Genomic DNA, 57,671 nt, shown 5'->3' with positions numbered 1-57,671 from the left:
TACGATGACATTCAGGCTGACATAGATGATCGAGTTGACAATCGAGCCTGAAAGCAGCGGTGACGCGATGATGCTCTGAAAATTGATGGTGCTGAACTGCCATTGGGCAATGCCGTCTCTCGGCAGGGTAGAGGTGAAGCTGAGCACAAGCATCTGCACGAATGGCAAAAGCACGAAACCCACAAGCGCGGTCAGCAAGACATACACCATCAAGGTCTTCAGTCTGCTGGCTGTTGATCTGGCGCGCACCATCAGGCACCCACCCGGCGGCTCTCGCCCTGGCGGATGTTCATGATCGTCTTGAAGGCCCAGGCCACCGTCAGAATGATAACGAAATAGATGATCGATCGCGCTGCTGCAGGTCCATAGTCAAATGCCGCGATTTCCTCCCCCAGGTCCAGGGACAGGAAGCTTGTGGCATGGTTCGGCCCACCGGCATTGACCCGGAACGCCTCCGTGTAGATCATGAAGCTGTCCATGAACCTCAGCAGCACCGCCATCATAAGCACACCGCTCATTTTCGGCAGTTCCACATACCGGAAGACCTGCAACCGCGACGCTCCGTCGATTGCTGCGGCCTGATAGTAGGCAGGGGAGATCGTCGACAGACCGGAATAGCAGAGGATGACGACCAGTCCGATCCAGTGCCAGGTGTCCATCGCCACAAGCAGGATCCAAGTGTGAACGGCATTGAACTTGTAGTCGAAATCGAACCCCAGAAGCGAAACCGCCTGACCTCCAAAACCGGATTGCTCATCCATGAAACTGACCCACATCGACGGCACTGTGTTCCACGGCACCATCAACGGAAGCGCAAGCACCATCAGGATCGCCGTTTTGACACGGCCTTCCCTCGGTAGAAGCAGCGCGATGTAGACCCCCAGCGGAATCTGGATCGACAGGACAATGGCGGAAAACAGCAGGCTTCGCCCCAGACTATGCAGGAAGCGTTCTGAGGCGAGGATCTCGCGGTACCATTCCGTTCCGACCCAGTACCGGTCTTCCAGCGTGAAAATATCGAAGAACGAGTAGTTGAAGATGGTCAAAAGCGGCAGAACGCCGACAAATGCCAGGACGAGCAATGCGGGCAGTAGCAGCCACCAGGCCGAATTGGAGTCTATCTTCGAATGTCCGCTACCAGCCAAGAACGAATTCCAATTTCACCACTTCCGGATCAGGCGCGCCTGGGCCGTTCCCGCCAATCGATTTTGAACACACTCATATCGTCTTCTGCCACCGGGTCAAATGAGCACCAGGCGGCCAGTCAGATCGGCTCTGGCTTGCCAGTGCGCGGATCGGACGGAAATCAGGGATATCGTGTCAAAGCAGAAATGAAGAGCCGTTCCGGGATATGGCGTCGATAGACAGACCATCAAACTGATGCGCCATGGCGGTCAATTGGCCTGCCTCCATCAAGACCGCGGCTGTGGAAATCCCGTCGGCCAACGCGGCGGAGCGGTGCATGACGCTCATTCTGCGCCATAAAACGGGAGCAGGGTTTCCGTTGCGCGGATCAACAATATGGCTGACAGACTGAGACGCATCCAGCGTGGTTCCCAGCGCGCCCGACGTTGCCACCGAACGGTCCCTCAGTCCAACCGTCTTGCGCGACGTGCCCGCTGCATCCAGCTGCACCGGCCATGCCTCAAATCCTGCCGGTCTGCCAACTGCGCTGATCTCGCCAACATTGACCAGCGCATGCTCCAGTCCAAACGATTTGAGCAGCGCGACGACCTTGTCGGTAATGAACCCTTGCGCAATGCCATTCAGCGTCATCGCACCGCCACGCGGCAGCCGGACAAGCGCCGGCGACACTTCGACCATGTTCCAGCCGACCCGCTCAAGGGCCCTGCGGATCGAAGCACGACCAGGCCACCCGCCGCTCTCCGCATAGGCCTTCCACAATGGCTGAATGGTCGGGTCAAACATGCCGTCACTTGCCTCGTGCACGGATCCCGCCAGGCTGAGCAACTCGAGCATATCTGGTGAAGGATCGCGCAGAAAACCGTCTCCGTTCAGCGAAACAAGCGCGCTGTCTTGCCGGTAGAGACTGAACTGCTTTTCCAGGCGTTCGATTTCAGCGCGCGCTACGCCGATAAGGTACTCGGCTTGCGCGCGCGGCATGCCGACAATGCGCAAATCCGTCTCGGCGCCAAGGGCGACCCCGCGCCAGCGTGCACCGTCCACGGGTGCGGCGCTGCCGGGCTTGGCGGCCAGCACACAGCCTGCCGCAATTGCGATGAAACGGCGGCGGGAAAAACTCATTGGTTTGCTCCGGTCATCGAGACTTCCTGCTTCTGATCAATACCGACGGGACCGAGAACATAGGCATCGGGGATCTCAGCCAGCCGAACCACAACACCGCCATTTTCGGTCACAAAGGCGGATGCACTTTGTTCCTCGCCAAACGGAATGGCTTCCGGTGTCCCCATGCCGCCGGTCTTGGCTGAGCCAATGACAAACCAGGCCTTCTGTGCGTCAATCCAGGTGTCGTCTCCTGGAAAATCCCAGTCCTCAGCCTTGCCCATGTCGTTGACATAGACCGCGACCGTTTCATAATTTTCTTCGGGCGAGCGGAGGAAGGCGATGCCGTCCCGCACCTGGCTGAACCAGATCGGGTGGGGATTGTTGACCAGGTGAATCTGCGCCTTGGGTCCGGTGTGCTCGAGAATGGTCATGTTGCAGTAGTGCCCGACCGAGTCTTCGCCCAGGGCCACCGGTAGCGGCATCTCGATGTAAGCGCCTTGTTCGCTGCATGCCGAAATGGTGATCGCCATTGCAGCAATGGCTGACAGCCGCGCGAAGATGTTCATGGCCTGACCCTTTTGAGAATGAAGGTTGAAAGTCCCAAGGTGATGGCGGTCCAGGCAACCGGGCTGAGCATGGTTGCAAGACCGGAGAGCGGGAGAGCCGAACCAGCGCCGCCCAGATTGCTGCCGACGACGACCGCATCAATCGCGCTCATGTTATAGAGCCGGAACGCATCTGCCGGATTGAACACCAGCAACCATGGAAACACGACACGGGCGAAGACGCCATCCTGGCTGGCCAGCAATCCGCCCAGAAGCGCCAGATCAAAGAGCACCACGGCAAACAGCCAGATCGCGATCGCAAGTGCTGCCGCCGTCCCGGTCTGGCGCACGCTTGCGCTGGCGATATAGCCGATGGCGATGAAGGTGGCGCCGAGTATGATCGAGCTTGCGATCAGGCGACCGACGCCAATCAGTGCAACGGCGTCACCTCCACCACTGGCGAAGAAAGCCACGAGACCGGCAATGCCGTAGCCAAAACTGACTGCGATGGCGAGAACGGCAACATGGCCCAAAAACTTGCCGACAAGCACAGCGCCGCGAGAGACCGGGCTGGCGAGCACCAGTTGCAACGTGCCCCGGTCGATCTCGCCGGCAATGGCGTCAAAGGCCAGCAGCAAGGCAATCAGCGGGACCAGATAGACCGACAGCGTCGACAGGCTGGCAACGACAACGGTGACCGCATCGGTCTTGACTTCGCCGCCCGGTGCGCTGCCGAGGAGCACGAGGATGAGTGCGAAAGCCAGAAGAATGAGCGACGACAGGATGATCCAGCGGTTGCGAAGACCGATCCGGATTTCCGTTGCAGCGATGGTGATTACGCCGTGCATTGGATGTCACCTCTCCGGGTTTGTTCAATCCCGTTGTTGGAGAAATACCGGTAGACCTCGTCCAGCGTCGGGGAAGCGACATCGACGTCCTCCACCTGTGCGCCTAGTCCACTGATTTTTGACAGGATGCGCATCTTGTCTCGCCTGGCGCAGTAGAGCTCCACCGAGGCGCAATTGATGCGACCACCACCGATCTCCGCATGGACCGTATCGACGGCACCGGAAGCGGCGCGCACCCGAATCCGGATCGGAAGATCGGCCTGATGCTGCAGTTCGGCCAATGGCCCGTCGGCAACCAGCCGCCCCTTGCGCAGGATGGCCACGCGGTCGGTCCTGGCTTCGAGTTCGCTGAGCCCGTGCGAGGACAACAGTACCGAGCAGCCCCGCCGGCTGACATCGGCGATCAACTCGTAGAAATGCTGCCTTGAAAGCGGGTCGAGGCCGGAGGTCGGCTCGTCGAGCAACAGCAGCCGGGGGTTTCCGACCAGCGCCTGCGCCAGCCCCAGCCGTTGCCGCATCCCCTTTGAATAGGTGTCCACCCGGCGGTCGGCTGCTTCAACGAGTTCGACCTTGTCGAGCACCGCCTGCACATCCCCGGGCGCTGCGCCCTTGAGCCTGGCGTAGAAACGGACAACTTCGCGGCCGGTCAGCATTTTCGGAAACGCCACCTGCTCGGGCAGGTAGGAGACAACCCGCCGCGCCGCATCGCTGCCCGGCGTGAAACCGGCAATGGAAATGGAACCGGCGGTTGGCTTGATGAAGCCGAGGATCAGGCGGAACAATGTGGTCTTGCCGGCACCATTGTGGCCGAGCAAGGCAACCTGTTCACCCGGCGCCACGCCTAGCGAGACATCGGTCAGCGCCTCGACGGCCTTGAATTTCATGCGCACATTCAGGGCTTTGACGATCTCGGTCATTGCAGCGATTCTTTCCATTTGCGCGCGGTCTCGGGCAGCGCATGCGGTTTCATCAAGGGTTGGTCATCGACGATGCCGCCTGGCAGCAGCGCCGGAAATTCGCTTTGCGCCCAGCGCACCAGTTGCACCGCCGGGCTTCCCAGCAGAAGTTTCGCCGATGGTTGAGTCCAAAGCACCTGATCCATCGCGTCATTGGGGCGGAAGGCCTGGTCGGCAATGCCGTCGCCATTGACGTCATAAGCGGCATGATCGCTCCAGTAATTTCCGGACCAGACGTGATCCCTGGTGCTGACGAACTTGATCTGGGTGCGGTTGCCGACAAAGGCGTTGCCGGTGATTTCGTTGCGCGCCGAGCCGCCGGTGAAATGAATACCGATCTCGCAACCTTCGATGCGGTTGCCCCTGATCATGTTCTTGTTGGCATTGTAGACGAACAGGCATTTTTCGCCGCCGCCGACCACCGCGTTGCCTTCGATGACGGCGTTGTTGGCGTAATTGAGCATGATGCCGTGATCGCGGTCATCCAGCGAGATATTGTCACGAATGGTTACGCGCTTCGAAAACATGATGGCATAGCCAAGATGGTTGCCGATCGAGATGTTGCCGGAGACTTCGCTGTCATCGGCATTCATGTAGTGAATGGCAAAACGCAAACCCTCGAAGCGGTTGTCGGTGAATGTGTTCTTGCGGCTGGTGTTGACGAAAATGCCGTCCCGGCCTTGCCGGATCGTGTTGCCCGATACCGTCGCTCCGGGCGCGTTCCAGACATAAACGCCATTGCCGCGACGGCTCATCAGCCTGTCGTCGCCGCCAATGATGGTGTTGCCTTCGACACGGGCATCGCGGGCGCCATGGATGTCGACCCCGTAGAGATTGCCTTCGATATGGCTGTTGCGGACGATGGCGCGGGTTGCATTCCTGGTCATCTGCACACCGCTGTCGATCGTCTCGTGCGAGGAGCCCGACCCGGTCAGCCTTAAACCGTCTATCACCACATCCGGCGCATCGATGGTGATGACGGAGCCGCTGCCCGTGCCGACAACATGGGCCTTTCCGTCGCCCATCAGCTCAACCGGCTTGGTCAGGACAATCCCGCCGTTGTAGGCCCCCGGCGACAACACAAGTCTGTCACCTGGCCGGGCCAATACGACCGCCCGCACCAGTGCCTCAGGACCCGGTTCGACGCGGATATCGGCGGCGTTCGCCGATCCGGTGAGAAGGGCGGTTCCGAGAAGCACTGCGAATGTGCGGGCGGTCAGTTTCATGGTCTCATGGCCTCAGCTGTTGCGCGGTTCGACAAACATGCGGCCGCGCATTTCCATGTGCAGGGCATGGCAGAACCACTGGCAGTAGAACCAGTGAACGCCGGGGCGATCAGCCGTGAACGTGATCGACGCGGTCGCCTGCGGAGCGACTTCCATCGCAATGCCGTAGTTGGAGATGCAGAAGCCGTGGGTGACATCGTCCACGTCATCAAGGTTGGTCACATAGACCGTGACTTCCTGTCCCTGCTTGACGGTGAACTTCTCAAGGCCGAACTGCGGGGCGACCGAAGTCATGTAGACGCGCACCTTGTTGCCGTCCTCGATGACGACGTCGTCGTAATCGAGATCCACGCCATCGGCTTTCGCCTGGGCGTAGGCATCGGCAAACACCGGGTCTTCGCGCGACCACACATTGACCGGATTGACGATGTCCGCCCGCACGATGATGCTGTCGTGCGGCTCGGCAAAAGTCGGTCCGTCGTGAACCACCTTCATGTCATCGGTCGAGATGTCGATGAGCTGTTCGTTCTCCGGCTTCAGCGGACCGACATTGAGGAACCGGTCCTTGGAGAACTTGTTCATCGAGATCAGCCATGCGCCGTCGGCTTCCGCGGTTTCGCCCATTGAGGTCGAGTTGTGACCCGGCTGGTAGTGGACATCGACCTTTGAGACGATCGGGTCGACATCCTCGCCGGCAAAGGCGCGAATGGCCTTGTCGATGTCCCACTTGACGATCTGGCTGTCGAGGAACAGCGTCGTGTAGGCAAATCCCTTGCCGTCAAAGGCCGTGTGAAGCGGACCGAGTCCCAGTTCGGGCTCGGCAACAATGCACGAGCGCGGATCGGCATCCTCGTCGAACAGGGCGTCGAGCTTTGTCACGTCGATGATCGAGACGGTCGGCGACAGCTTGCCATTGATCATGATGTGCTTCTTGTCCGGCGCGGCATTGACGCCGTGCGGGCTGTTCGGGATGGGGATGTAGCGGGTGTATTTCTTGTTCTGGCCCTTGCGCCCGTCGATGACCGGCACGCCGTTGAGCATCTGCACATCGCCGGCGGCAACGCCGTCCTCAATGGCTTTCAGGTTGAACACCACCACATGGTCGAGTTCGCTCTCGGTCATCTCGGCCAGATTCATGCCCATTTCCGAGTTGTAGCTCGATGAGAAGGCATACTTGCCCTGATAGTCGCAATCGGTGTTGTCGAGATTTCCCGACACCATGACCTGCCAGGCGACCTTCATCTCGTCGCCATCGATGGCGGTGAAGATGTTCACATACTGCGACGGATCATCAAGGATCTTGCCGTCATTGACCAACGGCGCTTCATGTTCGCCATTGGCGAAGACATAGCCGGTGCGCGGATACTTCTGCGGCCGCATGCCGTGGATGTCATGCGCGTTCGGGATCTCGATGATCTTGTCGCATTTCATCACGTCGCAGCGAATGCGTGCGACCCTGGTGTTGGCCTTGTCGTTGGCGAAGATGTAACGGCCGTCATAGGTGCCTTCGGTGAACGACATGTGCGGATGGTGAAGGTCGCCATTGTCGTAGGTCTTCATGCCCTTGGCTGCGAGAAACGCCTTGGTCTCCTCGGTCAGGCCTTCGGTGAGGATCTTCAGGCTCTCATTGGTCTGGCCCCAGCCGGTGGCAGAGCAGCGATTGAACACCGGAACCCGCATCAGCTCGCGCATCGACGGAAAACCGAGAATGCGCAACTCGCCGCTCTGGCCCGACGACCAGAAGCCGTAATAGGGGTCAAGCTCACCCGGCTCGAAGTTCAGTTTCGGCGTCGAAGCATGCGCCTTGCTGATAAGCGCGCCGCTGAGCAGTTCGGATCCCATTCCGGATCCGGCGAGGAAGGCTCCTCCTGCCGTGGCGGACATGAGGGATCGCCGTGACAGGCCTTTCTGTTTGGTTTCTTCGGCTGACATTTGCAGTCTCCTTCAGGTTGATGGTTGTGGTGTTGAATTGTTTCCCACGCGCGGCTGCCCGATGCCGGTCGATGCCGGAGCGATGGGATCGAGACCGTTCTGCTTGCGGAATTTTGCGCGCTTGGCTTCAGTCTTGATGCAAACCGGGCACTTGGTGGCGCTCTGGTAGAGCACCTGGCAGTGCAGGCACTGCAGGCATTCGTTGGGATTGATATTGCCTTCCGGGTGGATGGCCTGGACCATGCACTCCTTGGCGCAGCGCTGGCACGGATCGCCGCATTCCTTGTAGCGCTTGAGCCAGTCGAACATCCGCAGCCGCGACGGGATCGCCAGCGCCGCGCCGAGCGGACACAGATAGCGGCAGTAGAACCGCTCGATGAACAGCCCTGCACCTATGAGCACGACCACGAACAGGATGTAGGGCCAGCCACGCTGGAACTTGAGTATGATCGCCGTCTTGAACGGTTCGATCTCCGCATAGCGCTCAGCCATTTCCAGGGAGTACAGCGACAGGCCGAACAGGCCGAGAAAGACCATGTACTTGATCGGCCACAGCCGTTCATGCAGGCCCCAGGGTACTGTGTATTGCGGTATCCTGAAAAAGCGCGCGATCTTGTTGGTCAGCTCCTGCAGCGCGCCGAACGGGCAAAGCCAGCCGCAATACACGCCGCGGCCCCAGAAAAGCAGCGACGCCGCCACCGAAAACCACAGGACGAAGACCAGCGGGTCCATCAGGAAAGCCGACCAGGAGAAGTCAGCCATAACCGCCGAGAAGAATGCCAGCACATTGACCACCGACAATTGTGCATTGGCGTACCAGCCGAGTCCCACCAGCGTGAACACCAGGAAGCCTATACGGAACCAATAGGTAAAACGCTCATGCCGGGTCACCTGCATCTGGAAGAAGAACACAGCGGTCAGGATGACCAGGGCCGCAATCAGGACCACGACCTCGACGCGCTTCTGCAGCCAGATGCGCTTCCACAAATGGCTCAGTTCACTGGTGTCGGACACCGCCACCTTGCTCCGGATCTGCGGGTTTGCGACCTCAGCCGTTTCGACCGCGAGTTTCTCGGTGTGGCGGTCTGGAATGCGGTAGCCGAGATCAAAGGTGATGAAGGCCTTGTCGATGGCGCCGACGGCGCGCTGCACCAAGAGCTGCAGCCTGAACGGTTCCGCCGGATCAAAGCCGCTGCCGGCCTTGATCTTGAAGATATCAAGTTCGGTAAACGACGGCGCATCCTCTGCCGCGAGCTTGCCGAGACGCTTGTGCTGCTTGTCGTGGAAGCGAACGGCGGTATCGCCCTGGATCAGCTGGATGCGGTCGAAGATGCCGCCGCGCACATAGCCCGATCCCTTGAAGGAATATTTGCCGCGGCCAGCCACCAGAATGGCCTGCTCGCCTTCATCGAGCCATTCGAGTAGGTTGGCGTATTCATCGCCGCCAAGCAGCGTGCGGCCGATTTCAGGCGCGCTGACCAGCGCCATCTGCATGTCGATGAACGTATCATCGGGCGCGCCTTTTTCCGGGCGCTTGATGGCGCGGGCGTCACCGGTCTCCTCGAATGCCGTGTTCACCTGACCGATATCAAGCCGCAGGCTGCGGATCGACCCGTCTCCGGCAAGCGTCTGCCAGTCGGATATCTTGACGTCGGCACCGCTCGGCATCGCAAGCGATCTCGTTGGCCCGGCGCTAGCCAGTTCGGGCTCCAGTCCGCCAAGGCCAAGAGACCGCGCCACTTTCAGCCCGGCGCGAACGATGGAATCGTCGATGACGATGATGGTCACGGTGGCGCCCGAGACGATGTCGAGATCATGCGCCGAGCCGCCGGCGGAGGCCTCGGCGATGAGATCCAGTCCGGCGTATTTTTCCGTCACCGCGGTGATCTTGGATTCGGGAATGCCGATCAGCACGATCGGTTCGGAATGCTTGACCAGACGGACGCCGGTCACCCTTGCATTGTCATCGACACCCATGAGGGTGTGGATCGGCTTGCCGGAATAGCCGGTTGTCGTCACGAAGTCCGATGTCAGGAAGACGTAGCCGACGACCTTGCCGTCTTTGAGCGCCTCGACCACGGGAATGTCCGGCCGCAATTGGCCATACTCCGTGGCGCCGGGGACGATGTCGCCGACATTTGCCTTGTCCAGGAATTTCATGACCAGCGGCTCAGCCTGGGCAGTGCCTGCCAAAAATCCGATGACAATCGCAAGCGCTGCAATTACCCAGGATCGGCCTTTATCGGGCTTCATCATTTCGCGTCACTTCATCCGGTTTTTTCAACGCGAAACTACTGTGGCGACGGATTCCGCTCTTTGCGAAAATGCAATCTCCGGAACGAAATGCAGCCTGATTTCAATATGTTGTATGTTGGATATGCTATCTATTACCGTACGAACCGATCCCCTCGGGTTCCATCCCGGATTGATCGTTGCCGCGACAATGTCTTGCCATCATCATCGATGACACCACTGGCTCTCTCGGTTGGCATGGCTCTACTGAGCAGCCCTGGTTTTGCGCCTGCGGCAAAGCGCAGGTCCGAAGGCAACCGCGAAACCGATGAAGGCTACCATCCAGGCGAATGCGGCTACCTGCAGGCCAAGGTCAGCATTGGCGTCACTTACCACCGCCACGATTCGGGCGAGAGTTGCGACCAGCAAGGCGGAAAAAATCAGGGTTCCCGATAGGCCGGCTCTTAGGGGCTGACCCGTGTGGCCGAGCGAAGCCCGGATCATCACGGCGAGCGTCATGCCGCCGACCGCACCGGCACCCAATGCATGAATTCCCGCAAGCGGAGACAACCACACCGGCCAGAACCCGGAAGCGGCGATAAGGCCGAAACCGACAGGCACGAACAGGTAGGAGGCATGCAGCATCCAGACCAATGGGTCGCGCAGCGTCCGGTGCCCTGCCCAGCGGGCCAGCCTGAGAAGCTGTACCATGGCCGCAAGTGCCATGAGAGCCGACGTTGTCACCGAGTCCGGCCATGCAGCCCACGCAGCCAGAGCAACAACTGCAATTGCGATCGAGACAACATCAAAGCTGGAGAAAGCAGCCGGCAGCCGCCCGGGATTTTCGCGCACAAGCCAGTTCCGGGTGAAGCTCGGGACGATGCGGCCACCAATCAGCATGATCAGTGTGATCGCTGCAAGCGCCGCGAGCCTCCTGCTGATATCGGACACACCGCTGTTATGGGCTTCCAGATGGAAGGTGATGTTGGCAGCGGTCAAAATCAGAAGAGGCAACAACACTTTGAGGTTGCGCCAGTTGGAACCGGCAATGATTTCGCGGGCGATGGTCATGGCCACCGCGATCAGAAAAGCGGCGTCGATACCCAGTGCCGCCTGCCAGCCGATATGGCTCGAGAACGTGACAGCCACCCGCCCGGCAATCCAGATCAGCAGCAGCATCAGAAGACCCATCCCCTGCAGCGGCATGCGGCCAGTCCAGTTGGGAACCGCGGTAAACAGAAAACCCGTCACGATGGCCGGAAGGAAGCCGAAATAGAGCTCGTGAACATGCCAGTCGGTTGGCGCAAACAGAGTTGAGAGGCTGAGCTGACCGTAAAGCTGCGGCAGCCACAGCAGGATTGAGAGCCCTGAATACAGAGCCCCGAACAGGAAAAACGGGCGAAACCCGTAACTCAGGAGTGCTGGCCCCTTGTAGGGGCGGGTTCTCGGAATTGCCATGATGGGACTCTGCTTCGGTCTTTGCGCATATCTGCCGTCTGCAGGTCGCACCGCTGTGCCACCGGCGCGTCCGCCTCCCCCGGCGCGATTGCATTGGCTTGACTATGACCCTATCAAGTTGGAAGCCGGGTTCTTTGCAATTGCACAAACTGGAGAAACTTGATGAGCCGTCTCGATCCTTCCCTGCTCGCGGGCCTGCCGCCGTTCATGGGTATGGATCAGCCTGCGCTCGAACACATTCTCGAAGGTGCAAAACCACTTCGACAGCCGAAAAATGCCCACGTTTTTCGTCAGGGAGAGGAAGCTCATTCGTTTTATCTGCTGCTGGACGGTTATGTGCGGGTGGTCAAGCTGGCTCCGGACGGCGAGCAGGTGATTGTCCGATTTATAGCCAGCGGCGAATTGCTGGGCATTGCCAAGGCAATCGGCAGGGACAGCTATCCGGCAAACGCCGTTGCGGCAGCTGACTGTGTGCTGCTCGCCTGGCCATCGCACTTGTGGGAGAGCATTGTCTCGGCCCACCCGGGCTTCGCCACCAATACCTATGCAATGCTCGGTGAGCGCCTGCTCGAAACACAGGACAAGGTGGTTGAGCTTGCGACCGAGCGGGTCGAGCAGCGCGTGGCCAACGCGGTCCTCAAACTGGCCAACCAGTCAGGACGCAAGACCGAAGAGGGCACACTCATCGATTTTCCGATTTCCCGTCAGGACATCTCGGAAATGACCGGCACTACTCTTCACACGGTGTCCCGCCTTCTTAGTGGCTGGGAACATGCCGGATGGGTGAAATCGAGCCGTCAGAAGGTGACACTTATGGAAGGGCACAAGCTGGTCATGGTCGCCAGCGGCCAGGCGGGACGCAAGTCGTAAAGATCCAGACGCTTCGGCGAAAGAAGGCCTGAGCCAGGCCACCAGATCACCGGCACTCTTGGCAGGATTGCCGGCAACCGGCGCACCGGATTACAAGCCCGTGAAACAAGACCTTGGCTCCGTTCGCCTTTCCCCGGACATCAAATGCTACCTGAGAATGCCTCCGGATCCTCAATCAGGGGCCATCAGAGCCGGATAAGAAACAGTCCCGCGCCCGGAATGCTAGCCCTTGTTGCGACGCTTCCAAGCACAAGGCGAGAGGGGAGTAACGCGCCTCAATCGAGGGTCGGATCAAACTTGTCGCGCATCCAGTCCCCGAGGATCGAGATCGACAGGGTTGTCAGCACGATTGCGGCACTCGGCGCCAGCATGATCCATGGCGCGGACTGGATGTAGTCGCGACCATACCCGACCATGTTGCCAAGCGAGGTCATCGGCGGCTGTACGCCGAGGCCCAGGAACGACAAACCTGACTCCAGCAGGATCACTTCCGGGAAGTTCAGCGTCAGCGAGACGATCAGCGTCGAGGCGATGTTGGGCAGGATATGCCGTGAGTAGATCCGGAAGGGCGTCGCGCCGAGGTCGCGCACGGCTGTGGCATAGCCGCGCTCATTGGCGGAAATCGCCAATCCTCTGGAGATACGCGCGATCCGCTCCCAGCCGTAAAAGCCCATGAGGATCGTGAACAAGAACAGAGAACTGCCGAGAAAGGCAAGCACGGCCAGAGCGATGATCATGAACGGCATGGCGGCCTGGGCGTCGATCAGCATCAGGATGACCTGTTCGATACGCCCCCTGAAATAGGCAGCAATGAACCCGAGCGACACCCCGACAATGGCGGCGATCAGCGTCGACAGGAACGCGATGACCATCGAAATCTGGATCGAGACAATCAGCCGGGACAGCACGTCCCGGCCCAGCTCATCCGTTCCCAGCGGATGAGTCCAGTCGCCCCCCATGAAGACTGGGGGGATCAACCGGGCTCTCAGATCAAGCGCCATGAAGTCGTAGGGCGCGATCCACTTTGCGCCAACAACCACGACTGCAATCACCCCGACCCAGAACAGCGCAATCAGGACCAGCGGCGGCCAGGCTTCGAAGAAGGCCCTAAGCCGGCTTTTCGACGTGAATACGCTGCCGCTTGCATGGGTTGGAGAGGCCGGTTCAAGGTCCGGCGTGGTGTCGATTGTCATTGTCAGCTCCCGGCCTGAAGCCGCTTGATGCGAAGACGCGGATCGACGATCCCATAGAGGATGTCGACGGCAAGATTGGCGCCGACCATGGTCAGGCCGACGAGAAGCAGGATCACCTGGACAACCGCCAGGTCCCGGTTGGCCACCGCATTGACCAGAAGCCGCCCGACGCCCGGCCAGGAAAAGACGCTTTCCACCACCACCGCACCGGCCACCAGCGAACCGACCAGAAAACCGATGATCGTCAGTGTCGGGATCGCTGCATTCGGCAGCGCATGGTTGCGCACAACATCGCGCCACAGCAATCCCTTGGCCGAGGCCGTCCGGATGTAGGGCTGCCCCAGTACTTCGAGCATGGCCGAGCGTGTGAAGCGGGCGATGACGGCTGCCCCTACCAGGCCCATGGTCACCGTCGGCAGCACCGCATGCGCCCAGGTGTCCGAACCGCCGGATGGAAGCCATCCGAGCCAGACCGCGAAGATCATCGCCAACACCAGTCCGAGGACGAAACTCGGCACAGTAAATCCGGCCACCGACAGCATCATGATCAGCCTGTCCACCCAGGTATTGCGATAGAGCGCCGCCATCACGCCGGCCGGCAGACCGATGGCAAGCTTGATGAAGAGCGCCGGCAAGGTGATAGCGAGAGTGAGCGGGATCCGCTCACCGACGACGACCAGCGCCGAGCGCCCGTCCCGCATCGAGTTGCCCAGATCGCCCTGGAACACGGCCGCGAAATACTTGAAGTACTGAACCCAGATCGGCTGGTCGAGGCCCCAGTTCCGCCGGAACGCTTCAAAGGCTTCCGGCGGCGCTTCCGGTCCCAGAATGATGATCGCCGGATCGCCCGACAGCCTGAGCACAACGAAGGCCGCTGAGACAATCAGTGTTACTGTCACCAGAGCGCGGAAAATCTTCATCAACAAATACTGAACCATGATCCCTACTCCGCCGCCTGAACAGCCGGGGTGGCACCAGCATTGACGAGGTGGCACGCCACCGCATGGCCGCCACTTGCCACCAGCTGCGGAACCGCGTTTCGGCAGGAAGCCTGAGCAATCGGGCAGCGGGTGTGAAAGCTGCAGCCGGAGGGCACATCAACAGGGCTGGGTGGATCACCTTCGAGCACGATCCGCTCACGCTTTCCCCGCCGTGCAGGTGTCGGAATGGCCGAGACAAGGGCCTTGGTGTAGGGGTGCTGTGGGCGCCGGAACACTTCTTCCGGCAGCCCGGATTCGACGATGCGTCCGAGATACATCACCGCGACCTGGTCCGACATCTGGCGAACAACCTTCAGGTCATGGCTGATGAACAGGGCGGCAAATCCGGTGCGCTCGCGCAGATCGTCGAGCAGGTTGAGAACCTGGGCCTGGATCGAAACATCAAGCGCCGAAACCGGCTCGTCGCAGACCAAGAGGTCCGGTTCCAGCGCCAGCGCCCGCGCGATAACCACGCGCTGGCGTTGCCCGCCGGAAAGTTCGTGTGGATAACGCATGGCCATATCCGGCCTGAGCCCGACGGAGTCCATCAAAACTGCAGCGCGGTCAGTTCGCTCGGCGGCAGGCATTTGCGCATAGTGGATCTCGAACGGTTCGGCGATCTGGGTGATCACCGGCAGTCGCCGGTCGAGCGCGCCAAGCGGATCCTGATAGATCATCTGCATGCGTCGCCGCATCGCCCGCCACTGTGCATCGTGCCTGGCCGTCACCGGTGTCCCGGCGAACTCAACCGTTCCTGATGTCGCCGGTATCAGACCGAGCACCAGCTTGGCCGTGGTCGACTTGCCGCAACCAGACTCCCCGACCAGACCCAGGGTACGGCCCTTCTCGATGGAAAAGGAAACGCCATCGACAGCCTTGAGCGAGGCCTTCCGGCCAAACAGGCCCTCCGGAACATGGACCTCGTAGTGCCGCTTGAGATCGTTTACCCGCAGCAGGTCGGTCATGCCGGCACCAGCGCGCTCTTGTTGCCGGGCATCGACGCCGTTTCGGTCGGTGCGCCTCCCCTGCATTTGATGCAGGCGGCAAAATGGCTTTGCTTCTCGCCATAGGGCAGGAATGCCGGCACCCTGGCATCGCAGATCTTGCTGGCGATTGCGCAGCGGGGTGCAAAGCTGCAGCCCGGAGGCAGCTGGTCGGGAGCCGGCACGGTTCCGGGAATGGATTCGAGACGCCGGCGCGGACCGTCAATGTCCGGAAGCGCCGCGATGAGCCCCCTGGTGTAGGGATGCGCCGGGCTGTCAAACAGCGAACCGGTGTCGGCTTCCTCAATCACACGGCCGCCATACATCACCGCCACCCGGTCGCTCATGTCGGCAACGACGCCCAAATCATGGGAAATCAGGACTAGCGCCATCCCGCTATCGCGACGCAATTCAGTCAGCAGATCAAGGATCTGCGCCTGGATGGTGGCGTCAAGCGCCGTGGTCGGCTCATCGGCGATCAGCAGGTCGGGCTCACCCGCAAGCGCCATGGCAATCATGATGCGCTGGTTCATGCCGCCCGACATTTCGTGCGGATATTCGCGCAGACGCCGGGTGGCGTTGGCGATGCCGACCCGGTCGAGAAGACGCGCCGCCTCCGCATTGGCCGAGGCTCCGGTCATGCCCCGGTGCAGCTTCAGCGCTTCAGCGATCTGCCGTCCGATGCGGTGCACCGGATTGAGGGAACTCGATGGATCCTGGAAGATCATGGCGATGCGACCGCCACGTAAGCCCGCAAGATCGTTTTCCGGAGCTCCGGCTATCTCCTGCCCGTTGAGCCGGACGGAGCCGGAGATGCGTGCCTTGCTGCCGAGCAGCCCCAGCGCCGCCAGCCAGGTGATCGACTTGCCGCAACCGGATTCGCCGACAACACCCAGAACCTCGCCCCTGGCAACATTCAGGCTGACACCGTGCAGCGCCCTGACGAAGCGCTTTCCCTGGTCGAAATCGATCGTCAGGTCCTTGATTGAAAGAAGCGTTTCCATGGGCCGGTTCTCCGTTGCAACAAAAAGGGCCGGGGCGCGCAGTTCGCGCCCCGGCCCTTGGCTTTAGTTGCCCGGCGCAACAACCTGGAAGTTGGCCGCCCGGAAGTCCATCGACTGCAGCCCGGACCAGTTCCACTCGATGTCCTTGCGTTTGCCGAAGAAGATCGCGCTCTGGTGCAGAACAGTGTAGGCAGGATCTTCGCGCTCGGCGATTTCGAGCATCCGGCGGAAGGAAGCACGGCGCTCTTCAAGATCGGTCGAGGTTTCGAGCTTGATGCAAAGCGCGTTGAACTCTTCATTGGTCCATTCGCCGACCTGCTGCTGCTGGCCGTTCTGGCAATGCTGGTTGACGATCGAGGAAACCGGATCCGGGAAAGGAGCCGAGTTCGACCAGTCGCGAACCATGCGCGGGCCGCTCTCCTTGTCGAAGATCTGCTGCCAGTTTTCCTTCATCTCGATCTTCACGTTGAGACCGATCTGGCGGAAGGATTCGGCATTGATCTGCGCGGTGGAGACCTGGTTGGTGTAGTAGTTGTTGAGAACGCGGAAGGTGATTTCCTCGCCATTATATCCCGATTCCTGGACCAGCTTCTTTGCCAGTTCCACGTTGTATTCAGGCACGGTCCAGTCGGAGAGGAACATGTCACCGTAGTAAGACCACTGCAGGCCGGCTGGGACCGATGTGCGGCCGTCCCAGAGGGTCTCGACGATGGTCTCCCGGTCGATCGCATGGGTCATTGCCTGGCGGATCTTGGCGTTCTGCATCGGGCCGTTGTTCTTGTCGAACACCATCAGGCGGTGGTTGGTGATCGGACCGCCGACGACTTCGAACGCAGCATTGGATTCAACCGTGTTGATCTGGTCCGGCGGAAGATCGGTGATGAAATCATATTCGCCGGAGAGAAGGCCGTTGACGCGGCTTGCGACTTCGGGAACCACGGCAAAGCGCAGGGTCTTGACCGGCGGCGTGCCACCCCAGTAATCGTCATGGGCTTCGAGAACGAGAATGTTGTCGGGCTTGAATTCAACAACCTTGTAGGGCCCGGTGCCGACCGGCTTCTGGGCGAAGGCGAGCCAGGACTCGGCCTCCTCATAGGCGCGCTTGGAGAGGATTTCCGCGCCGTAGCGGGAAATGCGGCCTTCGAGCGTCGGATCGGCAACCGTCGAGACAAAGCGGACGGTCATGTCGTCGACCTTTTCAACGCGGTCGAGATTGGGCCAGGCACGCTTTGCCACGGCTGCGACTTCGGCTGGCGGGACCTTGCCGCCAACCGCGGCACTGGCGCTCGCGGTGAACAGTGTCTTGCCATCCTTGCGCGCACTGTCCTGCTCGTCGAGAAGACCGAAGCGCTCCTTGGAGAAGGTGAAGACGACATCGTCTGCCGTCATGACATCGCCGTTGTGGAACTTGACGCCGGGGCGCAGCTTCAACTCGACGGTCTTGTCGTCGATGCGCTTCCATTCGGTGGCAAGACCCGGCTTCTGCGGCAGGTCAGCGTTCTGGCGGTCGTAGTCGATCAGGGTTTCGAAGATCGAGTAGAACACCCGGGCTCCGACGTTGGACTGCTCGCGCAGCACATCGAGTGCACCGGCATTGACGATCTGCTGGACTGCAACAGTAATCTCTGGGCGATCCTCGGCCAAAGCCTGCCCGGGCATCGTGAGCATTGTCGTTGCAAGGAGATATGCACCAATCATCATGGCGCCTTTAAGCGTGCGGCTGTGGGTCATGTTCCGTTCCTCAACTTCGCATCTGTGCGTGATTGTAAATCTCATGATCTCGCCCGGGGTCCCTCGTGCAGGCCCAAAGACAAGGGCACAGGTAACGGCGGGATGTGACGGTCAGGATTCGTCTTGGTAAATTTTTGATGACAATGCACAGACACCGCCACAGGCGGTGATCCCTGCTTTCAGATGCGACCGCCACTCAACGCCATGCGTTGCCGTCCCTCGGCGGAGCCAAGGACGAGATATTGCCTGAAATCGCCAGTCCCAGCCTCGAGACGGACCTGCCGTGTTTCGGGAGCCTGCTTTCCAAGCACTTGATCGAGAGGCACGCCTGTCATCGTGGCGGGCCGGTCAACGCCCAGAACAGCCAGCACGGTCGGAACGATATCCGTCAGATTGGCGTGATCGCTGACGCAGGTTGCGGGCATGTTGGCGCCGCCAAAGGCAAGCAGCGTATTCATCTCGAAGGGATTGAGGCCGCCATGCATGCCGCCGCCGACCGGCACATTGACGCCGGTTGTGTAGATGCCGGCGCCGGCCAACCCGTGCTGATCGGCCTCGTTCGACGACCGTCCGACCCAGTAAAGGTCCGGCGAACGGGGATGATCGGCGCCAACCAGGGCGCGATCGAACGCACCGTTGATGACCGGCTCTCCGTTCTCGTCGGCCCCACAGAACAACATCCCTGTTTCCGGCATGCCCATCAGCGCGGCCCCAAGAGCCTGGAGCCGCGACATGTCCTCAGCAATCAGGCTCAGCCCGGCAGCGGATCCCGGCGTCACCAGCACCTCGACGCCCGGTTCGGCCCGGCATCCGGCGGCAAAGCCGTTTTCCCTGAGCGCGCCGACAAGATCGAAAGCCGACGTCGTCGAGATCTGGCCATGATCGCTCATGACGATCACCAACGTCTCGTCCGCCTGGTCCGAATCGCGGACGGCATCGACGATCTTGCCGAAACAGGCATCGACATGAGCAGTCGCCAAGTTGGATTCGGGAGAGCCGATCTCGTGGAAGTGATAGGAGGTGTCGGGCTCTGAAAACCATATGATGGCGACATCCGGCTTCACGTCGGGCAAGACCAGCTCCGTCAGCACCCGCGTGGCGTAGGAGGCCTCGTCGAGCTTTGGCGCCTTGCCGCCGGGAAGCGGGCCAAAGCGCTCGACCGACTGGTCAACGGCTTCAGGCGTATCGGTGTGATCCCGACCGTGGATCGAGAACGTCCAGTGACCATGCTCCATGGCGCGATGGTTGAGCAGCCAGGCCGAGCCGGCCGATCCTGAATGCACGACAGCCAACCTCTTGCCGGCGGCGGCCAGTGCGCAGCCGAGGCCCTTGGCCTCGACAAATTCACCGTCATGCCAGGCATTGGCGGCCCTGATGTGGGCGGCGCGCGAGGTGTCGAGCGGCTCTCCGCCGCTGATTGCCGGATGAAAGAAGGCGTTGTTGACCACGCCATGCTGGCTCGGGTGCGATCCGGTCGCAAAACTGGTGGTGGCAACACGGGTCATCGAAGGAAACACCGAGCGGGCTTCCCGGTACCAAAGCCCGCCGGTCACGAAGCGGTGCAGGTTGGGTGTTAGCTGCTCTGAAATGCGGTCTGGCCGAAGTCCGTCGAATACGGCAATCACCACGCGCGCGACCTGGGTTGACACTGCCTTCGTCTCCTGTTTGCCACCTCCGGCAAGCATGCACCCGCAATGCGACAGACATGCTACAGACGCATGATAACTCCCGATCTCCGCCAACCTTCATCGATCCGTCACCGTTCTGATATCCGCCTGTCGTATGCGCGGCGCTATAGCCGATCACGCAGGCGGGGCCCGATCGCCCTCGCCCAATCAGGAGAAGGTCCGGCCATGAGTGATTTGCCTGTAATCGGCGCGGCGATGACGATCGCCACTTACGAAACCCATTATGATTTCATGCGTGAATTGCCGCGCGACATCGAGATTCAGGACTTCTTTGACGCCAGCCTGCTCAATGGCGATTGGGCTTCCGTGGCGGCGCACGCCCGCAAGCTGCTTGACGGTCACGAGGGCCGCATTGGCATTCACGGCCCGTTCTGGGGCTTCAACATCGCGTCGCAGGATCCCGATGTCCGCGCCATCGTGCGCAAGCGGTTTCACCAGGGCCTCGATGTCTGCGAGGCGGTCGGCGCCAACCAGATGGTCATCCACTCGCCCTACTCCACATGGGACTACAACAATCTCGACAACCTGCCGAATGCCCGCGCCTCGGTCGTGGAGCGAACCCATGACGCCATTGGCGAGATCGTCAAACGCGCGGAAGACATGGGCTGCGTTCTGGTGGTGGAAAACATCGAGGATGTCGATCCGCATGCCCGGGTGGAACTGGTGAAAAGCTTCCAGTCCGAGGCCATCGCCGTATCGATCGATACCGGCCATGCCTGCTACGCCCATGGCTCCACCGGCGCACCGCCGGTCGACTACTATGTCGGAGCCGCGGGCAACCTGCTGCAGCATGTCCACTTGCAGGACGCCGACGGTTACGCCGACCGCCACTGGAGCCTCGGCGAGGGCATCATCCGCTGGCATCCGTTCTTTGCCGCTCTCGGCACACTGACTTCCAATCCGCGCCTGATCGTCGAGATCCGCGACAAGACCAAGATTCCGGCCTCCGTTGCCTATCTGCAATCCCTCGGACTTGGACAGTAGGCTCAACAAAGAACCAGCAGGGGCCGGGAAAGCTAAAATCCCGGCTCTTGCAAAAACAGATTCCGGTCAAGGTTGGCCCCGCCGCCGCTATCTCCCGCGGACACGTGAAGCTAACCGCCAGCGGCCCCTCGCGACCGGGAGACTGCAGGCCGGTTCTGCTATGCCGGGTCAGCCTCGGACGCCATCCTGCTTCAGCATTTCCTGCATCTGCTCGCGCATGATGAACTTCTGCGGCTTGCCGGTAATCGTCATCGGCAGGGCATCGACAACCCGGATATATCTGGGGATCTTGTAATGCGCGATCTGGCCGTTGCAGAAGGCCCTGAGTTCTTCCCCGTCAAGGCTGGCGCCCGGCTTGGCTACCACCCAGGCGCAGACCTCCTCGCCATATTTGTCGTCCGGCACTCCGAACACCTGAACCTCCGAGATCTTCGGATGGCGGAAGAGAAACTCCTCGATTTCGCGCGGATAGACATTCTCGCCGCCGCGAATGATCATGTCCTTGACCCTCCCGACGATGGCGCAGAAGCCCTGCTCGTCGATCACGGCCAGATCGCCGGTGTGCATCCATCCGTCCCGGATTGCCTCGACGGTCTTCTCCTGGTCGTCCCAGTAACCCTTCATCACCGAATAGCCACGGGTGCAGAGTTCGCCGCGAACGCCGACCGGCACGATCCGGCCGTCATCATTGACGATCTTGACCTCGAGATGCGGATGGATGCGGCCGACGGTTTCGCAGCGCTTGTCGACCGGGTCGTCGGTAAAACTCTGGAACGATACCGGCGATGTCTCGGTCATGCCGTAGCAGATCGTCACCTCGCGCATGTGCATCCGCTCCATCACCCGGTGCATCACTTCCACCGGACACGGCGCCCCGGCCATGATCCCCGTCCGCAGCTGCGCCAGGTTGCGCGGTGAACGGTCGAGCTCCTCGAGCATGGCGACAAACATGGTAGGCACGCCATAGACGGCGGTGCAGCGTTCGGCTTCGAGCGCGGACAACGTCGTCACCGGATCGAAGGCCTCGCCCGGAAACACCATGGCGGCACCCTTGCTAACGGCGCCCAGCACACCCATGACCATGCCGAAGCAATGGTAGAGCGGCACCGGAATGCACAGCCGGTCGCTTTCCGTCAGCGCAATGCGGTCGGTGACGTAGCGGGCATTGTTGACGATGTTGTAGTGCGACAGCGTCGCGCCCTTGGGGTGGCCCGTCGTGCCAGAGGTAAACTGGATGTTGATGGCGTCATCCGGACCGAGCTCCGCCTCGATCGTCGGCAGCCGCAACTGCTGCGCCGGACCGCCAAGCGTCCTCACCCGGTCAAACGAAAACAGGCCCGGTTCGCTGACCTCACCAAGCACGATCACCGCGCGCAGCTGCGGCAGCCTTTCAGCCCGCAACCGGCCGGGTTCGCAATCGGCGATCTCGGGCGCCAGCGTCGTGATCATCTCGAGATAGTTGGAGGTCTTGAACGCACGCGCTGTCACCAGCGCCTTGCAGCCGACCTTGTTGAGCGCGTATTCCAGCTCCGACAGCCGGTAGGCCGGGTTGATGTTGACCAGCACCAGGCCGATCCGTGCCGTGGCGAACTGGGTCAGCACCCACTCGTAGCGATTGGGCGACCAGATACCGATGCGGTCACCTTTCTCAAGCCCCATAGCGAGAAAGCCGGACGCCAGTTCGTCAACTGCGCGGTCAAACTCGTAGTAGCTGAGGCGAATATCCTGCTGCGGGCATATGATCGCCTCACGCGGGCCGAACAGCGAGACGGCCTCGCGCAGCAATTGCGGAATGGTCATGTAGCGCAAAGGCAGATGGGTGCTGCCGCGAACATAGGAGAGATCGTTCTCCGGCGCCGTCGATTCCGCCGACTGTGGGCTGGTGGTCCGGCCCAGTTCGGAAAGTTTTCCTGCAAGGCTCTCGTTCAGAATCGACATCGTTTCCCCCTCACATGCTGCGCCAGTCTTCGCTCTGTTCGAAGGCGTGCGCCGCCTGGTAAATCTTCATCTCGCCGAAACTCGGTCCCACCAGCATCATGCCGATTGGCAAGCCTTCACTCAAGCCACAAGGGACACTCATTGCCGGCAGACCGCCATTGAAAGGAGCGGTATTGCCGATCATCTCGAAGGCCCGTTGAACGTAAAGGCTGATTGAACAGTCCGCAGGCGGAATTTCCTGCGGCTTCATCGGCATGGTCGGCATCAGCAGCACGTCGAAGCGTTTGAGTGCCTCCGCATATTTCTCGTTGACGCGGCGCATCAGGTTCTGGGCCTTGCCATAGAACCGGCCCCGGTACTGGGTCTGGAAATGCTCGCCGAGGAACATGCAGGTTTTCAGGGAATGGCTGAGCTCGTCGGCACGGTTGCGCCATTGCGACATCTGGTCGATCATCGATGGCAGGAACAGGCCGCGGTAATTGGTGCCGCCGGTGTTGCCGTGCATCATCTGGTCCTGCATGCCTTCCACGGTGATCGCCGTCCAGCAATCAACCGCAAGAGTGTGCTCAGGCACGGAAATCTCCTCGACCATGGCGCCCAGTTGCCGGAAACGGTTGGCGGCGGCCAGCACTTTTTCGTCGACATCCGCCTCGCTCTCGGGCCGGCGAAACCCTTCCTTCAGGATACCGATCCGCAGTCCCTGCGCGCCACGGCCAAGGGCTTCTGTGTAACGGTAAACCTTTGGATTGTACTGGCGCGGATCAAGCCCGTCCTCGCCAGCCAGCACCTCGAGCAGAAGCGCATTGTCGGCAACCGTCGACGTGACCGGACCGACATGATCGATGGTCATCTCCACCGGCATGACACCTGTATAGGGCACCAATCCATGGGTCGGCTTCATGCCATAGACGCCGCAGGCCGAGGACGGCAGTCGGATCGAGCCGCCCTGGTCGCCCGCGATCGCCATATCCACCTCACCCGTCGCGACAAGTGCTGCCGATCCGCTGGAAGAGCCGTTGGCCATGTAGCCACGCTTCCAGGGATTGTGCACCGGCCCCTTGGCATTGGTGTGGGAGGCACCGGACAAGCAGAAGTTCTCGCAATGCGCCTTTCCGGCAATGATGGCGCCGGCATCGAGCATCCTCGTGACGATGGTGGCGTCGATCTCGGGCGTATAGCCCTCCATGATCGACGATCCGTTCATCATCGGCACGCCGGCCAGGCAGATCGTGTCCTTGAGTGCGATGCGCTTGCCGCGCAACGGTCCGTCGGGTGCGCCGCGCACTTCCGTCTTGACATACCAGGCATTGAGCGGGTTTTCCGTTGGATCCGGAAACCGCCCGGGCGAGCGCGGATAGCGCACTTCGGGCAGATTATCGGGAATGGCGTCGAGCCGGTCATAGGCCTGGATGTAGGGCTCCATGATCTGGCTGTACTCGCTGAGTTCCGTATCCGTCAGGTTCATGCCGAAACGGCTCGCCATGGCGCGCATCTGCGAAAGACTGGGGCGTTTGATTGTCATGCTTGTCACCAAGGGCTGGGGGGTGATGGGAGCAGGATGGGCGATTTGCTGCTGGCTCGGGGGCCTGGGCGCCGGGGCCGGTCCTGCACGCGTGGTTCCCGTCGCAGTGCCACGCGTCGAGCGCGCGGCGCCGAAACCCAGGAACTGGTCGACCTTCGCCTGATCGGCCAGCTCGGCCTTGGAAAGTTCACCGGCAATCCGCCCGCGTTCGAGCACCAGGACCCGGTCCGACAGATCGGCGATGAAGTCGAAATTCTGCTCGACCAGCAGGATCGACAGACCGCGCCGTTCGCGCAGGCGCAACAGGGTTTCCGACATCTCCTCGATGATCGAAGGTTGGATACCCTCCGTCGGCTCGTCCAGCAGCAGGAATTCCGGATCGCCCATCAGGCTTCGGGCCAAAGCCAGGAGCTGCTGTTCGCCGCCCGACAGCGCGCCGCCCATGCGGTCAAGCAGCCGCGCCAGCCGCGGGAAGTCGGCGAGCACGGCTTCGATCACTTCCTCCTCGCCGCCGCCGGAATAGTCGTGCCAGGCAAAACGGAGATTGTCGCGCACACTCAGCTGCGGGAAAATTCCGCGGCCCTGCGGCACATAACCGATGCCGAGCCCTGCCCGCTCATAAGGCGACAGGCGGGTGATCTCGACGCCGTGGAACCGGACCGTGCCCGAACTCGCCGGCAGGAATCCCATGATGGTCTTGAGCAGGGTGGACTTGCCCATGCCATTGTGGCCGAGAATGCCGACGACCTCGTTCTCCGCCACCGAAAACTCGATCCCGTGCAGGATCGGCACCTTGCCGTAGCCTCCCGACAGGCTCTTGATATCCAGGCAGGTCTTCCGCTCCTCGGCCATCATCAGGCTTTCTTTCCCAGGTAGACGTTGCGGACCGTGGGATCCGCCATGACCCGGTCGACGTGGTCCTCCATCAGCACCGCACCCTGATGGAACACGGTCACGGTGCTGGCGATCGAGCGGATGAACTGCATGTCGTGCTCGACGATCACCACCGCCGCGGTGCGGGTCATTTCGCGGATGATGTCGCTCATACGTTCCACATCGTCGGCGCTCATCCCGGCTGCGGGTTCATCAAGCAGCACCAGCCAGGGATCACCGGCAACCACCAGACCCAGTTCGACCCGCTGCCGCTCGCCATGCGCCAGTCGTCCGAGTTCCGTTCGCGCGATCGGACCAAGGGCCAGTCGCTCGATCACCTCGGACGCCTTGCGCATCGCATCCTGCATCGGCAGGAACCGCCGCGCCGCCATCCAGATGTTCTCGTGCACATCGAGCCCGTCCATCAGGTTGGGCACCTGTGTCTTGATGCCCACGCCAAGGGCTGCGACCTGGCGCGGGTTCCAGCCGGTGGTTTCGTGCCCGCGCATGAACACCTGGCCGCCGGTGGGCGTCAGCAGCCCTGTGACGCATTTGAAAAAGGTCGACTTCCCGGCCCCGTTCGGGCCGATCAGGCAGCGCAGCTCTCCGGCCCTCAATTTGAAATCGACATTGTCGGTGGCGACCACACCGCCAAACCGCATCGTCAACCCCGCCGTTTCAAGTACGATTTCAGCCATGCCTGGCGCCCCCGCTGCGAATGCGGCGCGCACCGTGCCGTGGCAGCTGGCGGCGTTGCCCGAAACTGATCCGCCAGAGAGACGCGATAGCCGGAACGAGGCCCTTCGGCAGGAACAGCACGAACAGGACAAGAATGATGCCGGTCAGGAGCGTGTTGTCGATCATGCTCTGCTGGCCGAGCAGGAACTTGAGATAGGCAAGCCCGGCTGCCCCGACGATCGGGCCGATGCGCGTGCCCAGACCACCAACGATGCACCAGATGATGATCTCGGCAGACTGGCCGAGACTGAACAGATTGGGCGTAACGATCTCGCCCCAATTGGCAAACAGCCCGCCCGCCAGCCCGGCGATCGCGGCGCCGATCGCGAAAAGCACGGTCTTTCGCGCACTGACGTCATAGCCCATCAGCGCCACGCGAACCTCGTTCTCGCGAATCCCGACAGCCACGCGCCCGAAGGATGATTTCAGCAGCCAGCTGACCAGCAGATAGACGATCAGCAGCAGCACGGCGCAGAAATAGAAATACGGATCGCCGTAGATGTAGTCATTCGGCCGCCCTGGCACATTCAGCGTCTGGAAACCGGGGATACCGTTGAAGCCGCCGAGCCGCGCCTTGCCGATCACGTATTCCGGGCCGGCGGTCGAACTGATGAACTTGAACAGGATCAGCGTCACTACCAGCGTGATCACGCCGAGATAGACGTCCGTCAGACGGCCGTAGAACATCATGGCGCCGAGCAGGGCGGCGAAAGCGGCCGGGACCAGAACCGCAAGCAGCATGGGAATGGTGCTGTCGCCGATATTGATAGCGGCGATGGCATAGGTGTAGGCCCCGAGCCCGAAGAACGCCGCCTGGCCGAAGCACAGGATCCCGCCGAAGCCCCAGATCAGGCCAAGGCTGAAACCGAGCATGCCGTAGATCAGGAGCACTGTCAGCGTATAGGTGCCGATCATCATCGGCATGATCCAGATCAGCAGGGCCGCGACGATTATGGTGGCCGGAACCTCTTTTGCCCAGAAGGAAGCCATCACAGACGTCCCCGGAAGAACTTGCCGGTCACACCCTGCGGCAGCAACCTAAGCAGCACCACCGCGGCCACCAGCAGCGCCACTTCGCCCATCACCGGCGAGACCGCAAACGTGAAGATCTGGCTGATGAAGCCGAAGAGACCTGAACTGGCCATCAATCCGGTGATCAGCGAAGGACCGCCGGCAATCACCGTGATGAAGGCCTTGGCGATGTAGGCTCCGCCCGATGTCGGCACCAGGCCGACCAGCGGCGCCAGGATCGCGCCCGCGAGCCCCGACAGCGCCGAGCCGCAGAAGAATGTCGCCATGTAGATGCGTTCCGGAGAGTAGCCGAGTGCCGCGGCCATGTCCGGCAGCTGCATCGCACCGCGCGCGATCAGCCCCAGCCGTGTGCCCTTGAGCACCGCATACATGAGCCCGAGCAACACGATCGCGATCAGGATGATAAAGAAGTTGTAGCCGTTGACCTGGTAGTTTCCGACCGTGAACCCTGAAATCGGCGTGGAGATTCCCGTTGTCGTGTTGCCGAAGATCATGGTCGCCAGTCCGATGAAGAACAGGCTCAATCCCCATGTCGCCAGCATCGTGTCGACCAGCCGGCCATAGAGATGCCGGATCACCAGCCGCTCGACCACCAGCCCGATCAGGCCGACAACCACCGGGGCGATGATGAGCATGGCGACAAAGACATTGGCGCCCAGCGTGACCGCCGTGATCGTCACATAGCCGCCCATCATCATGAACTCGCCATGCGCCAGATTGATGATCTTCATCATGCCGAACACGATGGCGAGACCCGCACTGATCAGCACCAGCGAGGCGACCGCGTAGAGCATTTCGACGATGATGACGAATACCAGATCCATGAACGGGTGGCCTTGGAAGATCGCAATGGGAATGGAGGGGCCGCGCGACCGGCGGCCCCTCCCTGACCTTGGGAGGGTGTCAGATCTGGATTTCGTACTGGGTGTTGTCGTCCGGATTGGCGCCAAGATCGCAGACAGCCTGGGTGTCGATCGGCTGGCGTTGCGGCAGCGTTTCGACGACGCGCATCCCCTGGTTCTCGACTTCCATCAGGTGAACATCGAGAACGGCATGATGAGTCTTCGGGTCGACCGTGACCTTGCCGCCGGGACCTGTGATGGAAACGCCGGTTTCCAGTGCCTCCACAACCGCGTCGCGCTCCAGTGTTCCGGCAATACGCACACCTTCAGCCCAGGTGAGCACACCGTGATAGTTCGACACCGCCAGTTCGTGCATACCGCCGGCGTCACCACCGGCTGCAACCCAGGCTTCCTTGAACGCAGCGTTCTCAGGCGTATCGAGCTCCTGGCTGTAATTATAGGCAACCATGATGCCGTTGCCCTCTTCGGCGGTCAGCACCTTGTGCTCATTGCCGACACCCATGGTGGTCGACGCCAGAGCAATCCGGTCCTTCATGCCTGCTGCCGCCCATTGACGGAAGAACGACAGATGCGCCCCGCCGACCAGCGGCGCGATAACCAGGTCCGCACCGGCGGTCTGGATCTTGGCGATGGTCGAGCCGAAATCCGAGACATCGAGCGGGAAGAAGTCGACACCCACCGTCTCGCCGCCATTGTCGGCGACGAATTTCTGCAGCCAGCGTGCGGTGATCTGTCCGTAATTGTAGTCGGCGGCGACGATGTAGACCTTCTTGCCGGACTTGCCCATGGCATAGGGCACCAGTGCCTCGGCCTGCTGGGCCGGAGTTACGCCGTTGATGAAGATGTTGCGGTCGCAGACGCCGCCTTCGTAAAGCACGTTGTAGAAATAGAGCGTCTTGTTCTTGTGCAGGGTCTGGCGGATCGCCTCACGCGAAGCCGACAGGATGCCGCCGTGCACCACGTCCACCTTGTCCTCCCGGACCAGTTGCTGGGCATATTGCGAATAGAGCGCCATGTCGGACTGGGTGTCGTAGCCGACGACCTCGACCTGCTTGCCGAGCAACCCGCCGGCAGCGTTGATCTGGCTGACGGCAAGCCGCATCGCCATGTCCATCGGCTTGCCATAGGCGTCGAAGATACCGGAAACATCAAGCACCGAGCCGAGCTTGATCGTATCGGCGGCCATCACGGCGCGCGGCAGCATGATAGCGCCGGTTGCAGCGGCGGCGGAGGCAAGAAAATGGCGTCTGTTGATCGACATGTCGTATTCCTTCCGTGAAATGGTTGAGTTGCGGTCGGGCACCCGGGACGGGTGGTCTCAGTCTTTGTCTTTCTGCTTGGTTCTCTGGGCGTAATCGGCGGTGCGGCCAGCCAGGTTGGCATCGAAATCCAGCCCGATTTCCTCGCCCATCTGCTTCATCGCGGGCAGCCGCACGGCCATTCCGAGGATCTGGTCCATCGCGGCGCCGAAGGCATTGTCGACGCCGTTGCCGCCGCCGGAGGCACCACCGCTGCCCATGCCGCTGATCTGGTTGATGCGTATAGAATCGATCTTTTCGACCGGCTTCATCATCTGGGTCATGATTTCCGGCAGGCGATCGAGCTTGCGCTCCTCCAGCCGCATCCGGATCACGGATTCGCTGAGTGTATTCTCGGCCTGATTGAGGGCATGGCGTCCGGCAGCCTCGGCTTCCATCCGCCGCTGTTCCGTTTCCGCGAGGGACCGGGCGACCTCGGCCTCGGCCTTCGCTTTTGCCAGCATGGTGCCCACATCGCTCTGGACGCGCGCGTCTTCGAGGGCGAGATCCTTCTTCTGCCTGAGATTGGAGATCTCCTGCTCGCGCTCGACGATGGCGCGCTCCTTCTGCACCTGCACTCGTTCGGCTGCGAGCAGCACCTGTGCACGCGCATCTTCTTCCGCGGCCTTGGTCGAGGCTTCCTCGATCCGCCGCTTGGCGAGCTGGACCTCGTTTTCAATCCGCGTTTCCTCAAGTGCGAGGACTGCCGCCATCTCCGCGCGCCGCAGCGCCTCGTCATTGGCGACCTGGGCCGCCTTGACCCGTTGCGTCTTCTCGATCCGCGCCTGTTCGGTGGCAAACTCGGCCTGCGCCTCGGCCTGGTCCGACCGCGCCCGGGCTTCAGACTGCATGCGCTTGAGATGTTCCTGCTGGGCGATTTCGGCTTCCTGCTCGGCGCGCTGCAGCTCCAGCTGCTTCTGGTGCTGCGCCAGCCGGCTCTCGCGGATGGCGATCTCGGTCTCGGTTTCGACCTTGATCCGCGCCTTGCGCTGTTCGGCAACCATCTCGGCGAGCCGCCGCATGCCTTGCGCGTTGAAGGCGTTGCTTTCGTTGAGCTGGCTCAGATCGCTCTGATCGACGCTGACCAGCGAAGTCGAAACCATGGCAAGTCCCAGACGCGCGGCATGCTCGGCCACCGCCTGTGTCACTTCCGCCGTGTAGCCGGAACGGTCGAGGTGGATGTCGGCCAGGTTACGCCGGGCGGCGGCATCCTGCATGGCGTTGATCAGGGCGCCGCCGACAACCTCGCGGATGGCGTCGCCGCCGCGAGCGATCCGCATCCCCAGAACCTGCGCGGCGGTGGCGATGCCTTCCGCCGTCGGCTCGACCCGGAGCTCGAATTCCATTTCGACATCGGCGCGCAGCTGATCCTTCGTCAACAGCGATTCACGGCCCTTGCGATGGACGGGAAATGTCACCGACCCCATCGAGACACGCTGGATCTGGTGCAGGATCGGCAAGGCGAAACAGCCGCCATCGATGACGACACGCTTGCCCCCCAGTCCGGTACGGACAAGCGCGGTGTCCAGTGTCGCCTTGGCATAATAGCGCTGCAGGAACCAGATCGCGATGATCAGCAGAAGCGCAAGAGCGAGCAGCGAAAAAAACCAGACCAAGGCAAAATCCCCCTGAGGCATGACGGTCGCCGTCCCCCTTTTTGGACCGGGGGTATCGGCGTCATACAACCATGGAGAATTTTATTTTCCTTTTCAAGTATTTTGTTTTCCAATTCAAATTAATTGGTATCTATATGATTTATATTTGCTTTATCACCTCGAACATGATTCCGTCAGCGCGAGCAAGATAAATCGGGGCGCGTGCTACCGGCCGTTTCAGAGAGAAAGCACGCTTCACGCTTCGATAGCGGAAAGCCGACCCCGAAAGCATATTACGCTCTCGCCAATCGCCAGATTTGTCGTCCATCAACGCCGACAGATAGTGAACACCCTCATAGGTCGACTGCCCGATCACATTGAGCACCGGGGCCTTGTCGCCGTGCAAACCATAATAGCTTTCCTTGAAGGCGCAGTTGCCCTCGGTTCTAAGCGACCCGAAATAGCTCGCAGATGAGAAGAACCGCTTGAGGTTGCGGTCGCCGCAGGCGAGCAGGCCATTCTCCTCGATGCAGCATGACAGCCGGATCATCTTGCCATCCAGTCCCGCCGCCCCGAATGCCCGGTTGAAGGTCACTGCGTCCTGGCCGACAAGCGAGATCAGCAGCGCCTCCGCACCGGAATGGGCAATCTCGTCGATATAGTGCGACATGTTGCGCACGCCAAACGGCAGGTACCGTTCATAGCAAAGCCCGACGGACAGTTCCTTCAGCTTGGTCTTGGCATAGGAATGCGATGTGTGGGGCCAGACATAGTCATTGCCGATCAACGCCCAGCGCTTCGGCCGGAACTGCTGTTGCAACGTTTCGATCGCCGGCCCCAGTTGCTCATGCGGCGTCTCGCCGATGGCAAAGATCCCGGGCGTGTTCTCCCCGCCTTCGTAAAGCGGCGTGTAGACATAGGGCACCCGCTGCCGCACGACCTTGCTCAGCCGCTGGCGGATGGCGCTGATGTGCATGCCGACGATCGCGTCTATGGCGTTGGTCTCGATCAGGTCGTTGACGATCTCCTCGACCGGAACCTTCGCCTCAAGCGCTGAATCGATCATGATCAATTGCACCTGGCGACCGGCGATGCCGTTGCGCCGGTTGATCTCTTCAACCGCCAACTGAGCCGAGGAAATGCAGGACGGCGCCCAGATCCCGGCCGAACCGCACATCGGGATCAGCAGCGCGACGCGATAAAAGCCCGCCGAGCTTACCGAAGCCCAGTCGCGAAGGTCGTTCAACTCTGCCGGAAATGCCACTGCGGTCCGGGAAAACTCCATGCACGTGTCCCCTATCAGCCGTGCTTGAGGGATTTTTGTCATTGCAATTGAAATTATTTTCCAAGTCAACTATTTTCTATGCAACCTGACACTTGGATGAACCATGAAGAACCCGATCGACTCCTATATCTCCTATACGCTGGCGGCTGCGCACCGGGCCGTGCACCAGTCGCTGACGGCTGCGCTGAAGGAACATGGTGTGCAGGTGGAGGTCTGGCGCGTGCTCGAGACGCTGGACGCTGAGCCGAGCCAGACCATGGGGGAACTCGCCAGGATCGTGCTGATGAACCCGCCGACGCTGACCAAGATGGTCGACCGCATGGTCATGGAGGGGCTCGTTCACCGCCAGGCCGGCAAGACCGATCAGCGGCAGGTCAACCTGATGCTCACCGACCTGGGGCGCAAGCGGATGGCGCAAGTCCGCGGCGTCGTCCAGAGCCAGGACGAGGCGATCTGCAGCTTGCTCGGAGAAAGCGAAGTGGCCAAGCTCAACAACATTCTCGGCCGGTTGATGTAGCTCTTGGCAATGCCAGCCATTCACATCACCAAAAAATTAGTCTCATCAGGTAGTGCGTCACCAATGTAATGGGCCAACAGCCGGCGTGTTTTCGAGGCCTCGCGGTGCTCGAAGAGATACAGGCTCTGCACGTCGCCGAGCGGCAGCAATCCGTCGCGGACCGGGAGCGAGATCTGGGTTTGCGTCAGAAGCGCCCGAAGATGCGACGGTGCGTTGTCTGGCTGATCAGGCTTGTGACGGTAACGCCCCGGGTTCTTGGGGACCAGATCATCGAAGAAGGTGAGAATATCGGCCTTAACATCGTCGTCCGCATTCGCCTGTACCAGGAGAGACGCTCCCGTATGCTTGCACCAGATCGTCAGGAGTCCTGCGTCAAGCCCGCGGGTCTGGATCTCCTGCGCCAGCAGGTCGTCGATAGGCGTAAGCGACTTGCCTTGAGTCTGGATTTTCACTTCGAAAAAGAACTGTTGCATCAATCCATCCTCGCAAATGGGCCAATTCGCTTCATCGCTGGACGGCCAGACCGGCTCGAAAGGCGGTCGTCGCTTCGGCGGCACCGGCCTCCACAAAGCGCGCATCAGACCCAACGGTGACCAGGTCCATGCCCCAGCCTGCGGCCTTGACCGCGTAGGCAGATGATCCGCAATGAAGCCCACACCGGATCCCGGCCTCGGAGGTCTTGCGGCGAATGAGCGCGATCAATTCCACGATTTCAGCGACCTCGGAATCAAACCGGGGCGGGTGGCCGTAACTCAGCGCCAGGTCGCTGGGTCCGATGTAAATGCCCGACAGCCCGGGCACGGCGACGATGTCGTCGACCGCCTCTACGGCTGCGCGGGTTTCGATCATCGCAAATGCCAGCACCGAGGCATTTGCCGAAGCGACCGAGTAATCCCCTGGCCAGGAAAGGCGCGCGCGCACGGGGCCAAAACTGCGCCCGCCCTCGGGCGGATAACGGCAGGCCGCAACGAGGCGCGCGGCCTGGTCCGGGGTTTCGATCATCGGCGCAATGACGCCCATGGCGCCGGCATCGAGCACCCGCATAATGATCGCCTCATCCAGCCAGGGCACCCGCACCAGCGGCGAAGACCCGGAGGCTTCGATGATGGGCAACAGGGTCAGAAGGTCGTGGTAGTCGGCAGTCCCGTGCTGCAGGTCGACGGTCAGGGCGTCCCACCTGGCGGCGGCCATTGCCTGGGCCGTTATCGCCGACGGGGCGGCAATCCAGCCATTGAGAGCGCACCGCCCCTCGGCCCAGATCCCGTGCAGCTTATTGATGGAATTGGTCATCATCTCAAACCGCCATCATGTGAGTTAACTTTGTATTCTGGTAATCGCGGATCGCCTCGCGCCCGCCTTCCCGGCCCATTCCGGAGTGATCTACACCGCCGAAGGGTGCTTCGGCATGGGCAACCATGAAGGTATTGATGCCGACCATCCCCGCATGCAGTCCGCGCGACAGGGTGTCGGCCTTGCTTTGGCTGGAGGTGAAGGCATAGGCGGCGAGGCCGTAAGGGGTTGAATTGGCACGCTCGATGGCCTCATCGAGATCGGAGAAACTCGCCACGGGCGCGACTGGCCCGAACGGCTCCTCCGACATGATGGCGGCATGATCTGGAACATCTCCGAGAACCGTCGGCTCCAGGAAATATCCGCTGTTGCGCCCTTCCGGCCTTTTGCCACCGGTGACCAGACGGGCGCCATGCCCGATCGCGTCGGCGATCAGCCGCTCGACCTTGTCACGTCCCGAGGCCAGCGTCAGAGGTCCCATTGTGGTTGCCCGGTCCTGGCTGTCGCCGAGCACCAGCGCCTCCGCGTCAGCCTGCATCCTGGCGAGAAACCTCTCCGACACGCTCTCCTCGACATAGAAGCGGTTTGGCGCGATGCAGACCTGTCCGGCATTGCGGAACTTGAACAACGCGCACTGGGCGGCGGCGGCCTCGACGTCCGAATCCGCACAGACAACCACGGCAGAATGCCCACCCAGTTCCATTGAGCAGCGCTTGACGGTTTTGGCAGCCTCCGCCATCAGCATCTGCCCGACCCGGGTCGAACCGGTCAGCGAGATCTTGCGGACCTCGTTGGCCGCCATGATCGGCGCCGACACGTCTGCTGCCCTTCCCAGCAACAACTGCACGACGCCCGCCGGCACGCCGCCGGCGACGCAGGCTTCAGCGATCAGCGTGGAGGTCATCGGCACCTGCTCGGAGGGACGAACGAGAATGACATTGCCGGCGGCCAGCGCGGGCGCGATCTTGCGCACCGGCAGGTTGACCGGGAAGTTCCACGCCGTGAAGGCAGCGCATATACCGACTGGCTCATGCTCGGTCAGAAGCCGTCCGCCCTGCCGCGAGGCGATCACGTCTCCGAACAGCCGCTCGGCCTCGCCTGCAAACCACTCGAACTGCTCGATCGCGGCCCCGACCTCACCGGCCGCCTGGGAAATCGGCCGCCCGATTTCCATCGAGAGCGCGGAAGCAATGGCATCCGTGCGCGCGCGCATCTCGGATGCCACAGCCCGCAGGATACGGCCACGCTCCCATCCGTGCACCTTCGACCAGCTCGCCTGCGCCGCGCGGGCATGGGCCAGCGCTTCGGCCACATCGTCCGGTCCGCAGGCCGGCTGCTCCCAAAGCGTCTCGCCGTTGCAGGGGTTGATCACCGGGATGGCATCTGCCTGGCCACGGTTTTTGAACTCGCCGTTTATCAGGAGTTTCGGCTGCATCTTGGTCATCTTTTCACCTGTCGGTCAGAGAATTTCCGGCTCGGGCGCGGAAGCCCCGAACCCGGTTTCCAGAAAATCGAAATCACAGCCTTGGTCGGCCTGCAGGATGTGCTGCGCATAAACCCAGCCATACCCGCGCCCCGCCTTTCCGGCCGGAGCGGACCAGGCCGCGCGGCGGTGGGCCAGTTCGTCCTCGGGCACCTCCATGTCAATGCGTCCTGCCCGGGCATCGACTGCGATGATGTCGCCGGTCCGCACCAGCGCCAGCGGCCCGCCGACATGGGCTTCGGGCGAAACATGCAGGATGCAGGCCCCGTAGCTGGTGCCGCTCATGCGGGCGTCCGAGATGCGAACCATATCGCGCACGCCCTGCTCGAGCAGGTATTTGGGGATCGGCAACATGCCCCATTCCGGCATGCCCGGTCCGCCCTGCGGCCCGGCGCCGCGCATGATCAGCACCGTGTCCGCCGTCACGTTGAGAGTTGGATCGTCGATCCGCGCTTTCATGTCGGCATAGCTGTCGAACACAAGCGCCGGGCCGCGATGGCTGAGCAGTCGCGGATCTGCCGCTGAGGGCTTCATCACCGCGCCCTGCGGCGCCAGATTGCCGCGCAGAACCGCCATTGCCGGCTCCAGGGACACCGGGTTGTCGAGACTGCGGATGACATCGGGCAGATAGGTTTCAGCGCCGGCGATTTCGGCCCCGAGGCTCTGTCCCGTCACGGTTGCCGCCGTGCCATCCAGCAGGTCCCCCATTTGTGCCATCAATGCCTTCAGCCCGCCGGCATAGAAGAAATCCTCCATCAAGTAGCGCTCGCCCGACGGGCGGATATTGGCCAGCACCGGCACGCGATGCCCGGCTGCGTGAAAATCAACAAGCGTCAGCGGGAACCCGGCCCGGCGCGACAGGGCGATCAGGTGAATGATGGCGTTGGTTGAACATCCCATCGCCATGGCGACATTGAGCGCATTGTCAAACGATGCCCGGGTGAGAATGCTGGAGGGACGCAGATCGTCGTTGACCATTTCCACAGCGCGGCGTCCGCAGGCCGCGGCCATACGGATGTGGTTCGCATCCGCCGCAGGAATGGAAGATGAACCGGTCAGGCACAGTCCCAAAGCGTCCGCCAGCGCGGTCATCGTTGCGGCCGTGCCCATCGTCATGCAGTGGCCATAGCTCCGGGCGATACCTGCCTCGACACCCTGCCACTCCTCGATCCCGATCTTGCCGGCACGGCGCTCGTCCCAGTATTTCCACGTGTCCGCGCCCGAACCCAGCACCTCGCCGCGCAGATTGCCCCGCAACATCGGGCCGGCCGGCAGGAAAATGCAGGGCAGATCCATGCTGATCGCTCCCAGCAGCAGCCCCGGTGTTGTCTTGTCGCAGCCACCCATCAGGACAGCCCCATCCACGGGGTGCGAGCGCAGAAGCTCCTCCGTCTCCATCGCCAGAAGATTGCGGTAGAGCATCGTCGTCGGCTTGACGAAATTCTCGCTCAGCGACAGCGCCGGCAGCTCGATCGGAAACCCGCCGGCCTGGAGCACGCCGCGCCTTACGTCTTCCACTCGGCTCCGGAAATGGGCATGGCAGGGATTGATATCCGACCAGGTGTTGACGATGGCTATGACCGGCCGGCCGTGCCAGTCTTCCTTCGAATACCCCATCTGCATGAGCCGGGACCGGTGCCCGAATCCGCGCAGATCGTCCGGTTCGAACCAGCGTGCGGAGCGCAAGTTCCGTTTCATTGTGATGCCGTGACCCCGCCGTCTATGTAGACCACCTGGCCGGTCATGTAGCTGCCCGCCGGAGCGGCCATGGTGATGACCTGGCCGACAACCTCGACCGGGTCTCCGATACGCCCCAAGGGATTTCGCTCGAGCATGAATTTGCGGAATGCCGGATCATCAAGATGCGCGCGGATGCGGTCCGACTGGATGAATGTCGGCGCGACCCCGTTGACTGTGATGCCATAGGGCGCAAGTTCCATGGCATGCTGCTTGACCAGCATCACCAGGCCGCCCTTGGTAGCGCAATAGGCGGAATAGCCCCGGTTGCGCAACGCAAGTTGCGAGCGAACCGACAACAGATGAATCTGCCTCCCGCCGTTGCCGCGTTCGATCTGGTCTCGCGCCACGGCCTGGGCCATGAACATCGCCGATTTGAGATTGGTCTCGTAGACCTCGTCGAATGTCTCTTCGGTAACCTCCAGAATCGATTGTTCACGCTGGATGCCGACGCAATTGACCAGCACGTCGATGCCGCCCATCAGTCCGACAGCCTCGGAGGTGGCGCGCATGATGTCGGCTACATTGCTGGCGTCGAGCGCAATTCCGTGTGCTGTGGCACCGTTGTCTCCCAGGCTCAAGGCCAGTGCTCTGGCCTTGTCAGGCGACGGCCCCGCGATCGTGACGACGGCGCCGCGGCGCGCCATCCCAGTGGCAACCGCTTCACCGATTGCGCCATAGCCACCAGGCACAAAAACCCGCAATCCCTTCACATCGAACAATCGGTCAAGCCGCTCGGTGTCGACTGCGGGTGTGAGGCTTGTTGCCTGATTCATTCTGTGATCTCCAAGCCTGCAGCCTGATAGACGCTTTCCATGAGCCGCAATGTTTCAAGATTGTCGAGCCGATCGGTCTCGAATTCTGTTCCCTGGCGCAGGCCCCGAACGAAGTCCGCCATGATCGTGTCGAAGCACTCCTGGTAGCGGCCAGGCAGATCCACTTCTTCGGCAGTTTCCTCGGCGCCAACCAGGTACGTCTTGTTCAATTCCATAACGATGGTGCCCTTGGCTCCAATCACCTCGAGCCGGTCGCCATGCAGCTCAGGATAGCCCGGCGCGACGAGACAGCCATCCGCCGTCGCGATGAGCCCGTCCCGTCCTTGCAGAAGGATCGCCGCCGTATCCTCCCCCGGCAGTCCTTCAGCCAGTGTGTTCAGCCGTGCCGCGATCACCTTCAACGGCCCGCACAGACAGCGCAGCACATCGAGATGATGGATCATTGTTTCGAAAACCAGATTCCGGCGGAAGCCGGTGAGATAGGGCTGACGCTCGATAAGGAAGGGCACATTGTCTTCGCGCGGGCACAGCCCCGATCCGCGGCAGGAAATCTGCACATGCCGGACCGTGCCGATACGATCTTCGGCAATCCAGCGCCGCACGGTCATGTAGTGGGGCCGGAACCGGTAGTTCTCATGCACCATGAAACGCACCCGCTCACCGACATAGGCGATCAGTTCTTCCGCTTCGGCCACCGTTTCGGTCAACGGTTTCTGGCACATGATATGCACACCATGATCCGCCGCCATCCGCGCAACCGGCGCGTGGGCGCCAACCGAGGCGGCGATGTCCACCGCGTCGAAACCGCCCTGCCTGAACATTTCCGCCGCGTCCGTGTGGAGACGCGTCACCCCGAATTCCGCCCCGCGCGCTTCCGCCTTTGCCAGATCGATATCGCAGAGTGCGACGATCTCAGCGCCGGCGGCCTGCCAGGCCCTCAGATGATAAAGGCTGATGAGACCGCAGCCCACCAGCGCAACGCGCAAGCCGTCAGTCATGATTGCCTCCGAACCTGCCATAGCCGTAATACCAGACGCTGCCGCCATTCATCGACGTCCGAAGGCTGTGGCTGGCGCCGGCCGGGATCTTCACCAGATCCCCCGGACAGCATTGGGCAACTTCTCCGGCAACCTCGATCTCCATCTCGCCTTCGGCGACGACGACGAATTCATCGGTGTCGTGGATGAAATCGGCCCACACCTGCCCGGCCGGATCGCGGAAGACGCCGAAAGAAAAGCCCGGGAAATCCACGGCCACGGCATTCTCAGAAACCGGAGGGACATAGGCGCCCATTTGAAACACCTTGCTCATGCCGCGCACTCCGTCAGCAGATCGCCCAGATAGGCACGCGCGGGCTCGTGGGCGAGAAGCGAGGCGTAGTCCGGCAGGGATGTCACGCTGCCCTTGTTGACGAAGACGAAGCTCTCGCAGATCTCTTCGACAATCTCGAGGTGAAACCGCTCATTGGGGTGAACGCAGAGGAACACGAGACGGCCCTCCTCGCGCAGGCGGCGAAAGAAATCGAGCATGAAGCCGATATAGCCGTCCTGGGTATTGAATTGCGGTTCGTCAAACAGATGCAGCATCGGATAGTCCGAGCCCGCGGGTTCCATCATCACATTGGGTTTCCAGGACCGGAAGTGCCGCACCTGGTAGGACTGGTGATAGTGAATCGCCAGGCGGTCGCGCTGATCGGTCCGAACCTTGTGAATGTTGCGGCCCGAGACGGCAACCTCACCAGAGGTGGGCGCGTTTGACCCGGTAATGAGTTCGAACAAGGTGGTCTTGCCGGATCCGTTCGGACCCATCATTCCCACGATTCCCGGCTTTTCGACGGTGAAATCCGCCGTCAGTCGAAAGGTCGGCGTCCGGTCAAAGCGGCTCTTGGTGTAGATCTTTTCAAGGTTCCGGACTTCAAGCATTGCGGTCATCGTTCACATCCCGATCAGGCGTCGACGCAGCGGCGCGTTGTCCAAAAGCTCTTGTGCGGCCCCCTCGTGAAGGATCCGCCCGCGGTCCATCACGTAGACGCGGTCGGAAACCTCGAGCGCCGCCAGCGCATTTTGCTCGACGATCAGGCTGGAAATGCCTGCAGCCTTCAACCGCGATACGGTCCGCATCACGTCCTGCACGATTTTCGGAGCGAGCCCCTGGCTTGGCTCATCGAACAGGACAAGCCCGGGAGAGCCGAGCAGTGCCCGGCTGATCGCGACCATCTGCAGTTCGCCGCCCGACATGTTCTCGCACTCGCGGTTGAGCAGGTGTTCCAGCGCCGGGAAGATTTCGACCACTTCGGCTTCCGTCCAGCTGCGGAACCGGGTCTTGCGTGTACCGAGCGCCAGATTGCGCTTTCCGTTAAGCGAAGGAAAAACGCGGCGGTCATCGGGCACCCAGGAGATCCCGAGCCGCGATATTCGGTGCGGGGGCATATGGGTGAGGTCCTGCCCATCAAAGCTGATCCGGCCGGACCGCGGATGCGATAGCCCCAGGATCGACCGGATCGTCGTGGTCTTGCCCGCCCCGTTGGGGCCCAGAAGGGTGACAACTTCAGCCGCGCCAACCTCGATGCTGGTGCCGAACAGAGCCTGGGTCTCGCCGTAGAATGTCTCGATGTTTTCGACCCTCAGCATCAGGCCACCTCCCCCAACGCCGAGCGCGCTACCCATTTGTTGGACTGCAATTCATCGGGCGTGTTTTCGTCGATGACCTGGCCCCAGTGGATCACAGAGATCCGGTCGGCGAGATCGAAGAGAAAACGCATGTCATGCTCGATCAGCACGATGGTGTAGCGGGCGCGAAGCTTGCGGATCAGCACCGCCAGCGCCCGCGTCGCCTCCGTTCCCAGACCCGATGTCGGCTCGTCCAGGAACACGATCCGCGGCTCGGGGGCGAGGGCCACCGCGATCTCGAGCGCCCGGCGTTCGCCGTAGGGAAGCTCCGCCGCCTTTTCCCAGGCACGATGCGCAAGGCCGACCTGGTCGAGCACATCGATCGCCTGGTCGATCAGCTTCGTGTCACTGAAGACATCGCGCAGCAGGTTCATGCCGTTCCTGCGGAATTGCTTCAGCGCCAGGATGACATTTTCGATCACCACTGTGTCATCGAACAGGTTCATGATCTGGAACGAGCGCGAAACGCCAAGCCGCGCGATCTGGTGCGGCTTCTTGCCCGTGATATCCCTGCCGTCGAAGGTGATCCGCCCGCCGTCAGGCCTGTGATGACCGGTCAGAACGTGGAAGCAGGTCGTCTTGCCCGCGCCGTTGGGGCCCATGATCCCATGCACGCTGCCTTCCTCGATGGAAAGACTGATGTTTTCCAGGACCACCCGAGCGCCGAAGCGTTTGCGGAGGTTTTCGGCAACAAAGAGCGCCATGCTCAAGCCTCCTTCCGAACGGGGACCGCGCCCGGTGCAGACTTCTTGCGAAGACGCGCACCGACGACATGGAGCAGACCGGCAAGCCCCTCCGGGCGGGTTATGACCATGATCACGAACATCAGGCCGAACCACAGCAGCCAGGTTTCCGTGACGCCGCCTATAATATCGCGAGCGACGAAATACAGGATCACGCCGAGCACCGGCCCCCAGAAGCTGACCAGGCCTCCGCCGACCAGCACCATCATGACGATCAGGCCGGACTGGTGCAGGCTCATCACATCCGGATACGCCCCTTCCTGGGCCATCGAGAACAAGCCGCCGGCAAGCCCGGCAAAGGCTGTCGACAGGATGAAGGTCAGCCATTTGATCAACCAGACATTGTAACCGACAAACCGCGCGCGGGTCTCGTTCTGGCGGATTGCCTGCAAGACCCGCCCGAACGGGGCATTCACCAGGCGCCAGAGCGCGACGACGACGAGCGCCAGGATCGCGGCCACAAACCAGTACAGCGAATAATTGTCAGCGAGGCTGTAGCGGATAGGGCCCACCACTAAATCCGGCCGCGGAATGCCCAGCAGTCCATCTTCTCCGCCCGTAACACCATGCAGCTTGATCGCGCAGAACCAGACGATCTGGCCGAACCCGATGGTCATCAGCGCATAATAGATCCCGCGACGGTGCGACAGAAAGGCGCCGACCACGGCGCCGGCCAGGGACGCGGCCAGAATGGCGGCCAGAAGTCCGCCCCAAAGGCTGACCATGATTTCCTGCTGAAACAGGCCAAAGGCATAGGCCCCGATCCCGAGATAGGCGCCATGGCCGAAGGAATGCAGACCGATGTAGCCGAAGAGCAGATTGAACCCGAGGGCGAAGATCAGCCAGATCGCCACCTCGATGCCGAGATACTGATAGAGACCGACAGCCGGCAGCCAGAAAGGCGCGGTGGCCAGCGCCAGCATGAACAGGGCCATGGCCGGGGTCATCGGCGAACCGCCGCGTGCGGGAATGTCGCTGAGTGTGATCATGCGCATGGTCTAGTTCTCCAAGGCGGACTTGCGGCCCAGGAGCCCGCGGGAGCGGAAGCCGACGATTGCGATCAGGAGCAGGTACATCGACAGCATCGACCAGGCAGGTGCGTAGGCACCGGTGATGCCGACCGAGAGGCCGACCAGCAGCGCGGCGAGGACCGCACCCCAGAAACTGCCGACCCCGCCGATGACGATAATCAGGAATGCGGGAATGATGACATCGATACCGATATGCGGGCGCAGGCCCCAAATTGGCGCCATCACCACCCCGGCCAGGGCGGCAAGCGCAGCGCCGAAGCCAAAGACCAGAAGCCGCAGCTTCGACAGATCGTAACCCAGCGCGCGGACCATTTCGCTGTCATGGGCGCCGGCCTTGATAGTGGCGCCATAAGGTGTCCGCTCAAGGAACAGCCAAACCAGGCCTATGGCGACAATGGCAAACCCCGCGGCAAAGAACTTGTAGGTCGAGAAAATCAGACCACCCATGAAGAACGCTCCGTTGAGAGCCCGTGGAACAGCCAGACTTTGCTCGCCTGTACCCCAGATCAGCCGGATCAGTTCCTCTATGACGAGCGCCGCACCGAATGTCAGAAGCAGACCATAGAGCGGCGGCTTGCCGTAGGTCGGGCGCAGGCAGAGTTCCAGCACCATCCCGACTGATGCCGCCAGAAGCGGGCCGGCCACCACGCCGAGTGCATAGCGCGTGGAGAGAGGCAGTTCACGCCACCAGACACCGAATTCGCTTGAGCCAAACCAGTCGCCGCCAATGGTTGTCATGGCAAGATACGCGCCGAGCGCAAAAAGAGCGCCATGGGCGAGGTTGATCACCTCCATCACGCCCACGATCAACGTGAAGCCAAGCGCAATCAGGGCAAACAGCAAGCCGAGCGTGAGCCCGTTCACAATGTGGGGTATGAGTTCGATCATGAAAATCCTCGCAGGCCTCTTCATCAGGCAGAGAGCATCCGCGCGGCCGGACCGGGCAATTTGCCCACGGGCCAACCGGCCGCGCAGTATTGAGCCGCCTCAGGCGTCAAAGGTCGGCGTATCGTCGTAGCTTTCCAGCTTGCAACTGCCGAGGCTATCCTGGTCACGCACGTCTTCAGGCGCTGAACTGGTCAGGATCTTGAAGAGGTCGTCGTCTTCCGTCGGCGCAGGGTTGCCCGTTGCCAGGTAGATCGACTGCTGGACCTGGTGGGTATTCGGATCGACCACCGCATCGTGGTGCTGCATGCGGCTTTCCGCGGACATCACGTGACCCTCAAGCTGCTTGATCACGGCGATGTTGTTTGTCGTGCCGGCGCGCTCGATGGCTTCGAGCAGGTTCTTCGTGGCCATGTAGCCATTGTAGAAGACATTGCCGGGCACGCGCATCGATGTTTCCGGGTACATCGCCTGATAGCGGCCGACGAACTCCTTAACCCCCGGCAGATCCAGCTTGTAGTACCAGGTGGTGCCGAAAACGCCGAACAGGTTATCGGCGGGCAGACCGTAAATATCCGGCCAGTCCTGCTGGTTGTTGATCCAGGCGATTTTGTCACCCATGCCAAGCTGCGCCACCTGCTGGCGCAGGGCGATCTGGTCGTCACCGCCGACGGCTGCTGCAACCACGTTTGGCTTGGCCTGCTGGATCTTCAGCAACGCCGCGGTGAAATCCCGCGTGCCCTGCGGCACAAGGATCTCGTCGCTCACCGATCCGCCATACTGATCGATAAGCACGCGGGTGGCGCGCGCCGTATCGTGCCCCCAGACATAGTCATTGGTCAGCAGCATGAAGTCGCCGCCATAGGCATCGATGGAGTTCTTGATCGCCGCCTTGGAGAAATTGGCTCCGTTGCCGTCCCAGACGAACTTCACGCGGTGGCAGTTTTCGCCCGATTCCGTCGGCGAGGACGAATTGGTGTTCATGTAGATCACGCCATAGCGCTGCGCCACCTGGCTGATCGCGTTGGCAACGCCCGAACTGACGGCACCGACAAGGAAGCCGCACTCTTCCCGGGTGATCATGCGCTCGGCAACGCGGCTTCCCGTTGCGGCGGTCGTTTCCGTATCGAGGTGGACTGTTTCTATCTTCCGGCCGAGAACTCCGCCAGCGGCGTTCGCCTCTGCGACGGCCATCAGCATGCCGCGGCGATCGGAAGCGCCGGAGTTGGCGTATTGCCCGCTGGCATCTGAGGTGAGCCCGAGCCGGATCGGCTTGTCGGTTGCCTGCGCGTAAGCGCGATTGTGTTTCCATGGGCCATAAAATGCTGCCAGGCCACCAACCGCGGCAGCCGAACGCAGCATGCCGCGGCGCGTAAACTTTGAACTGGACATGATTATCCTCCCTAGAGCGAGCCCGGTCGTGGCGGGCGGAACAAGGCCTTCCCCGCCCCCTCCTCAGAGCAATAGAAAACCCTGTCATTATTGTTAAAAATATTTTCTATTCGCGTCAAGGAATTCTTTTTCTGACATATCGAAAATATTTTCTCTTCCGACAATTCATGCTATGTGATGCGGCATGATCAAGAAGTCCGAACCACAACCATCCCAAAGCGGAGAAACTTTCGATGCCCTCAGGCAGAGAATCCGTGATCGCTTCCCCACTCTCAGTCCACATCTGCAACGGATTGCCCGCGCCTCGCTCGAGGAAGCCAACGCCTTTGCTCTGAACACCACGCCGGTTATCGCCGCCGAGCTGGGGATCCAGCCGTCCACCCTGATCCGCTTCGCAAAAGAACTCGGCTATGCCGGTTTTTCCGATCTGCAGCGGGTTTTCAGGCAGCGCCTGATCGAGGGCCAGGTCAACGTCCGCAATGAGGTGCTGGCACGGGACGAGGCTGCAGCGCGGCCAGACACACGTGCCACGCTTGATGCCTGTCTGAAGGCGCATGGGGAAGCGATCGAACGTTTGGCGCGCGAGTGTGACACCGAGGCGCTGAACCGGGCGATCCAGATGATGCAGCAGGCTGGGCACGTCTATGTAGCCGGATTGCGGCGCTCACGCCCGATCGCTGAGTACTTCCATTACGGCATGATCCGCGGGGAAAGGGCTTGTTCGTCGTTGGACTTCGCCGGCGGAATGGCCGGTCCGCAGATCGCCACGATGAAAGCGGATGACGTTCTCTTTGCGATCGCCTTTCCGCCCTACTCGCAGCCGGTGGTCGATGTCGTGCTTGATGCTCACGTATCCGGCCGACGCATTGTGGCGATAACAGACAGCGCTGAAAGCCCGTTGGCCACTTATGCGGAGGTTGCCTTGCTCCTGGGTGCAGATACGGCCGCTCAGTTACAACCGATATCAGCTGCCATCGCTCTGGTCCAAACCCTTGTGATGGGCATCACCCGGCCGTGACGTCGACACCGGGAAATACGGCCCGAGAAGCGCAGGTGAACGGCCGCAGCATTGATGCGATCGCCATCCCGAACCAGCGCGAAACCATCGCGGCCGGACTGAAACCGTCGAAACGGCGACGGGGCTCGGATTCAACCCGATATTTCCCGTCTCGAAACTGGCGCGAATGCTGAAGCACCGGCCGGAAGCCCTGCGCCTGCTTGACCAGGGCGGCCTGCGAACCGGCAACGTCGACAGCTGGCTGTTGTGGAACCTGACGGCCGGCGCGACGATCGCGACCGACTGGCCGGAATGACCCACGGCACAAAGCCTGCGCATGTCGCATGGGCGACTTTCGAAGCCATTATTCTGCAGATCGCCGACATCTTCGAAGCAATGCAATCTGATATCAAATGCGGCTTTTTGGCCTCAGGACGGATGGTGGAGCCTCTTCAAATGCTTCTCTCCTGCATCTGCAAGCGGACCTGCTCCAATGTTCCGTGGAAATTGCAGTGGTCGAAGAGATCAGCGCACTCGGCAGCGCCGCAATGGAATTCACTGCGTTTGGTGAAGACTGGCCGCCGGACACACGCAGGACCCACTTCGAACCACTAATGGCAATCGACGTTGCAGATACTGTTCGCACGACTTGGAAGCAAGCCATACGGCGCGCTTTCAGCTACACCCTTGAGCGGTCCCGGTTAGGGACGAAGCCGGTGACCATGATCTCTCAAACAGTGTTATTGCTCAGTCCGCGCCACGCGCCATGTCGCGGGGTCGCACGAACCCCTTCTGATAGACATACACAGCGATACCGACGGTCACGCCAACAACATCGGTCAGCCAGCCGGCGTCAATCATCGTCAAACCTCCCGCGAGCAGAACGATCCGTGCCACGTTGTTTGCACGGCCAAAAAACCATCCCTGGACAGCAGCCGACAGCAGATAGACACCCACGGCCGCAGTCGCCGTGACGTGGATTGAGTCAACCCAGCTTCCCTGCAGCAGCATCTCGTCGGAAAGGTAGAACATGTAGGGCACAATGAACGCCGCAAGCCCGAACTTGAAGCTCTCCACACTGGTCTTGAGCGGATCCGAGCCGGAAAGCGCTGCCCCTGCATAGGCCGCGAGCGCCACCGGTGGCGTTATGGCCGAAATCACCGCGAAGTAGAAGATGAAGAAATGCGCCGTAAGAGGTTCGATCCCAAGGTTGATCAGGCCGGGTGCCATGACGCTTGCGGCAACCACATAGGCGGCAGTCGTTGGCATGCCCATGCCAAGCACGATGGAGACGAGCATCGCAAAGACAAGCGCAAGGAACTGGCTGTGTTCTGCAAGTCCGAGCAGCACCGCGGAGAACCGCGATCCGATTCCGGTGAGCGCGATAACCCCGACAATAATGCCGGCCGTCGCACAGACCGCAACCAGTTGCAGCGCCATGCGTGCGCCCAGTTCCAGCGCCCTGAACAATTGCTTCGGCCCCATGCGATGTGGCGTCAGCCAGGAGACTACTGCAGCCGAAACCATCGCCAGCGTGCCGCATCGGATAACCGAATAGCCCGAAAGCAGGGAGCCTATCAGCACGATGATTGGGGTGAACAGATAGACCTGCTTCAGGAGTTTGCCGAATTTCGGCAGGTCGGCCCGAGGCAGACCGACCATGCCGTATTTCTGTGCCGCCAGATCGACCATGAAGAAGATCGAAAGAAAATAGATGACCGCCGGAATAATGCCCGCATAGACGATGTTGATGTAGGGGATGCCGGTGATCTCGGCCATGATGAAGGCGCCCGCCCCCATGATAGGCGGCATGATCTGGCCGCCCGTCGATGCAGCGGCCTCGACCGAGGCGGCCGTCTGCGGCTTGTAGCCAACCTTTTTCATCATCGGGATGGTCAGACTGCCGGTGGCGACAACATTGCCGGCGGAAGTTCCGTTGATCATCCCCATCAGGCCGGATGCAAACACGGCAACCTTGGCCGGTCCACCGCGCTTGTGACCAGCGGCCGCAAAGGCGAAATTGACGAAATACTCACCGACGCGGGTCGCCTGCAGGAAAGCCGCGAAGATCACGAAAAGGATGATGTAGGTCGACGAGATGGCGATGGGAGCGCTCAGGATGCCATTATCCGTAATGATGTAAGTGAAGAACCGCTTCGCATCATAGCCCCGATGGTACAGGATTCCGGGCAGCCAAGGCCCGAGAAAGGCATAGCCGACAAACACGCTGGCGATGATGACCAGTGCCATGCCGGCAAGACGGCGGGTCAGTTCGACCACCAGCACCACGCAGGTGACGGCCGCCCACATGTCCGACGGCAGCGCCATCGAGATACCGCCGCGCAACTGCAACTGTCGCGAAAACAGGATGAGATAGGCGATGGCGCTGAATGTCGCCACGACCAGCAGCACGTCCGCGAGAGAGATTCGGTCTTTCAGCCGTACGGTAAAGAACCAGCCGTGCATCACGGCCAGTACGCTGCCGGCAAACAACGGGATGCCGTAGAAGCGCAGCGCCCAGGGCTGCCCCGCAGGCATGCCGGTCTGCATCACATTGTACCAGATGGCGATCATCATGGCGAAACCGGTAAAGACCCCGACCGCCGCCAGGGCCAGAACCGTATCTCCGACAAGATTGCGCTTAGAGACGTCTTCGTTCCGGGTGGCGCCTGCGGCGTAGATCATGAAACCGAGCGCCAACCCGCCTCCAATATGCGACAGGCGGTAGGCCCAGGTTTCGAGCGGATAGATGTTCATGACGTAGAGATGGAAGGCGGAATAGGCCACGCAAGCGACTGCCACCACCCACAACAGCGTCCCCGAAAAGACACGCTGGTTGAAGCCTACCGGTTCTTCATCGACGTGCGACACGGCCTCTGCGAGTGACACCTCGTGATGAACATCTTCTTTGGTTTGCTTCGGATTTGCGTCTGACATGGTGTGCCCTCCCACCGGCAGTGATAGTCTCGTCCCGGCTCAAAAAAACAGGGCGGAATGTGCAATCCCGCCCTGCTCCTGGTCCCCGGTCGACCGGATTATCCGGACGGATTCGTCAAGGCCCTACTTCAGTTCGTCGGCGATCTTGTAGCCGTTCTCCTCGAACCACTTGGCTGCGCCAGGGTGGAACGGCATGAAGGTGTTCTTGTCGAAATGCTCCGGCAGGGTCTCCGCTGCAGCCTTGTGGGCCTGCAGCATGCGCTCATGCTCTTCCATCGCCAGCTTGGTGATTTCGTACACCAGGCTGTCTGGCATACTTTCGTGAACGATCGCGAAATTCCAAAGCGAGACTGTCTCGACCGGATCCGGCTGGTCTTCATAGGTGTTGGCCGGAATCGTGAAGGCCGACATGGCAGGCTCAGCCTGGAGGAACATGGCGCGTTCCTCTTCGGTCATGCTTATGAAGACAACGTCATTCTCGACAGCGAGCTGCGTATAGGCGCCGTTGGGAATGCCTGCAGCATAAACGAATGCATCGATCAGGCCGTCCTTCAACTGTCCGGCGGTATCGCTGGCACCTGCGTAAGAGATGTTGACGTCCATGCCGGCCGCTTTGAAGTAACGCGGCCAGTAAGCAGCTGAAGTGCCGCTGGCCGGACCGACGCCGATCCGCTTGCCTTCCATGTCCTTGAACGACTTGATGCCGGAACTTGCCAGCACCGCTGCCTGCAGCGGGGTCTGATACATCGGGAACATTGCCCGAACCGCAGTGTGCTCGACCCCTGGCATGACTTCGCTCTTGCCGACCCATGCATCATAGGCCGGGCCCATGGTGACGAAGCCCATGCTCAAATCGCCTGTCTGGACCAACGTGACGTTCTGTCCGGGGCCGCCGGTGACCTCCACGCTTGCGTTGAGACCGAGCTTTTCGCTGATCAGGCCGGCAAAGCCGCTTCCATAGGCGAAGTAGGACCCGCCCTGGCTTCCGGTACCGAATGCCACAGTCTCGGGCCAGCCGGTCTTGTCTTGTGCGGCAGCCGAGAACGCGAAGCTGCTGGCAACCGCCAGCGCAATGACAGATTTGGTGATGAATTTCATGGCTCACTCCTCCCGTGAATACACCTTATGGTGTCGTTCAGGAGACGCTAACGCCTGACGATGCAGGCCCTCAAGAACCATCGATTATATAAAAATATCGACTAATCGCTAAGCTGTTTCCGCGATGGTTCCGATATTGCGCATAAGCAGCTCCATGAAGGCATCGCGGGCTGGGTCCTTGGTATCCCGCATCCAGCAGGCTGCAAGTGCGAGTTTGTTGCGGATCGGGCTCTCCGGCATCCTGAGCGGCACAAACCGGACACCATCAACGCCGAGACGCGATGCCCAGCGCGGCACGATGGCGATACCCATGCCACGCCCCACCAGGTTGACGATCGTCTGCTTCTCTTCGGCAATCTGGACAACCCGGGCGGAGAGGCCTGCCTCGATGAAAAGCTGCATGCTCAAGTCATGACTATGCGGCCGGGATTTCCTGTCCGGGACAATGAGCGGCTGGTCGGCCAACTGCTGAACGTCTACCTCTTCATACTCTGCCAAGGCGTGCCCTTCAGGGCAGGCTACGACTGCCGTTTCGTGGAAGAGCGGGTGAAACTCCAACCCCCGATCAGGGGTTTCTGGCGGGCGTACGATGGCAATATCAAGATGCCCGGACAGGATCTTCGGCAACAGTCTGATGGTCTTCTGTTCGATGAGCTGCACAACGATCTCGGGATGGAGGTCTCGGAACTGCGGCAGCAGTTGCGGCAACAAACCGGCCGCCGCGCTGTCGATCGCGCCAATACGCAGTGCGACGGCTTTCTGATTCTTGTGATCCCGAAGCCTGGTTTCGAGCCGTTCCACACGCGAAATTATCTCCAGCGCTTCGGGGAGCAGAATGCTGCCGGCTTCCGTCAGCGCTACATTGCGTGTTGTCCTAGATAGCAAGCGAACGCCGAGCCGCTCTTCCAGCAGCCGGATCTGGCGCCCGAGCGATGCCGGCAACATTTCGAGGTGCTGCGCGGCTTTGCCGAAATGCAGCATCTCGGCGACCGTCACGAAACAGCGCAATTGAAGAAACTCCATCGACCCGTCCACTTACATTATTTCATTTATTTATATGATCATCGACGCATTGCCGCAACCAGCACAACTTGCGAGATTGGCGCCGCTAGCGAGCACCGTGGCAACGGTACTGATCGCTGTTTGATGGGGTGAAAACGGAAAATGGCTATGAAGACATACAGGATTGCGGCGATACCGGCTGACGGAATTGGCCCGGAAGTAATCGCAGCCGGACTTCAGGCTATTGAAACACTGGCGAAGCGTGACGGTGGCTTCACTCTTGATGTCACCCAATTCGACTGGGGGTCGGATCGCTACAAACGAACAGGCGCCCTGATGCCCGAAGACGGGACCGAGCAACTGAAGAAGTTCGACGCCATCTTTTTCGGCGCTGTGGGAGCCCCGGATGTTCCCGATCACGTGACCCTCTGGGGCTTGCGCCTGCCGATCTGCCAGGGCTTCGACCAATATGCGAATGTCCGTCCGACCAGGATCCTTCCGGGCATCAGTTCGCCGCTCGCCGGCGTGGGACCCGGTGACCTGGACTGGGTTATCGTTCGCGAAAATTCCGAGGGCGAGTATTCCGGTCATGGCGGTCGTGCCCACAAGGGCTTGCCGGAAGAAGTCGGTACCGAGGTCGCGATCTTTACCCGCGTCGGCGTTACCCGGATCATGCGCTATGCCTTCAAGCTGGCCCAATCGCGACCGCGCAAATTTCTGACAGTGGTGACGAAATCCAATGCCCAGAGATTCGGCATGGTCATGTGGGACGAGATCGCCGCAGAGGTGTCCAGGGAGTTTCCCGACGTCAGATGGGACAAGATGCTTGTCGATGCCATGACTGTGCGCATGGTCAGGGATCCCAAGAGTCTTGACACAATCGTTGCCACCAACCTGCACGCCGACATTCTGTCCGATCTTGCAGGAGCGCTCGCGGGAAGCCTGGGCGTTGCTCCGACCGCCAACATAGACCCTGAGCGGCGTTATCCGTCGATGTTCGAACCGATCCACGGCTCGGCCTTCGACATCACCGGCAAGGGCATCGCCAACCCCGTGGCAACCTTCTGGACTGCAGCGCAGATGCTCGAACACCTGGGCGAGAATGCTGCGGCCGACCGGCTGATGCGCGCGGTGGAAAAGGTCTGCGAGGACGGTACCATGACCCCGGATGTGGGCGGAACCGCCAATACACAGCAAGTGACCGACGCTGTGTGCGACGCGATCCGCGGCTCCAACATTTGAACAGGCGAGTATCGCCTGCTTCCGGATTGCCCGTCGAAAGAGCCGCCACGTGCTGAAATTCCCCGAGAATTTTCTGCTCTCCCTGTTTGAACGCGCCGTCGAAGTCGCTGACCCGATGCGCAGCCTGGCTGATCACCTGCCCAAGCGACCCGCTGGACGTTTGATCGTGGTCGGCGCGGGCAAGGCCAGCGCCCGGATGGCGGAAGCCGTCGAGGCCACATGGGGGGCTTGCGAGGGGATGGTCATCACCCGTTATGGGTATGGGCGGCCATGTCAGGGCATAAAAATCATCGAGGCGGCGCATCCGGTCCCGGATGCTGCGGGTGTTCATGCGACCCGGAGAATGCTCGATCTGGTGGGCGGCCTTGGTCCGGATGATTTTGTTCTGGCTCTCATCTCCGGTGGAGCCTCTGCACTGCTGACCGCGCCGATCGAAGGAGTGGGCTTTGCCGAAAAACAGACGGTGAATTGCGCTCTGCTGGCTTCGGGCGCGCCCATCGGAGAAATGAATGTGGTGCGCAAGCACCTCAGCCGGGTCAAGGGCGGGCAGCTTGCGGCCGCGGCGTTTCCCGCGCGGGTTCGTACGCTGTTGATGTCCGATGTCCCCGGAGATGACCCGGCCGATATCGGTTCAGGCCCTACAGTCGGAGACACCTCCCGCCCAGAAGATGCTCTTGCCGTCCTGAGGAAATGGAACATCGAGGTTCCGGCTTCGGTCACCGAGGCGCTGCGGGCAGGCAGCGGAGTCATTGCCCCCTCAGACAAACGCCTGAGCACGACTGAAAACCACATCTTCGCGGCACCTGCTCAATCCCTCTCGGCCGCAGCAGAAATGGCTCGGGCAGCAGGCTATGACGTACGATTGCTTGGCGATGCCCTCGAGGGCGAGGCAAGCGATCTGGGACGGGAACACGCAAAACTGGCGACCGCCATAGCCCGTGACCGAAGCCGGGAGGGCGCGCCGGTGCTGCTGCTCTCGGGCGGCGAACTCACCGTGACCCGTCGCGGTGACGGTATCGGCGGACCCAACGCCGAATATTGTTTGGCTCTGGCGATCGCGCTCGGTGGAGCACCCGGTATTCATGCGATTGCCTGTGATACCGATGGCGTGGACGGATCGGCGGACATCGCTGGCGCGATCATCGGTCCCGAAACCCTTACGAAGGCCCGAATGATGGGCATCGATCCGTCCGCGGCACTGTCATCCAATGACGCACACGGCTTCTTCGGCTCTATCGGCGATCAGGTTGTGACCGGTCCGACTATGACCAATGTGAATGATTTCAGAGCAATCCTGATATTCTAGAGCCGGGTACAGCTTCAGCGTTGATCACCGATTTCGGTATGGTCATACTGCTGCGGCTGCAGGACCCTGCGGGCTATTCTTCCCGCGACCACCCATAAAGGCGCGCGGGATTTTCCCACATGATCTGATCGACAAGTGCGTCCGAGCCGACGGCATCAATGAACCGCTCCAGCAGTCCCGAATAAGACAGCGAACGCCAGGCAGCGACCGCATCGGGACCCCTGTGTTCATCGTGGGGAGGCGGATGCGGCCAGTCGCTGCCCCAGACACAGCGGTCCGGGCAGATGTCGAGAAAGGCATCGAGCCATTCGCGGTCAGGCTCGATGCTCAGGGGGTGATCCGGATGCCGGTAGGGCGAGGAAAGCTTCATCCACAGGTGCTCGTCCCTCATCAGATCAAACAGAATGCGTGCTTCGGCATCATCGGGGCGGGCCCTTCCGAACAACCCGTAGTGATCGATGACGCAGGCGACGGGCAGGCCTGCGATCGCGTCGGAGCGCGCCGCGAGCACCGGCAAGGGTGCGATGATCTCGACATGAAACCCGTGCCGTCTGGCGATCGATGCCACCGCCTCGAGATCGTCGCTGCCTTCTCCGACATTCTTCGCAGCCGGGCTGTAGAGATTGACGCGTAGCCCCGAGACGCCCCGGGACCGCCAGTCTTCAAGTTGCTCGTCAGAGATGCCGGCGGCAGATGTGGCCACACCGCTGCCGCGACCTTCCAGCCTGTCAAGCGCGTCAAGCAGAACACTGTTGTCAGTGCCGTAGAAGCTTGGCTGGGTGATCACGAAATGATCAATGCCATGCGGTCTTCCGTTCTCGACAAGAGTTTGCAGCGGCGCCGGTTCGGCAAGAAAGGTACGCCCGGGGGTCTGGGCGTACTCCGATACCGGGGCAACTACGTGAACGTGGCTGTCACAGCGCATGAAAGGCTCACCGGTTCATGCGGATCACTGGTTGCCCGAGGAAATCTCGATCAACCGGTTCATCGCGTCCTGACCGACAAGTTCGCTTCCGAACTCATCCCACACCGGCTGCATCTTTTCCTTCCACTGGGCCAGTTGTTCCGGCGTCAGTTCGTGGATCGTCTTGCCCGCATCCCGGATCTTGGCATAGGCGGCCTCGTTCTCCTTGGCGGCGTTTTCCCAGTTAAAAGCATTGGCCACTTCCAGGGCCTCCTGGACAGAAGCGCGATCGGCGTCGGAGAGGCCATCCCACCAGGTCTTGTTGGCTCCAACGATGTAGAACGCGTATTGGTAGCCGATGCGGGTCATCTGGTCGATAACTTCGACCATGCCGGCACTGTCAAGCGACATCGGCGTGGGTTCAACCGCATCGATGACGCCCTGCTGCAGGGCAGAAGCCACCTCGCCCCATGCCATGCTGATGACATTCGCACCAACCGCCTTGAATGCCTCGATATCCGAGGGCACCGACTGAACCCGTATCTTAACACCCTTCATGTCTTCGGGCGTGAGGATCGGCTTGCTTCCGCGATAGCTCAGCTCACGCTGCCCCGACAGCCAGATCGCGACCGGCTCGATGTTCTTCTTGCGCAATTCCGGTACGAAGGCCTCGCGCACGACCGGGTCGTTCCACGCTGTATTGACCATTTCGCTGGAGGTCAGCAGGAATGGGAGCGTGAGAGCGTTGAGACCGGCCGCCAGTGGCGAATAGATGCCGGATGTCGGGGCAACGAACGTCGCTGAACCGAGCTGAAGGCCCTGGATCTGTGTCTTTTGGTCGAGCAGTGCGCCGGAGTGGAACACATCCACCGCGGCCGTGTCACCGAGCCGCTCCTTGAGTTCCTTTGCCAGAACTTCGAAGGTCTGGCCTTTCAGGTTCAGCGCGCTGGTATCATTGGACAGGATGATCCTGTCGGCAGCGTTGGCTTGATGAACACCGACCAGCATGGCGGCGCTGCACATGATCGATAGCAACAGTTTTCTCATGGTATCTCCTCCTTCAATTGATCTCTACTTGCCGAACACCAGCTCGGGCAGAAACAGTGAGAGTTGCGGTATGAACGTCACCAGCATCAGCACGCAGATGGTCACGGCCATCCAGGGCAGAGCGCCTCTGAAAACCTCAAGGACCGGCCTGCCGGAAACGCCTGACGCCACGAAAAGGTTGAGGCCGACCGGCGGTGTGACGAGGCCAAGCTCGATGTTGACGATGACGATGATGCCGAAATGCACAGGATTGACGCCCATCGCCACGGCCGTGGGAAAGAGTACGGGCACGAACATCAGAATGGTCGGCACACCTTCGAGAAAGAATCCGACGATCAGGAACAGCACATTGACCAGCAGCAGGAACTGCCATTGCTCGAGGCCAAGGTCCACGATCATCCGTGTCACGGCTGCAGGGACGCCAATCTTGGTGATGAAGAAGGCGAACAGAAGCGCGTTGGTGGTGATGAAGAAGATCATGCCGACCGACGGCGCGGTATCGGCGATCGTGCGGAACAGGTCGCGCGGGGAGAGTTCGCGATAGACAAACATGCCGATGACGATCGCCAGTAACATGGCCATGACGGCAGCCTCGGTGGGCGTGAAGATGGCTCCACCGTCACTTGAGATCGGACCGAACTCGAAGGCCGGCAAACCGTAGATCCCGATGAAGATCATCACCGGCAGCATCAGGGCTGGCAGGGCGCTGCGGGTCACTCTGGCACGCTCCGGCCAGGGCATCCGGCTGTGGCGCGGAGCGTCGGAGTGCCGGGCCAGAAGCGCCGCCATCAACACCATGCCCAGCGCATAAATCACGCCCGGGATGACACCGGCGAGAAACAGGCGAGTGACCGAGGTCTCGGTGACGAAGCCGTAGATGATCAACGGGATCGATGGCGGGATCAGGATACCGATCGAACCGGCGGTGGCCAGGGCGCCAAGCGCATAGCGGCTTGTGTAGCCGTCCCGGATAAGCGCCGGGTACATGATCCGTCCGACGCCTGCCACCGTCGCCGGGCTCGATCCGGAAATCGCGGCAAAGAAGACACAGCTCAGGACCGTGGTAATGCCTAGCCCCCCGGTGAAGTGACCGACAAATGCGTTCGCGAAAGCGATCAGGCGGCGAACCAGCCCGCCCGTATCCATCAACGCACTGGCAAGGAAGAAGAACGGCACCGCCATCAGCGAGAAATGGTCGAGGTTGGCAAATGCCTTCTGCCCGATGATCGCTAGCGGGATCGGATCGAGCAGCAATGATGTAACGACCACGGATCCGCCAAGCGCAACGGCAACCGGCGCCCCGATGGCAATGAGCAGGAAAAACGCGAAGACAAGAAGGAGAATGGTCACGATGCACCTTCCTTGTGGGAAGGCTTGCTCTGCACGCCGATAATCAGCCGGATGATATAGCGCAACGCAAACAGGCACATCATTGTGGGCATGATCGAATAGACGATCCAGTCTTTTATCCCTGTCTCGGGCGACGCCGTATCCATCATCCTGGCAAATCCGACATAGAGCCATCCACACCATGCCAGGAACACGCAGAGGCCGAGTGATGCCAGAACCGCCGTGACATTCATGATGGCTGCGACGGGTTTCGGGGCGATGGAGGGAAGAATGTCGACACTGATGTGACGGTCTTCACGGACGGCTCTCACCCCCGCCGTCAACATGGCGGTGATGGTGACGAGCACGAACGCGGCTTCGTTCCACTCATATCCGGTATTGAAGACGTAGCGTAGCGTGACCTGCATCACCCCGAGTGCAAGTGCGGCCAGTGAAAGAACGACGATCAATCCGTCCTCGATCCCTGACAAGGCGACATCCAGATACTTTGCTGCTGATACCAAACTCATCTAGCCGTCTCCGTGCGAATGAGAATGACCGTAAAGCTCTGGTCGGAATGAAACCATATCCACTTAATTATATAGGATATTTGTATAAAAGTGCGCGATGCCCTCTCGCGTGATTCTGATGTACCCCCGCCAAAGTGTACCGTATGAAGCTGGAATTTTTCGTTTGTGATCACTGCCGGGACAGAAGTAGAGCTCCATGAAGGCGTCTAAGTTCTGATAAACTGAGACCGGTAACGTCACTGGGAATAGGCGGCACGCAGGAGGGGCGGTTTTGCTTTGGATAGCGGTACCACGTTCGCTGTAGCTGTCTAAAAGGTTCCCGCAATCGATCTCGAAGGTCGCCATTTGCCTCTGCAGTTTAAGCCTGCATAAGCATAGTCACACCGTGCAACGACCACCGCATCTGCTGCTTTTCACCATCCGCTTACCGACCAGGGAATTCACTGCCGACTCAGCGCGGGTCGTGGCAACGCTGAGCCCAGCTCGGTGGCGCTCTCCGTAGTCGACAATCGCACCATGGTTCGAGCTGTTACACGTCAGGAGTTGAACGCCGAGGCTGTCCAGCCGTGCGATCAAGAACCCGCATATTTGATTTAGGGAATAGCCGGGACCCGCTGATCTGGCAGGCGATTGCGCAGCAACCGCCGAGAGGATTTCAGGTTATGGTCCGAAGGACGACGAGCTACTTCGCCAGCAAAGACTACGTCTTTGCGCCAGCGCAGTGATCCTATATTG

51 protein-coding genes (1 of these 51 running past the window's edge) are annotated in these 57,671 nt (G+C 61.0%); 7 read left to right on the top strand and 44 right to left on the bottom strand.

Annotated elements, in window-relative coordinates; all coding sequences use genetic code 11:
• From GTW23_RS00250 to GTW23_RS00205, 10 genes are all read right to left on the bottom strand, one after another.
• On the bottom strand, positions 1-210 hold the beginning of the coding sequence (locus GTW23_RS00250) for a carbohydrate ABC transporter permease (protein WP_152010502.1). 567 nt of this gene lie to the left of the window's left edge; the window shows 210 of its 777 coding nt (coding positions 1-210); its start codon is at positions 208-210; the stop codon falls past the left edge of the window.
• Between the two features lie 41 nt (positions 211-251).
• On the bottom strand, positions 252-1,145 hold the full coding sequence (locus GTW23_RS00245) for a carbohydrate ABC transporter permease (protein ID WP_244615274.1): 894 nt from the start codon (positions 1,143-1,145) through the stop codon (positions 252-254).
• A gap of 175 nt (positions 1,146-1,320) precedes the next feature.
• Positions 1,321-2,265, bottom strand: a complete 945-nt coding sequence (locus GTW23_RS00240; RefSeq protein ID WP_252914170.1) for an FAD:protein FMN transferase — start codon at positions 2,263-2,265, stop codon at positions 1,321-1,323.
• Complete coding sequence (locus GTW23_RS00235; protein WP_252914169.1) at positions 2,262-2,813, bottom strand: nitrous oxide reductase accessory protein NosL; 552 nt, start codon at positions 2,811-2,813, stop codon at positions 2,262-2,264. Before GTW23_RS00235 ends, GTW23_RS00240 begins: the two co-directional genes overlap by 4 nt.
• Entirely contained in the window at positions 2,810-3,640 is an 831-nt protein-coding gene (locus GTW23_RS00230) for an ABC transporter permease (protein ID WP_252914168.1), read from the bottom strand. The genes GTW23_RS00235 and GTW23_RS00230 overlap by 4 nt, the downstream gene beginning before the upstream one ends.
• Positions 3,628-4,557: an ABC transporter ATP-binding protein gene (locus GTW23_RS00225; protein ID WP_252914167.1), complete on the bottom strand. Its 930-nt coding sequence runs from the start codon at positions 4,555-4,557 to the stop codon at positions 3,628-3,630. Before GTW23_RS00225 ends, GTW23_RS00230 begins: the two co-directional genes overlap by 13 nt.
• Complete coding sequence (locus GTW23_RS00220) at positions 4,554-5,822, bottom strand: nitrous oxide reductase family maturation protein NosD (RefSeq protein ID WP_252914166.1); 1,269 nt, start codon at positions 5,820-5,822, stop codon at positions 4,554-4,556. Before GTW23_RS00220 ends, GTW23_RS00225 begins: the two co-directional genes overlap by 4 nt.
• Positions 5,823-5,834: 12 nt before the next feature.
• Positions 5,835-7,754, bottom strand: a complete 1,920-nt coding sequence (gene nosZ / locus GTW23_RS00215) for a TAT-dependent nitrous-oxide reductase (protein ID WP_252914165.1) — start codon at positions 7,752-7,754, stop codon at positions 5,835-5,837.
• Between the two features lie 12 nt (positions 7,755-7,766).
• On the bottom strand, positions 7,767-10,010 hold the full coding sequence (locus GTW23_RS00210; protein ID WP_252914164.1) for a NosR/NirI family protein: 2,244 nt from the start codon (positions 10,008-10,010) through the stop codon (positions 7,767-7,769).
• Positions 10,011-10,250: 240 nt separating this feature from the next.
• Positions 10,251-11,444 (bottom strand): NnrS family protein, encoded by a 1,194-nt coding sequence (locus GTW23_RS00205; RefSeq protein ID WP_252914163.1) that lies wholly within the window; start codon positions 11,442-11,444, stop codon positions 10,251-10,253.
• 162 nt (positions 11,445-11,606) lie between these two features.
• Here GTW23_RS00205 and GTW23_RS00200 point away from each other — a divergent pair, with 162 nt between their 5' ends.
• Entirely contained in the window at positions 11,607-12,314 is a 708-nt protein-coding gene (locus tag GTW23_RS00200) for a Crp/Fnr family transcriptional regulator (RefSeq protein ID WP_252914162.1), read from the top strand.
• A 275-nt stretch (positions 12,315-12,589) separates the two neighbouring features.
• Here the strand turns inward: GTW23_RS00200 and GTW23_RS00195 are convergent, their stop codons facing one another.
• The 6 genes from GTW23_RS00195 to GTW23_RS00170 form a co-directional block, all read right to left on the bottom strand.
• Positions 12,590-13,507: an ABC transporter permease gene (locus GTW23_RS00195; protein WP_252914161.1), complete on the bottom strand. Its 918-nt coding sequence runs from the start codon at positions 13,505-13,507 to the stop codon at positions 12,590-12,592.
• 2 nt (positions 13,508-13,509) lie between these two features.
• Positions 13,510-14,445, bottom strand: coding sequence for an ABC transporter permease (locus tag GTW23_RS00190; protein WP_252914160.1), 936 nt, complete (start codon positions 14,443-14,445; stop codon positions 13,510-13,512).
• A gap of 5 nt (positions 14,446-14,450) precedes the next feature.
• A complete protein-coding gene (locus GTW23_RS00185) occupies positions 14,451-15,452 on the bottom strand; it encodes an ABC transporter ATP-binding protein (RefSeq protein WP_252914159.1) in 1,002 nt (333 codons plus the stop codon).
• The gene (locus tag GTW23_RS00180; protein ID WP_252914158.1) at positions 15,449-16,474 is read right to left on the bottom strand and encodes an ABC transporter ATP-binding protein; all 1,026 of its coding nucleotides are present in this window, start codon (positions 16,472-16,474) and stop codon (positions 15,449-15,451) included. The genes GTW23_RS00185 and GTW23_RS00180 overlap by 4 nt, the downstream gene beginning before the upstream one ends.
• A gap of 63 nt (positions 16,475-16,537) precedes the next feature.
• Positions 16,538-18,205 carry an ABC transporter substrate-binding protein gene (locus GTW23_RS00175; RefSeq protein WP_382265782.1) on the bottom strand — a complete coding sequence of 556 codons (1,668 nt, stop codon included), beginning with the start codon at positions 18,203-18,205 and terminating at the stop codon, positions 16,538-16,540.
• 179 nt (positions 18,206-18,384) lie between these two features.
• Positions 18,385-19,854 (bottom strand): alkaline phosphatase family protein, encoded by a 1,470-nt coding sequence (locus tag GTW23_RS00170; RefSeq protein WP_252914157.1) that lies wholly within the window; start codon positions 19,852-19,854, stop codon positions 18,385-18,387.
• Positions 19,855-20,058: 204 nt separating this feature from the next.
• Here GTW23_RS00170 and GTW23_RS00165 point away from each other — a divergent pair, with 204 nt between their 5' ends.
• Complete coding sequence (locus GTW23_RS00165) at positions 20,059-20,877, top strand: sugar phosphate isomerase/epimerase family protein (RefSeq protein ID WP_252914156.1); 819 nt, start codon at positions 20,059-20,061, stop codon at positions 20,875-20,877.
• A gap of 168 nt (positions 20,878-21,045) precedes the next feature.
• Here GTW23_RS00165 and GTW23_RS00160 read toward each other — a convergent pair whose 3' ends face one another.
• From GTW23_RS00160 to GTW23_RS00125, 8 genes are all read right to left on the bottom strand, one after another.
• Positions 21,046-22,677 (bottom strand): AMP-binding protein, encoded by a 1,632-nt coding sequence (locus tag GTW23_RS00160; RefSeq protein ID WP_252915537.1) that lies wholly within the window; start codon positions 22,675-22,677, stop codon positions 21,046-21,048.
• 148 nt (positions 22,678-22,825) lie between these two features.
• Positions 22,826-25,192, bottom strand: a complete 2,367-nt coding sequence (locus GTW23_RS00155; RefSeq protein ID WP_252914155.1) for an amidase — start codon at positions 25,190-25,192, stop codon at positions 22,826-22,828.
• Complete coding sequence (locus GTW23_RS00150; protein ID WP_252914154.1) at positions 25,192-25,908, bottom strand: ABC transporter ATP-binding protein; 717 nt, start codon at positions 25,906-25,908, stop codon at positions 25,192-25,194. The genes GTW23_RS00155 and GTW23_RS00150 overlap by 1 nt, the downstream gene beginning before the upstream one ends.
• Complete coding sequence (locus GTW23_RS00145; protein WP_252914153.1) at positions 25,901-26,938, bottom strand: branched-chain amino acid ABC transporter permease; 1,038 nt, start codon at positions 26,936-26,938, stop codon at positions 25,901-25,903. Before GTW23_RS00145 ends, GTW23_RS00150 begins: the two co-directional genes overlap by 8 nt.
• On the bottom strand, positions 26,938-27,804 hold the full coding sequence (locus GTW23_RS00140) for a branched-chain amino acid ABC transporter permease (protein WP_252914152.1): 867 nt from the start codon (positions 27,802-27,804) through the stop codon (positions 26,938-26,940). Before GTW23_RS00140 ends, GTW23_RS00145 begins: the two co-directional genes overlap by 1 nt.
• A gap of 79 nt (positions 27,805-27,883) precedes the next feature.
• Complete coding sequence (locus GTW23_RS00135; protein ID WP_252914151.1) at positions 27,884-29,104, bottom strand: urea ABC transporter substrate-binding protein; 1,221 nt, start codon at positions 29,102-29,104, stop codon at positions 27,884-27,886.
• Positions 29,105-29,161: 57 nt separating this feature from the next.
• A complete protein-coding gene (locus tag GTW23_RS00130; RefSeq protein ID WP_252914150.1) occupies positions 29,162-30,757 on the bottom strand; it encodes a flotillin family protein in 1,596 nt (531 codons plus the stop codon).
• Between the two features lie 139 nt (positions 30,758-30,896).
• A complete protein-coding gene (locus GTW23_RS00125) occupies positions 30,897-32,021 on the bottom strand; it encodes a substrate-binding domain-containing protein (RefSeq protein WP_252914149.1) in 1,125 nt (374 codons plus the stop codon).
• Positions 32,022-32,124: 103 nt separating this feature from the next.
• Here GTW23_RS00125 and GTW23_RS00120 point away from each other — a divergent pair, with 103 nt between their 5' ends.
• Complete coding sequence (locus tag GTW23_RS00120) at positions 32,125-32,538, top strand: MarR family winged helix-turn-helix transcriptional regulator (protein ID WP_152010526.1); 414 nt, start codon at positions 32,125-32,127, stop codon at positions 32,536-32,538.
• Between the two features lie 20 nt (positions 32,539-32,558).
• Here GTW23_RS00120 and GTW23_RS00115 read toward each other — a convergent pair whose 3' ends face one another.
• The 13 genes from GTW23_RS00115 to GTW23_RS00055 all read right to left on the bottom strand — a co-directional run bounded on the left by GTW23_RS00115 (position 32,559) and on the right by GTW23_RS00055 (position 44,544).
• Complete coding sequence (locus GTW23_RS00115; RefSeq protein ID WP_252914148.1) at positions 32,559-33,011, bottom strand: secondary thiamine-phosphate synthase enzyme YjbQ; 453 nt, start codon at positions 33,009-33,011, stop codon at positions 32,559-32,561.
• A gap of 31 nt (positions 33,012-33,042) precedes the next feature.
• Positions 33,043-33,831, bottom strand: a complete 789-nt coding sequence (locus tag GTW23_RS00110; protein WP_252914147.1) for an HpcH/HpaI aldolase family protein — start codon at positions 33,829-33,831, stop codon at positions 33,043-33,045.
• Position 33,832: 1 nt separating this feature from the next.
• The gene (locus tag GTW23_RS00105; protein ID WP_252914146.1) at positions 33,833-35,272 is read right to left on the bottom strand and encodes an NAD-dependent succinate-semialdehyde dehydrogenase; all 1,440 of its coding nucleotides are present in this window, start codon (positions 35,270-35,272) and stop codon (positions 33,833-33,835) included.
• Positions 35,273-35,287: 15 nt separating this feature from the next.
• Positions 35,288-37,009 carry an L-arabinonate dehydratase gene (gene araD / locus GTW23_RS00100; protein WP_252914145.1) on the bottom strand — a complete coding sequence of 574 codons (1,722 nt, stop codon included), beginning with the start codon at positions 37,007-37,009 and terminating at the stop codon, positions 35,288-35,290.
• Positions 37,006-37,824 (bottom strand): SDR family NAD(P)-dependent oxidoreductase, encoded by an 819-nt coding sequence (locus GTW23_RS00095; protein ID WP_152010531.1) that lies wholly within the window; start codon positions 37,822-37,824, stop codon positions 37,006-37,008. Before GTW23_RS00095 ends, araD begins: the two co-directional genes overlap by 4 nt.
• Positions 37,821-38,822, bottom strand: a complete 1,002-nt coding sequence (locus tag GTW23_RS00090) for a Gfo/Idh/MocA family protein (protein WP_193217353.1) — start codon at positions 38,820-38,822, stop codon at positions 37,821-37,823. Before GTW23_RS00090 ends, GTW23_RS00095 begins: the two co-directional genes overlap by 4 nt.
• Positions 38,815-39,135, bottom strand: a complete 321-nt coding sequence (locus GTW23_RS00085) for a cupin domain-containing protein (RefSeq protein ID WP_252914144.1) — start codon at positions 39,133-39,135, stop codon at positions 38,815-38,817. The genes GTW23_RS00090 and GTW23_RS00085 overlap by 8 nt, the downstream gene beginning before the upstream one ends.
• Positions 39,132-39,755, bottom strand: coding sequence for an ATP-binding cassette domain-containing protein (locus GTW23_RS00080; protein ID WP_252914143.1), 624 nt, complete (start codon positions 39,753-39,755; stop codon positions 39,132-39,134). The genes GTW23_RS00085 and GTW23_RS00080 overlap by 4 nt, the downstream gene beginning before the upstream one ends.
• 3 nt (positions 39,756-39,758) lie before the next feature.
• Positions 39,759-40,454, bottom strand: a complete 696-nt coding sequence (locus tag GTW23_RS00075; protein ID WP_252914142.1) for an ABC transporter ATP-binding protein — start codon at positions 40,452-40,454, stop codon at positions 39,759-39,761.
• Positions 40,454-41,197, bottom strand: a complete 744-nt coding sequence (locus GTW23_RS00070; RefSeq protein ID WP_252914141.1) for an ABC transporter ATP-binding protein — start codon at positions 41,195-41,197, stop codon at positions 40,454-40,456. The genes GTW23_RS00075 and GTW23_RS00070 overlap by 1 nt, the downstream gene beginning before the upstream one ends.
• Before the next feature lie 2 nt (positions 41,198-41,199).
• Complete coding sequence (locus GTW23_RS00065) at positions 41,200-42,231, bottom strand: branched-chain amino acid ABC transporter permease (protein ID WP_252914140.1); 1,032 nt, start codon at positions 42,229-42,231, stop codon at positions 41,200-41,202.
• A 3-nt stretch (positions 42,232-42,234) separates the two neighbouring features.
• A complete protein-coding gene (locus GTW23_RS00060; protein ID WP_152010536.1) occupies positions 42,235-43,155 on the bottom strand; it encodes a branched-chain amino acid ABC transporter permease in 921 nt (306 codons plus the stop codon).
• 99 nt (positions 43,156-43,254) lie between these two features.
• Positions 43,255-44,544 (bottom strand): ABC transporter substrate-binding protein, encoded by a 1,290-nt coding sequence (locus tag GTW23_RS00055; protein WP_252914139.1) that lies wholly within the window; start codon positions 44,542-44,544, stop codon positions 43,255-43,257.
• Between the two features lie 184 nt (positions 44,545-44,728).
• On the opposite strand from GTW23_RS00055, the gene GTW23_RS00050 reads away from it, so the two are divergent.
• Entirely contained in the window at positions 44,729-45,562 is an 834-nt protein-coding gene (locus GTW23_RS00050) for a MurR/RpiR family transcriptional regulator (protein ID WP_252914138.1), read from the top strand.
• A 166-nt stretch (positions 45,563-45,728) separates the two neighbouring features.
• Positions 45,729-45,857 carry a hypothetical protein gene (locus GTW23_RS23350; protein ID WP_290128842.1) on the top strand — a complete coding sequence of 43 codons (129 nt, stop codon included), beginning with the start codon at positions 45,729-45,731 and terminating at the stop codon, positions 45,855-45,857.
• A 431-nt stretch (positions 45,858-46,288) separates the two neighbouring features.
• On the opposite strand, the gene GTW23_RS00045 is transcribed toward GTW23_RS23350, so the two are convergent.
• From GTW23_RS00045 to GTW23_RS00035, 3 genes are all read right to left on the bottom strand, one after another.
• Positions 46,289-48,478, bottom strand: a complete 2,190-nt coding sequence (locus tag GTW23_RS00045; RefSeq protein WP_252914137.1) for a TRAP transporter permease — start codon at positions 48,476-48,478, stop codon at positions 46,289-46,291.
• A gap of 123 nt (positions 48,479-48,601) precedes the next feature.
• The gene (locus GTW23_RS00040; RefSeq protein WP_252914136.1) at positions 48,602-49,576 is read right to left on the bottom strand and encodes a TAXI family TRAP transporter solute-binding subunit; all 975 of its coding nucleotides are present in this window, start codon (positions 49,574-49,576) and stop codon (positions 48,602-48,604) included.
• A 108-nt stretch (positions 49,577-49,684) separates the two neighbouring features.
• Positions 49,685-50,599 (bottom strand): LysR family transcriptional regulator, encoded by a 915-nt coding sequence (locus GTW23_RS00035; RefSeq protein WP_252915536.1) that lies wholly within the window; start codon positions 50,597-50,599, stop codon positions 49,685-49,687.
• A gap of 147 nt (positions 50,600-50,746) precedes the next feature.
• On the opposite strand from GTW23_RS00035, the gene GTW23_RS00030 reads away from it, so the two are divergent.
• Together GTW23_RS00030 and GTW23_RS00025 are read left to right on the top strand one after the other, a co-directional pair.
• Positions 50,747-51,820: a tartrate dehydrogenase gene (locus GTW23_RS00030; protein WP_252915535.1), complete on the top strand. Its 1,074-nt coding sequence runs from the start codon at positions 50,747-50,749 to the stop codon at positions 51,818-51,820.
• Positions 51,821-51,872: 52 nt separating this feature from the next.
• The gene (locus GTW23_RS00025) at positions 51,873-53,126 is read left to right on the top strand and encodes a glycerate kinase type-2 family protein (RefSeq protein ID WP_290128872.1); all 1,254 of its coding nucleotides are present in this window, start codon (positions 51,873-51,875) and stop codon (positions 53,124-53,126) included.
• A 73-nt stretch (positions 53,127-53,199) separates the two neighbouring features.
• Here the strand turns inward: GTW23_RS00025 and GTW23_RS00020 are convergent, their stop codons facing one another.
• Genes GTW23_RS00020 through GTW23_RS00005 form a run of 4 tightly spaced genes read right to left on the bottom strand, consistent with a single transcriptional unit; the run spans position 53,200 to position 56,936 of the window.
• The gene (locus GTW23_RS00020; protein ID WP_252914134.1) at positions 53,200-54,051 is read right to left on the bottom strand and encodes an amidohydrolase family protein; all 852 of its coding nucleotides are present in this window, start codon (positions 54,049-54,051) and stop codon (positions 53,200-53,202) included.
• A 24-nt stretch (positions 54,052-54,075) separates the two neighbouring features.
• On the bottom strand, positions 54,076-55,077 hold the full coding sequence (locus GTW23_RS00015) for a TRAP transporter substrate-binding protein (RefSeq protein ID WP_152010570.1): 1,002 nt from the start codon (positions 55,075-55,077) through the stop codon (positions 54,076-54,078).
• Between the two features lie 24 nt (positions 55,078-55,101).
• Positions 55,102-56,427, bottom strand: coding sequence for a TRAP transporter large permease (locus tag GTW23_RS00010; RefSeq protein ID WP_252914133.1), 1,326 nt, complete (start codon positions 56,425-56,427; stop codon positions 55,102-55,104).
• Positions 56,424-56,936, bottom strand: coding sequence for a TRAP transporter small permease (locus tag GTW23_RS00005; RefSeq protein ID WP_252914132.1), 513 nt, complete (start codon positions 56,934-56,936; stop codon positions 56,424-56,426). The genes GTW23_RS00010 and GTW23_RS00005 overlap by 4 nt, the downstream gene beginning before the upstream one ends.
• Between the last annotated feature and the right edge of the window lie 735 nt (positions 56,937-57,671).

Source organism: Parahoeflea alexandrii, assembly GCF_024105735.1.
Classification (GTDB): domain Bacteria; phylum Pseudomonadota; class Alphaproteobacteria; order Rhizobiales; family Rhizobiaceae; genus Hoeflea; species Hoeflea alexandrii.
The sequence above is the reverse complement of the archived record's forward strand: the minus strand, read 5'-3'. Positions and strand labels throughout refer to the sequence as shown.

Coding starts and splice junctions, on each gene's coding strand:
- GTW23_RS00195 (WP_252914161.1), bottom strand. CDS start 13,507: ATGACAATCGACACCACGCCGGACCTTGAACCGGCCTCTCCAACCCAT.
- GTW23_RS00055 (WP_252914139.1), bottom strand. CDS start 44,544: ATGTCCAGTTCAAAGTTTACGCGCCGCGGCATGCTGCGTTCGGCTGCC.
- GTW23_RS00220 (WP_252914166.1), bottom strand. CDS start 5,822: ATGAAACTGACCGCCCGCACATTCGCAGTGCTTCTCGGAACCGCCCTT.
- GTW23_RS00090 (WP_193217353.1), bottom strand. CDS start 38,822: ATGACTGACGGCTTGCGCGTTGCGCTGGTGGGCTGCGGTCTCATCAGC.
- GTW23_RS00210 (WP_252914164.1), bottom strand. CDS start 10,010: ATGATGAAGCCCGATAAAGGCCGATCCTGGGTAATTGCAGCGCTTGCG.
- GTW23_RS00135 (WP_252914151.1), bottom strand. CDS start 29,104: ATGTCGATCAACAGACGCCATTTTCTTGCCTCCGCCGCCGCTGCAACC.
- nosZ (WP_252914165.1), bottom strand. CDS start 7,754: ATGTCAGCCGAAGAAACCAAACAGAAAGGCCTGTCACGGCGATCCCTC.
- GTW23_RS23350 (WP_290128842.1), top strand. CDS start 45,729: ATGCTGAAGCACCGGCCGGAAGCCCTGCGCCTGCTTGACCAGGGCGGC.
- GTW23_RS00045 (WP_252914137.1), bottom strand. CDS start 48,478: ATGTCAGACGCAAATCCGAAGCAAACCAAAGAAGATGTTCATCACGAG.
- GTW23_RS00205 (WP_252914163.1), bottom strand. CDS start 11,444: ATGGCAATTCCGAGAACCCGCCCCTACAAGGGGCCAGCACTCCTGAGT.
- GTW23_RS00115 (WP_252914148.1), bottom strand. CDS start 33,011: ATGCAACAGTTCTTTTTCGAAGTGAAAATCCAGACTCAAGGCAAGTCG.
- GTW23_RS00035 (WP_252915536.1), bottom strand. CDS start 50,599: ATGGAGTTTCTTCAATTGCGCTGTTTCGTGACGGTCGCCGAGATGCTG.
- GTW23_RS00150 (WP_252914154.1), bottom strand. CDS start 25,908: ATGGCTGAAATCGTACTTGAAACGGCGGGGTTGACGATGCGGTTTGGC.
- GTW23_RS00030 (WP_252915535.1), top strand. CDS start 50,747: ATGAAGACATACAGGATTGCGGCGATACCGGCTGACGGAATTGGCCCG.
- GTW23_RS00235 (WP_252914169.1), bottom strand. CDS start 2,813: ATGAACATCTTCGCGCGGCTGTCAGCCATTGCTGCAATGGCGATCACC.
- GTW23_RS00120 (WP_152010526.1), top strand. CDS start 32,125: ATGAAGAACCCGATCGACTCCTATATCTCCTATACGCTGGCGGCTGCG.
- GTW23_RS00005 (WP_252914132.1), bottom strand. CDS start 56,936: ATGAGTTTGGTATCAGCAGCAAAGTATCTGGATGTCGCCTTGTCAGGG.
- GTW23_RS00200 (WP_252914162.1), top strand. CDS start 11,607: ATGAGCCGTCTCGATCCTTCCCTGCTCGCGGGCCTGCCGCCGTTCATG.
- GTW23_RS00165 (WP_252914156.1), top strand. CDS start 20,059: ATGAGTGATTTGCCTGTAATCGGCGCGGCGATGACGATCGCCACTTAC.
- GTW23_RS00140 (WP_252914152.1), bottom strand. CDS start 27,804: ATGGATCTGGTATTCGTCATCATCGTCGAAATGCTCTACGCGGTCGCC.
- GTW23_RS00095 (WP_152010531.1), bottom strand. CDS start 37,824: ATGAATCAGGCAACAAGCCTCACACCCGCAGTCGACACCGAGCGGCTT.
- GTW23_RS00060 (WP_152010536.1), bottom strand. CDS start 43,155: ATGATCGAACTCATACCCCACATTGTGAACGGGCTCACGCTCGGCTTG.
- GTW23_RS00015 (WP_152010570.1), bottom strand. CDS start 55,077: ATGAGAAAACTGTTGCTATCGATCATGTGCAGCGCCGCCATGCTGGTC.
- GTW23_RS00075 (WP_252914142.1), bottom strand. CDS start 40,454: ATGCTGAGGGTCGAAAACATCGAGACATTCTACGGCGAGACCCAGGCT.
- GTW23_RS00175 (WP_382265782.1), bottom strand. CDS start 18,205: ATGACCCACAGCCGCACGCTTAAAGGCGCCATGATGATTGGTGCATAT.
- GTW23_RS00185 (WP_252914159.1), bottom strand. CDS start 15,452: ATGACCGACCTGCTGCGGGTAAACGATCTCAAGCGGCACTACGAGGTC.
- GTW23_RS00110 (WP_252914147.1), bottom strand. CDS start 33,831: ATGATGACCAATTCCATCAATAAGCTGCACGGGATCTGGGCCGAGGGG.
- GTW23_RS00125 (WP_252914149.1), bottom strand. CDS start 32,021: ATGGAGTTTTCCCGGACCGCAGTGGCATTTCCGGCAGAGTTGAACGAC.
- GTW23_RS00020 (WP_252914134.1), bottom strand. CDS start 54,051: ATGCGCTGTGACAGCCACGTTCACGTAGTTGCCCCGGTATCGGAGTAC.
- GTW23_RS00040 (WP_252914136.1), bottom strand. CDS start 49,576: ATGAAATTCATCACCAAATCTGTCATTGCGCTGGCGGTTGCCAGCAGC.
- GTW23_RS00085 (WP_252914144.1), bottom strand. CDS start 39,135: ATGAGCAAGGTGTTTCAAATGGGCGCCTATGTCCCTCCGGTTTCTGAG.
- GTW23_RS00145 (WP_252914153.1), bottom strand. CDS start 26,938: ATGGCTTCCTTCTGGGCAAAAGAGGTTCCGGCCACCATAATCGTCGCG.
- GTW23_RS00160 (WP_252915537.1), bottom strand. CDS start 22,677: ATGACCATTCCGCAATTGCTGCGCGAGGCCGTCTCGCTGTTCGGCCCG.
- GTW23_RS00225 (WP_252914167.1), bottom strand. CDS start 4,557: ATGACCGAGATCGTCAAAGCCCTGAATGTGCGCATGAAATTCAAGGCC.
- GTW23_RS00230 (WP_252914168.1), bottom strand. CDS start 3,640: ATGCACGGCGTAATCACCATCGCTGCAACGGAAATCCGGATCGGTCTT.
- GTW23_RS00070 (WP_252914141.1), bottom strand. CDS start 41,197: ATGGCGCTCTTTGTTGCCGAAAACCTCCGCAAACGCTTCGGCGCTCGG.
- GTW23_RS00050 (WP_252914138.1), top strand. CDS start 44,729: ATGATCAAGAAGTCCGAACCACAACCATCCCAAAGCGGAGAAACTTTC.
- GTW23_RS00190 (WP_252914160.1), bottom strand. CDS start 14,445: ATGGTTCAGTATTTGTTGATGAAGATTTTCCGCGCTCTGGTGACAGTA.
- GTW23_RS00105 (WP_252914146.1), bottom strand. CDS start 35,272: ATGACCAAGATGCAGCCGAAACTCCTGATAAACGGCGAGTTCAAAAAC.
- GTW23_RS00180 (WP_252914158.1), bottom strand. CDS start 16,474: ATGGAAACGCTTCTTTCAATCAAGGACCTGACGATCGATTTCGACCAG.
- araD (WP_252914145.1), bottom strand. CDS start 37,009: ATGAAACGGAACTTGCGCTCCGCACGCTGGTTCGAACCGGACGATCTG.
- GTW23_RS00080 (WP_252914143.1), bottom strand. CDS start 39,755: ATGACCGCAATGCTTGAAGTCCGGAACCTTGAAAAGATCTACACCAAG.
- GTW23_RS00065 (WP_252914140.1), bottom strand. CDS start 42,231: ATGCGCATGATCACACTCAGCGACATTCCCGCACGCGGCGGTTCGCCG.
- GTW23_RS00155 (WP_252914155.1), bottom strand. CDS start 25,192: ATGATGGCCGAGGAGCGGAAGACCTGCCTGGATATCAAGAGCCTGTCG.
- GTW23_RS00240 (WP_252914170.1), bottom strand. CDS start 2,265: ATGAGTTTTTCCCGCCGCCGTTTCATCGCAATTGCGGCAGGCTGTGTG.